Below are 55,604 nucleotides of genomic sequence, written 5' to 3'. Positions count from 1 at the left end.
GTTCGAACGGGAGGGGCGGATGCCGCTCGTCGTGGACCGCGGCGTGGGCCACATCGACCGGTTCATCCAGTGGGTGTTCCACTGCACGATCGAGGAACTGGATACCCACCGGATCGTGACCGAACCCGACGAGTTCGAACGGCTCTGCCGGGTGATCATGCTGACCGAGCAGCGCGGTTACCGCCAGGTCGAGGTCATCCTCAAGAACCGGCTGATCATGTCCGACCCGGTGATGAGGAAGATCTTCGAGATCGTCCACCGCGACGAACCCGATCACTTCCTGCCCTATCAGCGCTGGCTGGAGGGGCAGGGTCGCGCCACCGCGCGATGGAACGAATGCGCGGCCGACTGGTGCATCCACAAGGTGCTGATGCTGGGCAAGCTGCCCGCGCTATTCCTCGATGCCGGGCGGGCGCGGATGGCGCGGTGGCCGGATGAGGCGGACGGCTTGCCGGAGGCCGTCGGGGCCGGGTAAGGTCTCAGGCATGACCTACACCCTGATCACCGCCAACCGGAACTATTCAAGCTGGTCACTGCGGCCCTGGCTGCTGATGAAGGCGCTCGGCATCCCCTTTGATGACCGGATCGAGCCGTTCACCAAGCCCGACAATTACCAGGACTTTCGCCAGTTCTCACCCACCGGGCAGGTGCCGGTGTTGATCGACGGCGAACGGAAAGTGCCGGATTCACTGGGCATTACCCTGTACCTGGCAGACCGGCACGCAGGGATATGGCCTACCGATCCCGAAGCGCGGATCTTTGCCATGGGTGCGGTCTGCGAAATGCATGGCGGCTTTGGCCACCTGCGCAACGACTGCACGATGAACGTGGGCGTGCGCGTCACCCCCAAGCCGATGAGCGAAGGCCTCAAGCGCAATGTCACCCGCGTGCGCGAGATCTTCGAGGAAGGCCTCGCGCAGTTCGGCGGGCCGTGGCTGGCCGGGCCGGAATTCTCCGCCGTGGACGCCTTCTACGCACCCGTGGCTTTTCGCATCCGCACCTACGGGCTGGATGTCGGAAGGGGTCAGGCCTGGGTAGAGCAGGTCCTCGCCCACCCGGCCATGGTGGATTGGGAAGCCCAGGCCCTGGCCGAAACCTGGCGCGAGGACGCGCACGAGGCGGAACTGGCCACCGCCGGGGTGATCACGGCCGACTATCGCCAGGGCTGAACCGGGCAAGAAATTCCTGCAACGCGGAATAGTGGGACAGGCCGGGCAGTAGTTCCAGCCGCGCCCCGGCCGGCAGCCGGGATGCCAAGGCGCGAGACATCTGCGGTGGCACCCAGTTGTCCTGATCACCCTGCCAGATATTCACGGGATGGCTGACCGCGTCCAGCACACTTTCCCAATCGCTGACATAGTTGGCAATCTCGGCCCGATAGGCGCTCGCGCCGGTCGCGAAGGTCTGGCGCAGGATTGCGGCGAGCAGCGCCCGGAATGCGGGCTCGCGGGCGAGGCCGGCATCCCCGCCGCGCACATCGGCCAGCAAGGCCTTGACCAGCAGCGCCGGGGCAATCCGGGAAGCCAGCGCCTGCACACCGCAAACCAGGGCGAAGAGCCGGGGACGATCACGGGCCATGCCGAACAACGCGCCGCCAGCCATGTCCGGCAGGAAGCTCCCCAGCGACAGCGGGGCAGCCGGGGCGATCAGGTCAATCCGGGCAACCTGTTGGCCCAGTTGCGGCGCAAGCCGCAAGGCGACCGCGCCGCCCAGCGAGAAGCCGACCAGGTCAATCGGACTGTCGCCAGCCCAGGCCGTGATCTGCCGGGCCAAGGCCGACACGCCCTCCGCCAATCCATTGCGATCAGGGGCAAGAACCAGCGCGGGATCGGTCCACACGCTGCCCGGCCCTGCCAGCGACAATTCCGCCGACGAGCCGGGTAGCCCGTGGAGATAGACGGTGCGGCGGGTCATCACCCGCTCCCCGCAGCCTCCTCAGCCCAGCGCGGCCTTCAGGTCATCGACCAGGTCGAGCCGTTCCCACGGGAACAGGTCGCCCTCGGCCTTGCGGCCAAAGTGACCATAGGCCGCGGTCGGCTTGTAGATCGGCTTGTTGAGGCCGAGGTGCGTGCGGATGCTGCGCGGGGTCAGCCCGCCGAGGACCGGCAGACCGAGGATCGCGGCCTCGATCTGGTCGTCGCCGACCGTGCCGGTCTCGTGCGTGTCGACATAGAGCGACAGCGGCTTTGACACGCCGATCGCATAGGCCAGCTGGATCGTGCAGCGCGTGGCAAGGCCCGCGGCGACGACGTTCTTGGCGAGGTAGCGGCTGATATAGGCGGCCGAGCGATCGACCTTGGTCGGATCCTTGCCGCTGAAGGCGCCGCCGCCGTGAGGTGCCGCGCCGCCATAGGTGTCGACAATGATCTTCCGCCCGGTCAGGCCGGCATCCCCATCGGGGCCACCGATCTCGAAGCTGCCGGTCGGATTGATGAAGTATTCGGTCTCGCGCAGCAGGACCGGCGGGATCACTTCGGCAATCACGCGCTTCACATAGGCGTGCAGTTCGGCTTCCTTTTCGCCCTCGTCATAGCCGGGGGCGTGCTGGGTGCTGACCACCACGGCGGTCGCGGCCACCGGCAGGCTGCCTTCATAACGCAGGGTCACCTGGCTCTTGGCGTCGGGCTCAAGGAAGGGGGCCGTGCCGGAGTGGCGGTCTTCGGCCATCTTTTCGAGGATCTTGTGGCTGTAATAGAGCGTCGCCGGCATCAGGTCGGGCGTTTCGTCGGTGGCGTAACCGAACATGATGCCCTGGTCGCCCGCGCCTTCGTCCTTGTTGGCATTGGCATCCACGCCCTGGGCGATATGAGCCGACTGGCCGTGCAGGCGGTTGATGAATTCGAACTGTTCCCAATGGAAGCCGGCCTGCGCGTAACCGATGTCCTTCACCGTCTGGCGGACAACGCGCTCGATCTCTTCCTTGGCGCCGGGGGCCCATTCGCCGTTTTCGTAGACGCCCTTGCAGCGGATTTCACCGGCCAGGACGACCAGCTGGGTGGTGCACAGCGTTTCGCAGGCGATGCGCGCTTCGGCATCCTTGGACAGGAACAGGTCAACGATCGAATCCGAGATCTGGTCCGCAACCTTGTCGGGATGGCCTTCGGAAACGCTTTCGGAAGTGAAGAGGTAGGTGCTGCGCATCGCGTCCTCGATATAAAGGATTCTTTATATGCCTCCTCTAACCCGCTCGGCGGCGGCTGGCAACCAGTGCCGCGACAAGAAGTGCTATTGCCCAGCCAAGTGGTAACAGGTTGCCAAGATTGGCAAACGGCGTCGGCGGCAGGGCCTGCGGCACCTGCCCGTCAAGCCGCCCGGCCTGGTGGCGCGGCACGTGGGCGCGAACCACGCCGCGCGCATCGATCACCGCGCTGATCCCGGTGGTGGTGGAGCGCAGGACCGGCAGGCCCTCCTCGATCGCGCGCAGCCGCGCCTGGGCCAGATGCTGCGGGGGACCCCAGGCGCCGAACCAGCCATCGTTGGACGGGTTGAACAGGTAATCGGGCCGGTCAGTGGAATCGACCACTTGGCCCGAGAAGATGATCTCGTAGCAGATCTGCACCCCGGCCTTGCCGAACTGGCCCAGGCCCAGCGAGCGCGGCCCCGGCCCCGGCCAGAAATCGATGCCGCCCGGCACCAACCGCTCCACCCCCAGCGGTTCCAGCAGCCAGCGCAGCGCCAGGTATTCGCCATAAGGCACTAGGTGCGCCTTGGCATAGCCGCCGCGAATGGTTGCACTGCCATCCAGTGCGGTGACCGCATTGCGCGCGCCGACCGCCCTGCCGTTGGCGATCTCAAGGTCAACCGTGCCGGTCAGCAGCATGGCTTCCGGCCCGATCGCGCGGGCAATCCGCTGGCGGGCGAGGACCGGGTCGGCGCCATAGGTGTCGAGGTAATAGCGCTCCGGATAGCCCTCGCGCAGGTAATCCGGCACGCCGGATTCAGGCCAGAGCACCAGCCGCTGGCCCTGCTGCAAAGCCGGGCGGGAGAGGGCGGCATAGCGCTGGAACTGCCATTCGAACCAGGCCGGGTCGTTCAGCACTTCCTGCCGGATATCGGGCTGGACCAGGGTATAGGCCTGCTGGCCAGGGCGGTCGGGCGGGCTGACCAGTTGCGGCAGCAGCAGGGCGGCGAGCGGAACGACGATCAGCAGCGCGCCCGCCCCGTCGCGCTTGCCGCGCGCTGCTGCCGCCCACCAGCAGGCGGCCAGCAGCACGATCAGGCCGGACAGCGCATAGGTCCCCAGCCAAGGGAGAAGCAGGGCGAGGCCCGGGCGCTCGAACGGCCCCAGCGCGGCCACGCCCAGCGGATTCCAGGCAAAGCCGGTGAAAACCCAGGCGCGCAGCCATTCGCTGACGATCCAGCCGCCCGCGAAAGCCAGCGCCATGGCCAGCGCATTGCGCCGGGCCCACCAGCCGGCCAGCGCCGCGAGGGCCGGATAGACCGCGAGGTAGAGCGAGAGCAGCACCACCGCCACCCAGCCCAGCCAGGCCGGCATGTTGGCCTGATAGGTAAAGGCCGTGGCGATCCAGTTGTTGCCGATCGTGAAGTGGCCGACCCCGAAGCACCAGCCGATCAGCGCCGCCTGTTTCCAGTGCGGCGCGGCGCGGACCAGGGCGATCAGCCCGGCCAGCGCCAGCAGCGTCAGCGGCCAGAAGCCCAGCGGCGCAAAGCCAGTGGCTGCCAGCGCGCCGAGCGCCAATGCGGCCTTGCGCGGATGGCCGAATGCAAGGTCCAGCCAGCGGCGCAAGGGGCTGTCAGTTCACCGTTTCGAGCGTCTCGCCGGCATCGTCGCCGGCGCGCGGCTTGCGCGGACGGCCCCGGCGCGGCTTGGCCTCGCCATCGACCGAAGCTTCGGCAGCGGGCGCTTCATCGCGCGGTGCACCGATCGCGGGCGGCAGCAGGCTGGGATCGAGACCCGGGGCTGCGGCTTCCTCGCCCCGGTCCTCACGGCGTTCGCGGCTGTCGCGGCGCGGGCGCAGACCCCGGCTGCCGCGCTCTTCGCGGCCACCCCGGTCATCGCGCCCACCACGTTCGTCACGATTCCCGCGATCGCTGCGGACAAAGGGATTCTCGGGCGGTTCATAGGGGTTGCGGCGCGCTTCCTCGCCAGCATCATCCTCACCGCCGCGCGGTTCGTCATCGCGGTCGCGCTCTTCCCGGCGCGGACGATCCTCGCGCTCGCGGCGGGTATAAACCGGCTGGTCAAAGCTCGGGAAATCGTTGTTGTCGCCGAACTCGCCGGCATCATCGCCATCCTCGCGTTCATCCTCGCCGCCTTCCGGCCAGCGCTCATCACGTGGGCGGCGCTGCTCTTCCTGGCGCAGGCGCTGGTCAGCGATCACGCGGAAATAGTGGTCGGCGAACTGCAGGTAGTATTCCGACTGCACCCGGTCGCCGTTCATGTGCGCATCCTGCGCCAGCTTGCGATACTTCTCGAGCAGCTGGGGCGCATTGCCGCGCGCCCGGCTGTCGATCCGGTTGAGCTGCTGACCACCACCGCCGCCACCCTGGCGATTGCCGCGACCACGGCGACGGTTATTCCCACGATTGTTGTTCAAGGGTGTCCGTTCCCTGTACCAGCGGCTGCACCGGAATTCCGGCTGCGGGGCCGCGTGACCCTTAGCTCCCCGGCAGCACGCATCGCTCGCCGGGGGTCCGACATCTGCAGCCTGTGCTGGCCGGTCTGGCCAGTATCATCGCAAATGCTGGAGTGAGCCGGGGGGACGCAAACCTTGCGTGCCAGCCTCGACCTGCTCTGGCGCTTACGCGCTGGCATGCCCCTTGCCAAGCGCTTTCTTGAATTCCAGCACGCGCGGCCGCCCGCCGAGGTCTTTGTGCAACACCGCCACCAGTCCAGCCGCAGCGCCAATCGCGCTGACCGCCTCGGCCTGGGTGTGGCCGATCTCGACCAGCGCCACGCCGTCCTCGGCCAACAGTGCGGGCAGCTGCGGCACCAGCACACGGTAATCGTCCAGCCCCTCCGGCCCGGCAAACAGCGCGCTGGCTGGTTCGTGCGCCGCGACATCGGGCATCAGCGCCGCATCGGCTTCGACATAGGGCGGGTTGGCCAGGACGAGGTCGAAGGGTCCGCCCAGCCCGTCGGCCCAGCCCGCCCGGTGCCAGTCCGCCTCCACCATCCGCGCCCGCGCGGTCAGCCCCAGCCGCTCGGCATTGGCGCGGGCCATGGCAACGGCCCCACCCGAACGGTCGATCCCGACGCCGCTGGCCTGAGGCAGTTCGTTCAGCACCGCCAGCAGCAGCGCGCCCGAGCCAGTGCCGCAATCGAGCACCCGCCGCGCATCGGGCCGGGCCTCCAGCGCGGCTTCGACCAGCGTCTCGCTATCCCCGCGCGGGATCAGCACATCGGGCGAAACCATGAATGGCAGGCCAAAGAACTCCTGATGACCGCGAATATAGGCCACCGGCTCATGCGCGGCGCGGCGGGCGACCAGCGCGGCAAAGCCGGCCGGTTCCGGCTCGCGCATGTGGCGCAGGAACAGGTCCGACCGGCTGATCCCCAGCGCCTCGGCCATCAACAGCTCGGCATCGAGCCGCGCCGAGTCGGTCCGCGCGCCAAGCAGTTCGGTCGCCGCGCGGATCGCATCGGCAACGGTGCGGGTCGGGTCGGGCTTCACTCGCGCGCCATTATTCACCGAGGGCCGCAAGGCGCTTGGCCTGGTCCTCGGCGATCAGCGCGTCAACCAGTTCGCCCAGCCCCGGCCCTTCGAGAATCTCGGGCAGGCGGTGGAGGGTCAGGTTGATGCGGTGATCGGTCACGCGCCCCTGCGGGAAGTTGTAGGTGCGGATGCGTTCAGACCGGTCACCCGAGCCGACCATCGCCTTGCGCGCGGCGGCTTCTTCGCCCTGGGCGGCATCGCGCTGGGCCTCGAACAGGCGGGCGCGCAGCACCTGCATCGCCTTTTCCTTGTTCTTGTGCTGGCTGCGCCCATCCTGGCAGGTCACCACCGTGCCGGTCGGCAAGTGCGTGATCCGCACCGCCGAATCGGTGGTGTTGACGTGCTGCCCGCCTGCCCCGCTCGCGCGGTAGACATCAATCTTGAGGTCCTTGTCCTCGATCTGCACATCGACCTCATCGGGCTCGGGGAGCACGGCGACAGTCGCGGCAGAGGTGTGAATGCGCCCGCCGCTTTCGGTAACCGGCACGCGCTGCACCCGGTGGACGCCGCTTTCGAACTTCAGCCGGGCGAAGACCCCGTTCCCGGAGACCTGCGCCACCACTTCCTTGAAGCCCCCGACTTCAGATGCGCTCATGCTGACCGGCTCGATCCGCCAGCCCTGTTCGGCGGCGAAGCGTTCGTACATCCGGTAGAGGTCGCCCGCGAACAGCGCGGCCTCGTCGCCGCCGGTCCCGGCGCGGATTTCCAGCATGGCCGAGCGGCTGTCAGCCCGGTCGCGCGGCAGCATGGCCACGGCCAGGCGATGCTCGGCCTCGGGCAGTTCCACCTTCAGCCGGGCGATTTCCTCTTCGGCCAGCTCGCGCATTTCGGGATCGTCAAGCTGGGCGAGGCTGGCGAGTTCCCCACGCATCGCCATCACCTCGGCAGCGGTGCGGGCAACCGGCTCCAGCTCGGCAAAGTCGCGGCTGGCGGCAACGAAGTCCTTGCCCTCGAGCGTGCCCGAAGCCAGCCGCGCCTCGAGTTCGGCGAAGCGGGCAGCGATCTGGGCAAGGCGGGCGTCGGAAATGCTCACGGTCTTGATAAACTCATCTGGTCAGCCCGGACTTGTTCCGGGCCAGTGCTTTTCGTCCTCGCGGCCCTCAAAAGGAGCACCGCCCCGGAACAAGTCCGGGGTGACTGCTAAAGGGTGAGTAGCGAGTGGATCAACCTTGTACGGTGATCATCGGCGTTTGCACCGCGCACGTTGACCCACCTCGCCCCGTCGCGCTGCGAAATCGTCGCAATTCGGTGCGCGCCCAGCTTGGCAGCCTTGTCGAACCGCTTTTTTGGCGATCCGGAGGCGATCAAGTCAGCCGACACTCCGGCGCGCCGCAGGTTGGCCAGGCACGCATTGGCAAAGTCGAGATAATCATCATGTTCGAGGACGAGCGCGACCTCTGGTACTTCGGGCGCCGTCTCCCCCACCAGCATGGCCAGCCGCTCGACGCCGGCCGCCCAGCCGACCGCCGGGGTGTGCGGGCCACCCAGGCTTTCCATCAGCCCGTCATAGCGCCCGCCGCCCAGCACGGTGCCCTGCGCGCCCAGCCGGTCGGTGACGAATTCAAAGGCGGTGTGGCGGTAATAGTCGAGGCCGCGGACCAGCGCCGGAGCGCGAGTCCAGGCGACACCGGCGGCGTCGAGACCGGCGGTGACCTTGCCAAAGAAGTCCTGCGCCTCACCGCTCAGGAAATCGTCGATTTTCGGCGCGGCATCGGTGAACACCTTGTCGCGCGGGTCCTTGCTGTCGAGGATGCGCAGCGGATTGCGTTCCAGCCGGTCCTGCGAATCTTCGGACAGGTCCGCCTTGTGGGCGCGGAAGTATTCGACCAGCGCGGCGCGCCATGCCTCGCGGCTGGCGCCGTCGCCCAGGGTGTTGAGCATCAGCGTGACACCGTCCGCGATCCCCAGTTCCTTCAGCAGCTGGTCGGCCATGACCAGCAGCTCGACATCGGCCTGGGGTTCCGCCGCACCGATGATCTCGGCATCGAGCTGGTGGAACTGGCGATAGCGGCCCTTCTGCGGGCGCTCGTAACGGAACAGCGGGCCGTGGGTGGCGACCTTCACCGGCGCATATTGCTGCCAGCCGTTGGTCAGGTAAGCACGGCAGATCCCGGCAGTGAATTCGGGCCGCAGGGTCAGCGAATCTCCGCCGCGATCCTCGAAGCTGTACATTTCCTTGGAGACGACATCGGTCGTCTCGCCGATGCTCCGGCTGAACACCTCGGTCTTTTCGAAGACCGGCATTTCGACCCGGCGGAAGCGGTAGAGCTTGCGGATCCGTTCGAAGGTTTCGACCACGTGCGCGAAAGCCTCGGCCTCTGCGCCGAAGATGTCCTGGGTGCCGCGGATAGCTTGGGGTGTGCTCATGATGCAGCGCCCATAAGCTTCGCGTGAAAAAGTGGGAACCGGTTTTTCGCATCCGGCGAAGCGCCAACTGGCAGCGCCGCGACGGCCTTGATCGAAAAGAGCGCAGGCAAATCTTGCAGGATCGCATCGTCCCCGCCAGAAGGCGGCGCCATGAAGATCGCCGCCGGGACCATCATCGCCGCGCTGGGGCTTGCGCTTGCCGCCCCGGCCATTCCCGCCACCCTGTCCGCGCCCACGGCCGTGCCGCTTTCGCGCCAGGTGCCCGATGCGGTGGACACCCCCTATCCGGGCGGGACGATCGCGATCGATATCGACGCCACCGATACGGTGCGCGGGGTCTATCGCATTACCCAGACCGTGCCGGTAACGGCCGAAACACGGCGCCTGACCCTGTTGTTCCCGCAGTGGCTGCCCGGCAATCACGCGCCGCGCGGGCCGCTGGCCGAACTGGTCGACGTGACCTTTGCCAGCGGTGGCCAGCTGCTGCGCTGGAAGCGCGATCCGCTGGAACCCAACGCCTTCCATATCGACCTGCCCGCCGGAACCCGCGAGGTGGTGGCCAGGTTCATCCACACCAGCCCGCTGCAATCGAGCGAGGGCCGGATCACCATGACGCAGGAAATGCTCAACCTGCAGTGGGAGAAGATGACGCTTTATCCCGCGGGGCATTACGTGCGCCAGATCAGGGTGCGCCCCAGCGTGACCGTGCCGGCCGGCTGGGAAGTGGCCGGGGCGCTCGACGGGCTGAAGCGCGAAGGCAACCGCTGGACCTGGGGCGAGCACAGCTATGAAGTGCTGGTCGATTCGCCGCTGTTTGCCGGCAAGCATTTCCGCAAGTGGGACCTGGGCGAACCAGGGCGGCAACCGGTGGCGCTCAACGTCATTGCCGACAAGCCGGAGCAACTGGCGGCCAAGCCTGAGCAGATCGAGCTGCACCGGAACCTGATCACCGAGGCGCGGCTGGCCTTTGGCGCCAACCCGTTCGATCGCTACGAATTCCTGCTGGCGCTGACCGACCGGATGGGCGGGATCGGGCTGGAGCATCACCGGTCGAGCGAGAACCAGCTGGAACCGGGCGCCTTTACCGACTGGGACCGGTTCGAATTCGACCGCAACCTGCTGCCGCACGAATATGCCCATTCGTGGATCGGCAAGTTCCGCCGCCCGGCGCGGCTGTGGACGCCGGACTATCGCCAGCCGATGCAGGACGACCTGCTCTGGACCTATGAAGGGCAGGACCAGTTCTGGGGCACCGTGCTGGCTGCGCGGTCGGGCCTGCAGGGCAAGGACATGGTGCTGGGCATGCTGGCGACCTGGGCCGGCACATTTTCCGAACAGCCGGGGCGGCGCTGGCGCTCGGTCGAGGATACGGGCCACGATCCGATCATCGCCGCGCGCAAGCCCAAGCCCTTCCCCAGCCTGTCGCGCAACGAGGACTATTATACCGAAGGCGCGCTGATCTGGCTGGAGATCGACCAGATCATCCGGCAGGGCACCGGCGGCAAGAAGTCGATCGACGATTTCGCCAAGCTGTTCTTCGGCATGCGCGATGGCGACTGGGGCCAGCTGACCTACGAAAACGACGAGATCATCACCAAGCTGAACCAGGTCTATCCCCATGACTGGGCCGGGTTGATCGAACGGCGGATCAACACCCCCGGCCAGCCCGCCCCGGTGCGCGGGATCGAGCTGGGCGGCTACAAGCTGGTGTGGAAGGAATATCCCAACCCCTTCGTCCGCGACGTGATGGCGGATTCGAAAGTGCTGAACCTCACCCATTCGATCGGCCTGGTGATCGACAAGGACGCCCGCGTGACCGCTACCTGGTGGGACAGTCCGGCCTTCAAGGCGGGGATCGTGATCGGGGCCACGGTGCTGGCGGTGAACGGCGTGGCCTATACTCCCGACGAGCTGCGCAACGCGATTACCGCGGCCAAGACGGGCGGCGCGCTGGACCTGCTGGTCAAGCGCGGCGACCGGTTCATCACCTACAAGCTGGATTACACCGGCGGCTTGCGCTGGCCCTGGCTGGAACGCGCCGCCCCCGGCACCGCGCCGACCGGGCTGGACCAGCTGCTGGTGCCGCGGCGACCCTTGCCAAAGCCCAAGGCGCGCAAGTGATCCGTCAAATATGGTGCAAGGCGAGTTGATTGTTGCGATGCAGCATGGGCGCGGCTAAGGGCCCTGCCCATGCGTATCGACCTTATACCCGCCGGCGACAATCCGCCCGAAGAGCTCAACGTCCTGATCGAAGTGCCGATTGGCGGCGAACCGGTTAAGTACGAATTCGACAAGGCCAGCGGCGCGCTGTTCGTCGACCGGATCCTGCACACCCCGATGCGCTATCCGGCCAACTATGGCTTTGTTCCCCACACCATGGGCGAGGACGGCGATCCGCTCGACGCGCTGGTGATCGCCCGTTCGCCGATCATGGCCGGGGCCGTGATCAAGGTACGGCCCGTGGGCGTGCTGCTGATGGAAGACGACAAGGGCGGCGATGAGAAACTGGTCTGCGTGCCGCTCGATTCGACCTTCCCCTATTACCGCGAAGTGGTCGGCCACGATGACCTGCCGCCGATCGTGACTCAGCAGATCGAGCACTTCTTCCAGCATTACAAGGATCTGGAGCCCGGCAAGTGGGTGAAGATCAAGGGCTGGGGCGATGCCGAAACGGCCAAGCGCCTGATCGTCGAAGCGATGGAACGCGCCAAGGGCACCAAGTACGCCTGAAGGTACGCCTAAAGGCCCGTTGCGTGCCGGTGCAGTGCCGCTAGAAGGCCTGCCAATGACCGGTCGCCGCCACGATATTGCCATTGCCGGAGGAGGCCTGTCCGGAGGCCTGATCGCGCTTGCGCTGCGTCGTGCCCGGCCCGGGCTGGACGTGGTGCTGATCGAAGGTGGCCCTGCGATCGGCGGCAACCACCGCTGGAGCTGGTTCGCCAGCGATCTCGACAGCGCTGGGACCGAACTGCTCTCCCCCCTGCGCCAGACCCGCTGGGATGAGGGCTATGATGTGGCCTTCCCGGCCCATCGGCGGACGCTGACCACGCGATATCACTCGCTTTCCTCGGTCGACTTTGCCGCCGGGCTGGCGCGGGAGCTGGCCCCCGGCACGATCCGCTGCAACGCCCCGGTTGCCGAACTCGATGCCAGCGGGCTGACGCTGGCAAGCGGCGAGCGGATCGCGGCGCGGACCGTGATCGACTGCCGCGGGTTCGAACCCACCCCGCACCTGGCGGGCGGCTGGCAGGTCTTCATGGGCCGCCACCTGCGCACCGCCACGCCGCATGGCCTGACCCGCCCGGTGATCATGGACGCCTGCGTTACCCAGCACGGCGCCTATCGCTTTGTCTACGTCCTGCCGTTGGGACTGGACGAGCTTTTCGTTGAAGACACCTATTACGCCGACAGCCCGCAGCTGGATCGCAGCGCCCTGTCCGGCCGGATCGACGCCTATTGCACCGTGCAGGGCTGGCAGGGCGAGCTGCTGGGCCACGAAACCGGGGTCCTGCCGGTGGTGACCGGCGGAAACTTTGCCGCCTGGCAGGAAGGCCTGCGGGTACCTGGCGTGACCCGGGCCGGGGCGCGGGCCGGGTTCGTTCATCCACTGACCAGCTATACCCTGCCTCAGGCGGCAGCCCTGGCCCGGCTGATCGCGCAGGAAGCAGACCTGCCGGGCGAGCAACTGGCCGCGCTGGTCGAAGGCGAGGCGGCGCGGCACTGGCGCGGCACGGCCTTCTACCGCAAGCTGGGGGCCATGCTGTTCGGCGCGGGCGAGCCCGACCAGCGCTATCGCATTTTCGAGCGGTTCTACCGCCTGCCCGAACCCACGGTGGAGCGGTTCTACGCCGCCCGTTCCACCATCTCAGACATGGCCCGGGTGCTGGTGGGCAAGCCGCCGGTACCCGTGCTGGGGGCAATGCGCGCATTGCTTGCTTCCGGCGCGCCAATGGCCGAAAGAGCATGACAATGACAGCTGTAGTTCCCGCCTCTCCCACCCTTCCCGTGCCGACCGGTAAGCGCGCCTGCGTGATCGGGGCAGGCTTCGGCGGCCTGGCACTCGCCATCCGCCTGCAATCGGCCGGGATCGAGACCGTGGTGGTCGAAGCGCGCGACAAGCCCGGCGGGCGCGGCTATTTCTGGGAGAAGGACGGCTTCACCTTCGATGCCGGGCCAACCGTGATCACCGATCCGCCCTGCCTGACCGAACTGTGGGGTCTGACCGGCCACGACATGGCCGAGGACGTGACGCTGATGCCGGTCATGCCGTTCTATCGGCTCAACTGGCCGGACGGCACCAATTTCGACTATTCGAACGACGAGGCGGGCCTGGCGCGGGAAATTGCCCGCGTCGCCCCCGGTGACCTCGCCGGGTACGAGGAATTCCTGCAATACTCCGCAGGAGTGTTCGAGGAAGGCTATGTCAAGCTGGGCCACGTGCCCTTCCTGGACTTTGCCTCGATGATCAAGGCGGCCCCGGCGCTCGCCAAGTACCAGGCCTGGCGTTCGGTCTATTCGATGGTTTCAAGCTTTATCAAGAGCGAGAAACTGCGCGAGGCGCTGACCTTCCACACGCTGCTGGTCGGCGGCAACCCGATGACCACCAGCGCGATCTATGCCCTGATCCACAAGCTGGAAAAGGACGGCGGGGTGTGGTGGGCCAAGGGCGGCACCAACCAGTTGATTGCCGGGATGGTCAAGCATTTCGAGCGGCTCGGCGGCACGCTGCGGCTGCACGATCCGGTGGTGCAGATCCACACCCTGGGCAACCGCGCGACCGAGGTTGAAACCCAGAGCGGCTGGACCGAACGCTTCGATGCCGTGGCCAGCAATGCCGACATCATGCATTCCTATCGCGACCTCCTGTCGGCCAGCCCGCGCGGGCCGCAGATGGCGCGCAGCCTGGCGCGCAAGCGGTTCTCGCCCAGCCTGTTCGTGGTCCATTTCGGCCTCGAAGGCACCTGGCCGGGGATCCCGCACCACATGATCCTGTTCGGCCCGCGCTACAAAGGGCTGCTTGACGACATCTACCGGCACGGCGTGTTGCCGCAGGACTTCTCGATCTACCTGCATCACCCCTCAGTCACCGATCCCTCGGTCGCCCCCCCGGGCAAGAGCACCTTCTACGCGCTGATTCCGGTCGCCAACCAGGGCAAGCTGCCGATCGACTGGGAAACCGTGGGGCCGCTGATCGAAAAGCGCATCCTCGACGAGGTTGGCCGCCGCCTGATCCCCGATATTCACGACCGGATCGTGACCAAGTTCCACTATGCCCCGCGCGATTTCGCACTCGATCTCAACGCCTATCTCGGCAGCGCCTTCAGCCTTGAGCCGATCCTGACGCAGAGCGCCTGGTTCCGTGGCCACAACCGCGACGACAAGGTGAAGAACCTTTACCTGGTCGGCGCGGGCACCCACCCTGGCGCAGGCATCCCCGGCGTGGTCGGCAGCGCCAAGGCCACCGCCCGGCTGATGCTGGAGGATCTGCGGTGAAACGGATTGCGGTGTACTGCGGATCGGCCAGCCCGGCGGATTCGCGCTACCTCGAACTCGCCACCGAAGTCGGCCGCACCCTGGCTGACCGCGAGATCGGCTTGGTCTATGGCGGTGGCCGGCTGGGCCTGATGGGCGCCGTGGCCGATGCTGCGCTGGCGGCCGGCGGCGAAGTCATCGGGGTAATCCCCGAAGCCCTGGTCAGTTCCGAAGTGGCGCATCGCGGCTGCACCGAACTGCACGTCGTTTCCGGAATGCATGAGCGCAAGCTGGCTTTCACCGAACTGTCCGACGGGTTCCTGACCATCCCCGGCGGGGTGGGCACGATGGACGAGCTGTGGGAAGCGGTCAGCTGGGCGCAGCTGGGCTATCACACCAAGCCGGTGGGCCTGCTCAATGCCTTCGGGTTCTACGATCACCTGCTGGCCTTCAACCGCCACATGGTGGAAGTGGGCTTCATCCGCCCTGCCCACCAGGGCATCATCATCGCCGAGACCGAGCTGGACCTGCTGCTGACGCGCATGGCCGCGCACGAACCGCACACGCCGATTTTCGCGATGAAGGCCTCCGATTTGTGACAGACCGCGCGGATCGCGCCGCGCTGGTCGAGGCGGCGCGCCTCTCCATCGTGCGCGGCTCGAAAAGCTTTGCCGCCGCCAGCCGCCTGTTTGACCGGACCACGCGCGAGCGGGTCTGGCTGCTTTACGCCTGGTGCCGCCGCTGCGACGACCTGGCCGATGACCAGGACCATGGCGGCACACTGGGGTCTCAGGCCGGTGCGCCCGCGCGCCTCGCCATGATCCGCGACCTGACCGACCGGGCCCTGAACGGCGAGGCCACCGGCGATCCCGCCTTCGATGCCTTTGGCCTGGTCGCGCGCGAAACCGGGATCACCCGCGCCATGGCCGAGGACGTGATCGCCGGCTTCGCCCTCGATGCCGCCGACTGGCGCCCGCGCGAGGAGATCGACCTGTTGCGCTATTGCTTCCATGTGGCCGGGGCCGTGGGGGTGATGATGGCCGTGGTCATGGGGGTCAGCCCGGATGACGAGGACACGCTTGACCGGGCCTGCGACCTGGGCCTCGCCTTCCAGCTGTCCAATATTGCCCGCGATCTTTCGGAAGATGACGCCGCCGGGCGCTGCTACCTGCCGCTCGAATGGCTGGTCGCCGCCGATATCCCGCCGGGCGAGCAGATGAAGCCGCGCTATCGCCAGGCACTGGTGCCGCTGGTCCACCGGATGTGCCACATGGCCCGGCATTACGAGGCCTCGGCCCGGATCGGCGCGGCGCGGCTGGGCTTTCGCCAGCGCTGGGCCGTGCTGGCCGCAGCGGGCATCTATGGCGCGATCGGGCGCAAGGTGGATCAGGCGGGGGCCCAGGCCTGGGATCACCGCGTCACCACCTCGACCATGGCCAAGCTGGGCCACGTGCTGAAGGCGCTGGGCCAGTCCGCCCTGCCCGCGCCGCGCCGCGATCCGGTGCGGCCCTATCTGCGCCGCCAGCTTGCAGAGCGCGCCCGTGCGGCCTAGGGGCTTCGCGTCATGCATTCCTATCCCGCCCCCGCGCTCGCCCGAGTTGAGGAAATGGTCCGCGCCGCCGCGGCCGAACCGGCGCGCGCGGTGTCGTTCCAGGGCGCGCCGGGCTGCAACGGCCATCGCGCCGCGACCGAATATGCCCCCGATTGCCTGCCATTGCCCTGCTTCAGCTTCGAGGACGCGCTGGAAGCGGTGAAGGATGGGCGGGCCGGCCGGGCGATCATCCCGATCGAGAATTCGCAGCATGGCCGGGTGGCGGACATCCATTTCCTGCTGCCCGAATCCGGCCTGTCGATCGTCGGCGAGCACTTCATGGCGATCCACCACGATCTGATGGCCGTCGGCGATGGCCCCTTCAAGGCCTGCTACTCGCACCCGCAGGCGCTGGGCCAGTCGCGCTTCTTCCTGCGCGAGCGGGGGATCGTGCCGCTGGCCTATGCCGATACCGCCGGGGCGGCGGCCTTCGTCGCGGAACAGGGCGATCCCGACGCCTGCGCGATCGCGCCGAAAATCGCGGCCGAGCTCTATGGCCTCAAGATCATTGCCGAAAACGTCGAGGACGCGGCCGACAACATGACGCGCTTCGTCGTGCTGGCGCGCGAACCGCGCGATCCGGCTGGCCTTGTCGGCCAGACCACGATGACCACCTTCGTCTTCGAGGTGAAGAACATTCCGGCTGCGCTCTACAAGGCGCTGGGTGGCTTCGCCACCAACGGTGTCAACATGACCAAGCTGGAAAGCTACCAGAAGGGTGCCAGCTTTGCGGCGACCCGGTTCTATGCCGATATCGTCGGCGCGCCGGGCGATCCGGCGGTGGACCGGGCGCTTGATGAACTGGCCTTTCATTGCAAGGAGTTGCGGATCCTCGGCACCTATCCGCAGGAACGCGCGCGCGGCTGACCGCGGGGCATTGCGCCGGCCCCGGCGCCGTGCCACCACCTGAGCGGTGAGCAATCCAGGGGCAGCGATCACGGGAGCCGAAGCCGCGGGGCAAGCCGAACAGGCCTGGCGCGCCGTGCGCGGCGACGAAACGATCCAGTTTGCCCCGGTTACCGTGCCGCCCGAACCGGTCCGACCGGACCCGCAATGGCTGAAAGACCTGCTGAGCGCCCTGGGTGAAGGCTTTGCCGGGGCCTGGCCGGTGCTTCAATGGGTGCTGCTGGCCTTCTTCGTCGCGCTGGCGCTCTACATGGCCTGGCAATTGATCGGACCGCTGCTGGGGCGGTCCCGGCCGCGCGCCGAAGACCCTGCCTCCGAGTGGCGGCCTGACCGGGCCGAGGCCGAGGCGCTGCTGGAAGACGCCGATGCCCTCGCCGCCGCAGGGCGCTATGACGAGGCGACGCACCTCCTGCTGCGCCGCTCGGTAAGCCAGATTGCCGCCGCGCGGGCCGAATGGGTCCGCCCGGCCAGCACCGCGCGCGAGCTGGCGCACCTGCCGGCCCTGCCCGATGCGGCGCGGACCGCCTTTGCGGCGCTGGCCCGGATGGTCGAGCGCAGCCGCTATGCCCTGCACCCGCTGGACGCGGCCGATTGGCACGAGGCCCGCGCGGCCTATGCCGAATTCGCGCTGGCCCGCTTGCCGATGACAGCGGGATGAGCGCGGGGCGATCCCCCTTTTCCCCCCGCGCCGTGCTGGCGCTGGTGCTGGGCGGCGGTCTGCTGTTCGTGCTACTGCTGTGGTTGATCGGCGCCGGGCTGGGCAACAACCAGGCCAACGACGGCCAGGCCCACGGAGCCAGCAAGGGGCTGACTGGCTATGCCGCGTTGGCCGCCTACCTTGAGCAGCGCGGCCAGCCGGTGGCCTTCGCCCGCACCCCGCGCGCGCTGCAACAGGACGACCTGCTGATCCTGACCCCGCCACGCGAGGCCGATGGCGCGGCGATTGCGCAGCTGGTCACCCAGCGCCGCTACATGGGGCCGACCCTGGTGGTGACCCCGAAATGGACCGGCCAGCCGGTGCCGCGCCGCAGCAAGGTGTTCAAGCGCGGCTGGGTGGAAATCACCGACCCCGAGCCGCCGCGCTGGGAAGGCTTCGAGAACGGCCTGCAAGTGCGACTTGCGCCGATGCGGGCGGGGGGGCAGCCAGCCCGCTGGCGCGGATTAGGGCTGGGTGGGGAGCTGCCCAGTTCGGAAAACGTCTTGTCGGGGCAGGGGCCGGGGCTGGTGCCGCTGGTGGTGGGCGAACAGGATGGCCGGATCCTGGCCGGCTATCTCAACGATGCGGGAGACTACCCCGCGCTGCGCGCCCTGGCAGTGGGAACCGCCCCCGAACCGGTACCGGACGACGAGGGTGAGATCGATCCCGACATCCACCCGGTGATCCTGGTGTTCGAACCAGACCTGCTCAACAATTATGGCCTGGGCGATGCGGTCAATGCCGCGCTGGGCGAACGGCTGGTCCGGGCAGCGCTCGACAATCACGAGGGGCACGACGGGGTCACTTTCGACCTCACCTTCAACGGCTTCGCCCGGTCCAGCAACCTGTTGACCCTGGCCTTCCAGCCGCCGTTCCTGGCCGCCACGCTGTGCCTGCTGCTGGCCGCTCTAGTGCTGGGCTGGCGGGCCTTCCTGCGCTTTGGCCCACCGCTCGCCAACGGACCGGCGCTGGCCTTTGGCAAGCAGGCGCTGGTGAGCAACGCCGCCGCGCTGCTGCGCCGGGCCGGGCGGCTGCACCTGGCGGGCCAGCCCTATGCCGATGCCGCGCGCGAACGGATCGCGCGGGCGCTGGCCCTGCCGCACCGACTCGATCCCGCCGCCACCGAAGCGGCGATCGACCGCGCGCTGGCCGCCCGCGATGCCAGCGCCACGCCTTTTTCCACCGCCGCCGCCACAATGCGCGCGGCGCGCCGTCCGGCCGAACTGGTCGAGGCGGCGCAAGTGCTCCATTCGCTCGAAAGGACCCTGAAACGATGACAGCAGCCACCATGACCCCGGCTTCGATGACCTTGGCGGACGTGGGCCAGCTGGCCGATGCGATCCGCGCCGAGGTGGGCAAGGCCGTGGTCGGCCAGGCCGAGACGGTCGATGCCCTGCTCGTCGCCTTGCTGGCCCAGGGCCACGTCCTGCTCGAAGGGCCGCCGGGCACGGCCAAGACGTTCCTAGCCCAGTGCTTCGCCGCCAGTCTGGGGCTCGATTTCGGGCGGATCCAGTTCACCCCCGATCTGATGCCGGGCGACATCCTGGGTTCGAACCTGTTCAACTTCCAGACCAGCCAGTTCACCCTCACGCGCGGGCCGATCTTCACCGAACTGCTGCTGGCCGACGAGATCAACCGCACCCCGCCCAAGACCCAGGCCGCGCTGCTCGAAGCCATGCAGGAACGCCGTGTCACGCTGGACGGCACCGCCCATCCGCTGCCGGACCACTTCCTGGTCGTGGCGACCCAGAACCCGATCGAGAGCCAGGGGGTCTATCCCCTGCCCGAAGCCCAGCTCGACCGGTTCCTGTTCAAGCTGCTGGTGCCCTATCCCTCGGCCGCGGAGGAAGCGCGGATCGTCGCCACCTTTGGCGAGCGGGCCGGACCGCAGCGTCCGGCAGACCTGGGCGTCGGCCCGGTCGCAGATGCCGCCACGATTGCCGCCGCCGCCCGTGCGGTGAAGGGCGTGACCCTGGCCGAAAGCGTGATCGACTATGTCGTGCGGCTGGTCCGCGCCACGCGCGAAAGCGCGGACCTCGCCTCGGGCGCATCGCCGCGAGCGGCGGTGCTGCTGGCCAATGCCGCGCGGGCACGGGCCGCATTGGCAGGGCGCGACTATGTCCTGCCCGACGATGTGAAGGCCCTGGCCGCGCCCGCGCTGCGCCACCGGCTGTTACTGTCTCCCGCCGCCGAGATCGAGGGCAAGGCGGTCGAGGCGCTGGTCGCCGAACTGGTCGAAAGCACCGAGGCGCCGCGCTGACCATGGCCGCCGGGCGGGCCTGGATCGTGCCGACAGGCCGCGCCGCGCTGGTCGCGGCCGGGCTGGCGCCGGTCGCGCTGCTGGTGGCCGCGACCGCGCCGGGCCTGTGGGTAGTGGCCCCGGTGCTGGCCCTGATCGTCCTGGCGCTGGTCCTGCTCGACGCCGTGCTGGCCGGTTCCGGCAGCGAAGTGGGCCTGACCCTGCCCGGCGATACCGAGGTGGGCGAAGCGGGCGAGATCGCCGCCCGCCTGCCCGCCGCGCGCGGCTGGCCGCACCGGATCGAGGCGGCGCTGGAGGGCGATCCGCGGCTGTTCCCCGGCGGGCGGACCACCCTGGCGCTGGCCCAGGCGGGGGACAGCTGGCACGGCACAGCGCGGTTCGTGCCCAGCCGGCGCGGGACCGGGCTGGTCGAGCGGCTGTGGCTGCGCTGGACCGGGCCGCTGGGGTTGGGTGCGCGCCAGCGCGAGGTGCCAATCGACCGCGCGGTGCGGGTCTGGCCCAATGTCGCGCCGGTCCGCTCCCCCACGCTCCAGACCTTCCTGAAGGACGCCCAGTTCGGCCTGGTTGCCCGGCGCATTCGCGGCGAGGGCACCCAGTTCGAGGCGCTGGCCGATTACGAGCCGGGGATGGATCGCCGCCGGATCGACTGGAAAGCCAGCGCCCGCCACGCCCGGCTCTATGCCAAGGAATTCGAGGCCGAGCGCAACAACCAGATCGTCTTCGCCTTCGATTGCGGTCAGGCGATGTGCGAACCCGTGGGTGGGCCAGCGGGCGGGCCAGCGGGCAGCGAAGACCCTGGCTTGCCCCGGCTTGACCGGGCAATCACCGCCGCGCTGACCGCCGCCTATGTCGCCCTGAAGGGCGGGGACAAGGTCGCGCTGTACGGCTTTGCCGCGCGGCCGCAGCTGTTTACCCCCTTCGTTACCGACAGCCGCGCCTTCCGGCGGCTGCAACAGGCGGCAGCCGGGCTGGAATACCAGCCGCAGGAACCCAACTTCACCCTGGCCCTTGCCACCCTCGCCAGCCAGCTGCAGCGCCGCTCGATGGTGGTGGTCTTTTCCGACTTCACCGATCCGACCAGCGCCGAACTGATGATCGAATCGATCGGACGGTTGACCAGCCGCCACCTGGTGCTGTTCGTGACCCTGGCCGATGCCGAACTGGACAGCATGGCTACCGCCGCCCCGCAGGACGAGCAGGCGCTGGCCATGGCGGTCGGTGCCGATGCCCTGCTCAGGCAGCGAGCGCTGGTGCTCTCACGCCTGCGGGCACTGGGGGTGGACGTGATCGAGGCCCCGCATGACCGGATCGGGATGCGGCTGATTGATGCCTACCTCGCGATCAAGGCGCGGGGGGCAATCGGATGAGGCACGACCCAACCGGCGGGGGACGCTGATGGCACTGTTCGGATTGTTCGGCACCCGCGCCCAGGCGCAGCAGGCGGCGATCGAGGCGGCCGCGCTGCGCTCCGACCGGTTCCGCCAGGCCCGCGAGCCGGACTGGCAGCGGCTCGACGCGATCGTCACCGCGATGGAGAAGGGCCGTCTGCGCCGCCTGTCGGACGAGGACGTGCTGGCCCTGCCAGTGCTGTACCGCACCGCCGCCTCCAGCCTGTCGGTCGCGCGCGAGACCTCGCTCGATGCCAATACCCTGGCCTATCTCGAAGCGCTGGTGCGCCGCGCCTGGTTCCAGGTCTATGGCCCACGGCTGGGGCTGTGGGGCTGGTTGCGGCAGTTCTTCGGCGGCGGCTGGAGCGCGGCGGTGCGCGGAATCTGGCCCGAACTGCTGGTTGCCCTCGCGCTGATGGTGGCGGGCACCCTGGTCGGCTGGCTGCTCGTGGCCAGCGACCCCGACTGGTACCACGCGCTGGTCCCCTTTGCTGACGAGCGCATGCCCGGAGCGAGAGCCGAGGTGCTGCGCGGTACGATCTATGGCAATACCGGGCAGGACGGGATGAGCGTGTTTGCCGCCAGCCTGTTCAGCAACAATGCCGGGGTGGCAATCCTGTGCTTTGCCCTGGGCTTTGCCTTCGGCGTGCCACCACTGCTGCTGCTGGTCCACAACACGGCCGGGCTGGGGGCGATGCTGTGGCTGTTCTTCGAGGCCGGGCTGGGGTGGGATTTCGTCGGCTGGCTGGCGATCCACGGCACGACCGAACTGCTGGCGATCCTGCTGGCGGGCGGGGCCGGGCTGCATGTCGGCCGGTCGATGGCCTTTCCGGGCAACCGCGCCGTGCTGGTCGCCGCAGCCGAGGCGGGCGAGCGCGCGGCGGTGGTCATGGCCGGGGTAGTGCTGATGATGGTGGTGGCCGCGATCCTCGAAGGGTTCGGGCGCCAGCTGATCGACCATGCCGCCGGGCGCTATGGCGTGGGCGGCACCATGCTGGCCTTCTGGCTGGCCTATTTCTTCCTGTTTCGCCGCCGCGCGGGCAATGGATCGGCCGCATGAGCGCCGCGACCCTGCCCCCACGCAAGGACCGCCGCCGCACCCTGGTCACGCCCGAAGGGCTGGCCCTGCCGGTCACCCTGGCCAGCCGGGGCAGCCGGTTTGGCGCGATCGCGATGGACCTGCTGGTGCTGATCCTGGTGATCGTGGTCACCACCCTGGTGCTGGCGCTGGGTGCGGCGGGACTCGATACCGTGCTGGGCGGGCAGATCGACCAGACCAAGGGCGGAGCAAGGCAGGTGCTGGAATTCCTGGCCGTGCTGTGGTTCGCGGTGATGTTCCTGTTTCGCCACGGCTACTTCCTCTACTTCGAGCTCGGCCCGCGCGGCGCAACGCCCGGAAAGCGCGCGCTGGGCCTGCGCGTGGCGGCACGCGATGGCGGACAATTGCGGCCCGAGATGATCCTAGCCCGCAACCTGGTGCGCGATATCGAACTGTTCCTGCCGCTGACCATGCTGCTCGGTCAGTTCGACCAGACTGAATGGGACCCGGTCGGCTGGGCAGCGGCGGGCTGGTTCCTGCTCTTCGCGCTGTTCCCGGTGTTCAACCGCGACCGGCTGCGGGCCGGGGACCTGATCGCCGGAACCTGGGTGATCGAGGCCCCGCGCGCCAGCCTGGCCGCCGCACTCAGCACCGGGGCCAGTGCCGCCCAGGGCACCAGCGCCGCGACCGGCGCGGAATACCGCTTCGGTGAGGCCGAGCTGGCAGTCTATGGCGAATACGAGTTGCAGACGCTGGAGCGCGTGCTGCGCGAGGACCGGCCCGAGGCGTTGGCGGCGGTGCAGGAGGCGATCTGTCGCAAGATCGGCTGGCACCCCGGCGCGGGCGACGAGCGGGCCTTCCTTGAAGCCTATTATACCCAGCTGCGCGCCCGGCTGGAAACCGGCATGCGGCTGGGCAAACGCAAGGCCGACAAGCACGCGGCCGGCAGCTGAGGCTGCCGACCGCCTGCCCGAAGGGTTATCAGTTGCGGAAGTTCAGCACCTGCCAGAGTTGCGAACCCAGCACCTTGCGATACTTGGCGCGTTCGCCAGATGCAGCCTGCATCTGCGCGTCGGTCTGCTTGACGTTGTCGCGGAACTGCTTGGCCCGGCGTTCGTCTTCCGCGGCATCGGGGATCGACTTGAAGCGGACCACCAGGATCACGTCCGGTTCGCCCGGGCGCTTGTTGACGTTGGCCAGCACTTCATAGCCGGTGATCCAGCCTTGCGACTTGGCGTATTCCTGCTGCTGGCGCCACATCCCGGCCAGGTGCCGGGCATAGTCAAGACCGTGACCGTCTTCGATGGTGATCGAGGACACCTCGACCAGTTCCCCACCAGCCATCGGGTTACTCTGCGCCATGGCCGGCATGGCCCAGGCAAGCGACATCGAAGCGGCCAGCACGGCCGCGCTACGGATCATCTTCATGGCATTCCCTCCTCGTTATGGCGCGAGGATATGACAACCTCCGGCTGGCACAATTCGCGCCTTTGGCTCAGAGTCGGGAGACCCCATTGTTACAGCAAATCCGCCCCCAAGTAACGCGAGGCTAAGCCTGGCCGCAGGCAGAGTCAAACTCTGCTTCGGCCCTGCTTGCGGCTGCCGCCGGATCGTGAAACAAGCCCGGCGATGATTGCCTATGCCATCCGCGACGATGACCTGACCGGCCCGGAGATTCGCGGCTTGCTGCGCCTTCACCTTGATGAAATGCACCAGTGGTCGCCCCCCGAAAGCGTGCACGCCATGCCGATTGAGCGACTGCGCCAGGCCGATGTCACGTTCTTTTCCGCCTGGGACGGGTCGAACCTCGCTGCCTGCGGCGCAATCAGGCATCTCGATGCCGATCATGGCGAACTGAAATCGATGCGCGCCCACCCGGATTATCGTGGCAAGGGGGCAGGCAAGGCGATCCTGCTGCACCTGCTCGAAGTGGCACGGGCGCGCGGTTACGTCCGCGTCAGCCTGGAGACCGGGCGCCCCGAACCCTTCCGCCCGGCGCGGCAGCTCTATGCCAGCCATGGCTTCACGGAGTGCCCGCCATTTGCCGACTATGTCGCTGACCCGTTCAGCATCTGCATGACGAGAAGCCTGTGACCGACCTGATCCTGCGCCCCGCCACCGCCGCCGACAGACCAGCCCTGTCCGAGCTGGCGATCCGCGCCTTCGTGGCCAAGTTCGGCCCGCTCTATTCCGAGGCGGACCTGAACACCTTCCTCGCCGAGAGCCTGTCAGAACCGGCAATCGCCGCCGACCTGGCCAACCCAGACCGGGTTTACCGCCTGGCCGAGCGCGCCGGGGAGCTGGTGGGCTATTGCAAGATCAGCCTGACCTGCGGCTTTCCCGAACATGCCCGCGGCCAGCGCGTGATGGAGCTGAAGCAGCTCTATACCGCGCCAGAGGCTACCGGCGGCGGGATCGGGGGCCAGCTGATGGACTGGGCCATGGCCGAATTCGCGGCGCGCGGCGCGGACGAGGTGCAGATTTCGGTCTATGCCTACAATGACGGCGGCCACCGCTTCTACCGCCGCTATGGCTTCGACAAGGTGGCCGACATCACCTTTCGGGTCGGCGAGCAGCTGGATGAGGAATTCCTCTTCGCACGGATGCTCTAGCACCCTATATCGCCGCCCATGTCCTCAGTCCGTCCCTGGCGCGATATCGCGCGGCGCAAGTCCCGGCAGATCATGGTTGGCAAGGTCCCCGTCGGGGGCGATGCGCCGATCACGGTCCAGACCATGACCAACACGCTCACCTCCGATCCGGTGGCAACGATCAACCAGATCCGTCGCTGCGAGGAGGCCGGGGCCGATATCATCCGCGTGTCCTGCCCGGACGTGGAAAGCACCGCGGCGCTGTCCAAGATCGTCAAGGCGGCGCGCGTACCGATCGTGGCGGACATCCATTTCCACTACAAGCGCGGCCTCGAAGCCGCCGATGCGGGCGCGGCCTGCCTGCGGATCAACCCCGGCAACATCGGTTCGAGCGAGCGGGTGGCCGAAGTGGTCCGCGCCGCTAAGGCCAATGGCTGCGCGATCCGGATCGGCGTCAATGCCGGCAGCCTCGAAAAGGACCTGCTCGAAAAGTACGGCGAACCCTGCCCCGAAGCGCTGGTGGAATCGGCACTCGATCACATCAAGCTGCTGCAGGACCACGATTTCCACGAATACAAGGTGGCGGTGAAGGCCAGCGACGTGTTCCTGGCCGTGGGTGCCTACATGGGGCTGGCCGAAGCGGTCGACTGCCCGCTGCACCTCGGCATTACCGAAGCTGGCGGCCTGATCGGCGGCACGGTCAAGTCGGCGATCGGCATCGGCAACCTGCTGTGGGCCGGGATCGGCGACACGATCCGCGTCAGCCTGTCGGCCGAGCCGGAAGAGGAAGTGCGCGTCGGCTACGAGATCCTGAAGTCGCTGGGCCTGCGCACCCGCGGCGTCCGCGTCGTCTCCTGCCCCTCATGCGCGCGGCAGGGCTTTGACGTGATCCGCACCGTGCAAAAGCTGGAAGATGCCCTCGGCCACATCAAGACGCCGATGAGCCTTTCGGTGCTGGGCTGCGTGGTCAATGGCCCCGGCGAAGCGCGTGAGACCGATATTGGCGTGACCGGCGGCGGCAACGGCAAGCACATGGTCTATCTGCGCGGAGTGACCGACCACCACGTGGCCGACGACGGCATGATCGATTACATCGTCAAACTGGTCGAGGAAAAGGCCGCCGAAATCGAAAGCGGGGCCGTTGCCAGCATGGACAGCCTGCACGGCAAGGTAGCCTGAGCGCCGCGTTCGCAAAGCCTTAGGAACAGGCGGTTATCCTGCCGCCATGATCCGCCTTTTCGCCATCGCCTTTGGGGCCATCCTGGCCATGATGCTGGTGGCAGGGGCAATCATGCCGGAAGCGGATAGCGCCAGCAGCGGAACGGTCGCACCGGCTCCCGCCCAGTCGCCGCAAGCCGTCGTTGGTGATGGCCAGGCGCTGGTCCTGCGCCGCGATGGCAGCGGACAGTTTCACGTCACAGCGCTGGTGGAAGGACAGGACGTCCGGTTCCTGGTCGATACCGGGGCCGATGTCGTTGCCCTGACCATCGACGAGGCCGAACAGCTTGGCCTGCAGGTCGATCCCGGCAGCTTCCAGCCAATGATGCAGACCGCCTCGGGCGTGGGCTATGGCGCCCCGGTCACGATCGACAGCCTGGAAGTGGGCGGGCAGGAGTTTCGCGGCGTGCCGGCGGTGGTGGTCGAAGGCCTGACGGTCAACCTGCTGGGCCAGTCGGTGCTGCGCCAACTCGGCAAGGTTGAACTGAGCGGCGACCGGATGGTGATCCGGCCGCGCTAGCCGACGATCAGAATCCGCGTTCGAGGAAAGCGGCCGCCAGCCCGGCCAACAGCGCCGTGCCGTTGGGCAGGACCTTTTCATCCACCATCATCCTGGTGGAATGGATCGCGCAGCACGAACGCCAGTCTGCCCCATCCTCGGCCACGCCCAGGAAGAACATCGCGCCAGGGACTTTCTCCAGCACATAGGAGAAATCTTCCGCGCCCATGATCGGTGTCGCCAGCGTCTGCCAAGCCTGGGGACCGAACAGGTCGCCCGTCACGGCCTCGCCAAAGGCGACTGCGCGGGGATCGCAGACGGTGACCGGAAAGCCTTCGATGATGTTGATCACGGCGGTGAGGCCGTGCGCGGCGGCAATCCCGCCGGCAAGCTGGCGCAAGGCATCATGAAGCTGGGCGCGGTGATGCGCAGATAGCGTGCGCATCGTGCCCTTCAGTGTGGCGAAGTCGGCGATCACGTTGTGGGCCGTCCCGCCCTCGATCCGCGCGACGGTCACCACCACCGGATCGTGGGCGTTGAAGCGGCGGGTGACCATGGCCTGGATCGCCAGAACGATCTCGCAGGCAACCGGCACCGGATCGTGGGTCTGGTGCGGCATCGAGGCATGGCCGCCTTCGCCGCGCACGGTGATCTCGAACTGGTCGGCCGCGGCCATCAAAGGTCCGGCCCGGCCCGCCACCAGGCCATGCTTGGCATTGGGCATCACGTGAAGCGCAAAGGCCGCATCGGGCAAGGGATCGATCAGGCCATCGTCCAGCATGAAGCGGGCGCCGTGGTGCCCTTCTTCCCCCGGCTGGAACATTAAGGAGACGGTGCCCTGAAGCTCCGCCTGCCGCGCCGCCAGCACCCGCGCCGCGCCGGCCAGCATGGCGGTGTGGGCATCGTGCCCGCAGGCGTGCATCGCGCCCGGCACCTGCGAGGCGAAATCGAGGCCGGTCTCCTCCGGCATCGGCAAGGCATCCATGTCACCGCGCAGCAGCACATGGCGACCCGGCCCCGCCCCACCGACCAGCGTGGCCACGAGGCCGGTGGTCGAAGGGCCCTCGCGCCAGGTCAGCGGCAGATCGGCCAGCGCAGCGCGAACCTTGGCGCTGGTGCGCGGGGTGTGGAGACCAAGTTCGGGCTCGGCATGGATCGCGCGGCGCAGGGCAACAATCTCGCCGGAAATCGAACGGGCGGCGTCAAGCAGGTGGGCGTGCAGCATGGGGCGATGATAGCCGCCTCGCCGCCGCCGTCTAGGCCCCGATTGCTGCCGAGATCCGCCGCGCGGCGGCATTGTGCATGCGCACGGATACTACCAGCAGCACGTTGAGCAGCACGGCCTGATAAAGCAGGTAATAGAGCGGACTGCCGGCGAACATCGACAGGCCCAGCACGATCGCACGCGGGTTCGGCCCCAGCACCTTGCAGACGAACAGCAGCGGCGGCGCCTCGGCCTTCACCGCAGCGGCAATCGCCGCCAGCCGCGCGGGATCGCCCTGGGCCGCATCGATCGCCGCGTCGATCTTCAGCGCATGCGGGGTCATGCCGCTCGCAGCATTGAGATAGGCCGAAACGAGGACGCCGAAGAAGCTCTTGCTGGTGGCCGAATCGTCCTTGCCGTGGCTGTGGCGCAGCCATGGGGTGCCATAGACCCACCACTGGTACTGCCGCCGCTGCACCTCGACATGGTTCGATTGCACCGCGTGACTGATCCCCGCCACCACCAGCAGAACCCAGCCGGCTGCGCCGTGGAAGAAGCCCGGCCCCTGCGCCAGCAGCCAGCCGAGAATCAGGTAGAGCACTACGTGGCTGAGATAGTCGCACAGCCCGTCGACCATCTCGCCGACCGGGCTGGTCCGGCCGGTCAGCCGCGCCAGATCGCCATCGGCGCCATCGACCACGTGCCAGCCCATGTGCAGCGCCATGCCCAGCGCCGCGCCCACCGGCCAGGCGAGGTTGGCATAGACCACCCCGGCCGCCACGACCATCAGCGCGCCGAACACCGAAACCATGTTAGGGGTGATCGGCGTATGGGCCAGGCCCCGCGCCAGTTGCCAGGCCAGCGGGTGATACAGGTAATGGTTCAGCCCGTCTTGCAGCTCGCGTGGACGCTGGGGGCGCTGCGGTTTCGACTGTTCGGCGTTCGCCTTGGCTTGTGTCACTGCGCCCCCGGAAACTCATGATCGCGGCTCATGCCGCCAAGCCTTCCCTTAGAGGCCTTGCCCCCGGCGCGACAAGCGGATTGGGCCACGAACACCGGATTATGCGGGTGTCGCAACAGCCAGTTTGCCCTGCCCGCGAATGCTGCTATGCTAGCAGGCCTGCTTTGCGCAGGCACAATGCCGACGTGCAGCGGGATTCGCATGGATTTCCGTCAGAATCGGCACCGGAGGCAGGGGGACGCGCCTGGCCATTGCGCCAGCGCCCTCTCGGTATTCGGCTTGACCTGCGCCAAACTTCCTGCTTTTGGCGCGCGATTTCATAATGCGGCGGCCTTTGCTTAAGGCCGCAATGCGCCGCTCGAGAAGGATTGAGTCAGAATGAAGCCTATCAAGGTCGCCATGATTGGCGTTGGCAACTGCGCAAGCTCGCTGGTCCAGGGGGTTACCTACTATCGCCAGAACAACTCGTCGCAGGGTCTGATCCACGACAAGATCGGCGGCTATGGCGCGGGTGACGTCGATTTCGTCCTGGGGATCGATGTCGATGCCCGCAAGGTCGGCAAGGACATTGCCGAGGCGATCTTCGCCCAGCCCAACAACACCAAGGTGTTCCAGGCCGACGTGCCGCTGACCGGTGCAAAGGTGATCATGGGCAAGGTTTCGGACGGCGTTGCCCCGCACATGACCACCGTCGGCGAAAAGGGCTTCATCGTTGCCAGCGAACCGGAAGCCGATCAGGCCCGGATCGTCCAGGCGATCAAGGATTCGGGCGCTGACGTGCTCGTCAACTTCCTCCCCGTCGGGTCGCAGGAAGCCACCGAATTCTACATGGAATGCGCGCTGGAAGCGGGCGTTGCCGTGGTCAACTGCATGCCGGTGTTCATCGCCAGCAACCCGGAGTGGGAAGCCCGCTTCCGCGCCAAGAACATCCCGATCGTGGGTGACGACATCAAGGCCCAGGTCGGCGCCACGATCGTCCACCGCGTGCTCTCCAGCCTGTTCGCCGCCCGCGGCGTGACGGTCGAGCGCACTTACCAGCTCAACACCGGCGGCAACACCGACTTCATGAACATGCTGGACCGCCAGCGCCTGGGTTCGAAGAAGGAATCGAAGACCGAAGCCGTGCAGGCCATGCTGGCCCAGCGCCTCGAGGACGAGAACATCCACGTCGGCCCGTCGGACTATGTGCCCTGGCAGAAGGACAACAAGCTGTGCTTCCTGCGCCTTGAAGGCCTGCAGTGGGGCAACGTGCCGATGGAACTGGAACTGCGCCTCTCGGTGGAAGACAGCCCCAACTCGGCCGCCTGCGTCATGGACGCGATCCGCTGCGCCAAGCTCGCTTCCGAGCGCGGTGAGGGCGGGGCCGTGATCGGCGCCTCGGCCTACTTCTGCAAGCACCCGCCGCAGCAGTTCAACGATGACCTCGCCGCCCAGATGGTCGAGGAATACATCGCCGACGCCGCGATCGCCGCGGAATAAGGCCAGCGAACTGGAAACTGGAGCGGCGTCGGGGCAATCCGGCGCCGTTTCCGTTTGTGAGGATGCCCCGATGGACGCCCTGATCATTGCCGCCGGGTTCGGCAGCCGCCTACGCGATGTCTCGGATTCAAAGCCGCTGACCCCGATCTCGGGCATTCCCCTGCTCGAACTGGGCGCGCGCCAGGCCCGTGCCGCCGGGGCCGAGCGCGTGGTCGTGGTCACCGGGCATGAGGCCGAACGGATCGAGGCCGCCCTGCCGTCGATTGCCGATCGCGCCGGATTGCCGGTGGTGGCACAGCGGGTGGCCGACTGGACAAAGCCCAACGGCTGGTCGGTGATCGCCGGGGCCGAAGTCATCGCGGGCAATTACCTGCTGATGATGAGCGACCACATCTTTTCCGCCCCGATCCTGGCGGGCCTGGCGCGGCAGGGCAGCGCCGATCGCGGCGTGACCTTGGCGATCGACCGGCGCTGCGACAATCCGCTGGTCGATCCCGACGATGCCACCTGGGTGCAGACCGACGCCCGCGGCTTCATCCGTGCGATCGGCAAGACCATTCCCGACTATGACGCGGTCGATTGCGGAGCATTCCTGGCGACCCCGGAACTGGCCGAGGCGATCCGCACCGCCATTGCCGCAGGCAAGGCAGGCAGCCTGTCCGAGGGGATGCAGCGGCTGGCCGATGCCGGTCGCGCAGCGACCTGGGACATCGGCACGGCCTGGTGGCTCGATGTCGACGATCCGCGCGCCTTCGAACTGGCCGAGGCCCAGGCCCCGGCCGAGCTACCCGAAGTCTACACCCGGCCCTGACCCGGAAGGTCAGGGATACTTCATCGTGATGCGGGTGGTCAGGCCCGGCTTGGCCACGCCAAGGCGGACCGAGCGGAACTGCGGCAAGCCGGCCAGAGTGGCCGGATTGTTCGAGAAGCCATAGCCTTCGGCGGGCAGGCCGATCCCGGTCCGGTCGAACTTCCCGTCGCCGTTCTCGTCATGATAAAGCGCGATTACATAGACGCCGGGCTTGGGCACGAAGATGCAGCCACGGGTGGTACCGGTGGTCGCATCGACCCGCCCGACGTAAAGCGAGCCGCGCTTGACCAGGAACTTCGAGGGGTTGTCAGCATAAAGGGTGATCGCGATCACGCCGTTGTTGTTGCGCACGTTCTCCGCCACCACGTTGAGCCAGGTGTCGCTGGCCGGGCCGGTGCAGCCGGCGGGCGGGCGGGCCGGGCCTTCGGCGGCCAATGGCTGCGCCGCGGCCGAACCGAGGGAGAGGGTAGCAAGGGCAAGCACCGCGGCGCGGGCACGTCGGGGCAGGATCATCGTGTCATCGTCCTGTTGCTGGGGGGCAGAACAGCGCACCATGGTCCGAATGGGCGGGCGCGGTTCCGTTCATTGTTCCCCGGTTATGATTCGGCCGCTGAATAGCCGGTGAATTGGGCAAGAATTGGAATCAACCGGCGGATTCGTCAACCACGTGCCCGGATTCGAGCCGGACCACCCGGTCCGCCAGCCGGGTCAGCGCGCCGCGATGAGCGATCAGCACGATCGTCATGCGTCCGCGTAGTCGCCCCAGCGCCGTGGCGATTGCCGCCTCGTTGGCAGGATCGAGGGCACTGGTTGCTTCGTCGAGGATCAGCAGCTGCGGATCGCGCAGCAGGGCCCGGGCCAGCATCAGCCGCTGGCGCTCACCACCGGACAGCTGCCGCCCGCCATCACCCAGCATGGTATCGAGCCCCTCTGGCAGGTCGCGCACGAAAGCGGCCGCAGCGGCATCTTCCAGCGCGGTCCACAGCCGGGCATCGTCAGCCTCGGGCGCAGCCCAGCGCAGGTTGTCGCGCAGGCTGGCCGCAAGCACGAGCGGATCCTGCTCGACATAGGCCACCGCCCCGCGCCAGGCCCGCTGCGCGGCCGGATCGAGCGGCTGACCGTCGAGAATCAACTGGCCGGTATCGGGCGCGGTCAGGCCAGCCAGCAGGTCTGCCAGCGTGCTCTTGCCCGCCCCGGATGGCCCGATGAGCGCCACGATCGAACCGGCCGTGATCTCCAGCGAGACCTGCTCGAGCGCTGCCGCCGGCTGTCCGGCAAACTGAACCCGCACCCGGTCCAGCGCGATCAGCCGCTCCAGCCGGGGTGGCGGACCGGCGGGCAGGTCGGCCTGCCGCGCGGCATCGGTCTCGGCAATCAATTGCTGGGCTGCGGCCAGCGCGGGCCGGGCGTGAAGCCAACGCTGCCAGGCTTCCTGCAAGGTGCCAAGCAAGGGTAAGGCGCGGGCAAACAGCGCCACCATCGGCAGGATCGTGGCCAGCGGCAAGTTCCAGGCAGTCAATCCGAACCAGACCAGCAGGGCCAGCGCCGCCGCGCCGACGGTCTGCAGGAACAGTTGCCCCAGGCCCGTGCTGCGCAGATAGGCATGGCGCGCCTCACCCAGGGCTGCGAACCGGTCCATCACCGCCGCCTCGGCCCGGTCCTCACCGCCCAGCAGCTTGATGGTGCGCAGCGCTGCCAGCGATTCGCCGATCACGGCGTGAAGCCGGTTCCAGACCGTACCCAGCGCCTCACCCAGCTGCGTCGCGCGGCGGCGCAGGCCGCGATAGGCGAGCAGAACCAGCAGGCCCGACAGGCCGGCGCCCAATGCGAGCAGCGGGGCGATCGCCAGGGCCGCGAGCCCGAGCGCGAGCAGGGTGACAACCGTGGTGGTGGCCACCAGTAGCTGGTTGATGCCCAGCCCCACCCGATCCAGGTTGGAGATCAGCAGGCTGGCCTGGTCCGAGCGGCGCAGCGCGCTCAGCAGGCGCCAATCGGCGTGGAGCAGGCTGGCCCAGGCTCGCCGCCGCAAGCCATCGACCAGCTTCAGCTCCAGTTCCAGAACCGCCCGGTTGCGCCACAGCACCAGCACCGACCGGATCGCGACCAGCATTACGAACAGCGCCAGCAGGCTGGCCAGATCGGTCGGCAGCCCAAAGTCGGCGAGCCGCCCGGCCAGGCCTGCCCCGCCGGTGTCGCCGGGATCGGCCAGCAGGCCCAGCATCGGCACCAGCAGGACCAGCCCCAGCCCTTCAGTCAGTGCCGCAAGCATCTGCAGCGCGACGACCAGCGGCGCCAGATGGCGCACACGCGGATCGGTCAGGCGGGCAAGGGGTTTCATCGGCAGGGTCCTCCGTACGTTCATTGACGCTGCCAGCGGCGCAGGCAAGGCCCAACCGCGCCGGTCAGTTGCGCCCTTCGACGTAGTTGACGAACCGACCCATGATAATTGCGCGCGGCACCACCACTTCGCAGGCGATCCGCACCGCGTCGCTCACAGCGCCGCTGTCCGGCCAGTCTTCCAGCGCGTCGCGGGCACGATCGAGGTCGAACATGGCAGCGATCCGGGGATTGTCGGCCAGCCTGTCCAACTCGCGCAGGAAGTCCTCGCGCTGGCGTCCGATCTTGGCGTGCCAATCGGCATTGTGGCGACCGGTCCGGGTGGTCAGCCGCTGCTCCTCGGGCATGGCCCCGCGCAGCAGTTCACGCGCCAGCCAGCGTTCCTGGCCATCGCGCAGGAACATGTCGGTCGGCAGGCCCGCGCAGAATTCGACCAGCGGGCGATAGGCGGTGGGGTCGCGCTGCTCGATCCCGTGGATCTGGGCAAATCCGTGGTAGATGTCGGAAAACTCACCCCAGGCATTGTCATGCACTTCGCGCAAGGTCGCCAGCCGGTCGCGCACCGGATGGCGCGGATTGGGCAGTCCGGCGGCAATCGCCCGCGCTTCCACCCCTTGCGCAGCGGTGTAATCCGGCCGCAGCCCGGAGAAGGCGGCATAGCGGTGGTCGCGCCCGCGCAGCCGCTCCTGCCAATGCCACAGGCGGTCGGGCAGGATCGGCAGCACAGCGAGGGCCAGGAACCGCCGCCACAGCGATCGGTCATCGTTCGGCGCCGTGCGCAAGGCCCGGTATAGCTGCCGCCAGCGCAGCTTCAGCAGGTACTCGCTGTAACCCCAGCTGCCCGATTCACTGACCGTCAGGTTGCCCAATTCGCCCAGCAGCACCCGGTCGCAGCCATCATGGCGGGCCGCATCCCAGGCCGCGTGGCAGGTCCACAGGTTAGCCAGACCCTGGGGGGCGCCGCCGACCGCCATGAACATCGCGACAAGCCGGTCGTCCATGCGGGCTTCAGCATTGTCGATGAACTGCGGTGCAATTCGCGGGTGCATCCGGCAGAATGCCTCGACCAGGGGGCGTTCGTCGGTAAACCGTCCGGGCAGGTCAAGCCCGCCCCAGCCGGGTTCGGGCACGATCGTGTAGGCGTTCAGCCGGGCCAGATCGGGGCGCTGTTCCAGCACCTTGAGCGCGATGAGCGGCGAATCGAGGCCGCCCGACAGCATCACCGCCGGACGGCTGGATCCGGCCAGGGCGGCACGGGTGCCTTCAGCCAGCAGGCGGTTTGCCTGCTCAAGGTATTCCGCCGCGCTGGCGCGCGGCTGGCGGGGGATGGCCGAGAAGTCGTAATAGCGCCGGGTCCGCGCCGGACCACCGCGCTCGATCTCGACTGTGCTGCCCAGCGGCACCCGGTTCAGGCCGACAAACCAGCTGCGCTGCTCCTCGCTGGCGTTGAACCAGGCCATGTCGGCCAGCTTGGTCTCGTCCAGCTGTTGCGGCACCCCGCAGGCAAAGATCGCGCGCGGGACCGAGGCGGCAATCGCCCGGTCATCGGCCAGGTGGTAGTGTAGCGGCGGCGCCCGCAGTGGACTGCGCGCCAGACGCAGGTGTCCTCGCTCGGCGTCGAGCGCGATCGTCGCGTATTCCCCGATCAGCCGCAGGTCTGCAGCCGGGCCCCAGGCTGCCAGCGCTGCGCCATAGAGGCGGGCCAGCCCATCGCCATCACCCGGCAAGGGGGCAGAGAGCCCAAGCTCCGCGGCGATGCTGGCTGCATTGTCGAGATGCCCGGCGAACAGCACATGCCAGGGCCCGACCAGCGCCGGACGCCATGGGACGAGGCTGCGCCGCTCGCGCAAGGCCGCGAATCGGGCGGTCTGCGTATCGTGATGTACGGGGTAGCGGGCCGTGCCCGCCGAAAGGGATTGGGAAAGCGAGCCCGGAGAGAATGTGCCCTCCGGGAGTCGCAACCATTCAACTGCAATCATGACGCCCCCGCCGGGCGCCCATCAGATTTCGCAGTCGGGATCAGGACTTGCCGCTGCCACCTTCGGTAGCGCCCGGAATGCCCGGGGCAACATCCTTGAGCTGGCCAAGGCGGCTGAGCTGCGGCTTGGCCCAACCCGAAACGATCTTTTGCTGCGACATCGATTAACACTCCAACCACGGAAGAAACTCTCACTTAGGTGTTTATACCGACATGCAGGCAAATGCTAGTGTTAAGAACGTTCAGTTGAATCGGGCAATCGGACGAAACGGTTGGTCTAGTTCCCCGATCAGTATTTCACCGCCAGTCTCGATCCAGGCATGGAGATCATCCACCCCGCCGCGCACCTGCCCCGGCAAGACCGCAATGACCAGCTGGCTGGGCCGTTGACGACGACGCAACATCCAGTGGAGCGCCATGGCGCGCGGCAAGCACTTGGCCCCGCCCGGCAAGCGCTGGGTCGCGCGCTCGACCGCCCGGGCCAGTTGCCGGTCAGCGGCCTGGGGAAGGTCCGCCAGGGCCGCGGCAGCTACCGGGCCCAGCCAGCGGCGCCACCAGCCCAGCGGCGGCCCAGCCACCAGCAAGCGGGCGAGAACCAGAAGCGCCAGCGCCTCGACGACCAGCAGCCGCCAGCGCATCACCCCGCCGCCAGCAGGCCCGCGCCCCGCAGCTGCGCGACAAAGTCATCGACGTCGGCGCCGATTACCTCTGCAGAGACTCCGTAATCGGAAGCAAGGCCAGCAACCAGCGATTCGCGATCGGTTGTCCCGTCGATTCGCAACCAGATGTCGCGCGCCGTACCGGTCAGCGAGAAGAAGTCCCCGCTCGCCAGGCTCATCACCACGATTTCATCGTCAATCGCGGTCTCTGTGTAAGAGCCCGCCGCCTTTGCCAGTATCATCAGTAAACCCCGGTAGAGGAAACCACCCATTCCCGGAGCCTCTCTGCCACAAAATCGAGCGAAGCGGCAAATCCTTCGCGCGAGCGGGGGCGGGTCAGGCGGACCATGCGGATCTGCCCGGCGATCCGGGCCCGCAGCGCGAACAGTTCGGCCCGGTCCAGCCGCGCCGCTTCACGGAAGATGTCCTGGGTGTAGTGATCGTCCTCGAGCAAGGCGAACCGCTCCGCTCCGCGGATCGGCTCCCAGCCCAGTTCCGGCCCCTCGGCCAGGAACACCAGCGTATCGAGCGGCAAGGGCTGACCGACATCGCCCGCCGCGGGCCGGGCATAATGCTTGCCCGTCTCCGCGCCCACCGCCTGGACCGCGACGCTGCCGGTCAGGTCCAGCGCATCGGGCAACAGCTTCAGCCGCTTGTGGCCGGGCATGCACAGCACCCGGTCCGCGCAGGCCAGGTCGACCAGCAGCGTATCGTCGCAGAACAGCGGAAAACCCTTCGCCCCCAGGCCCGCCACCAGGGTCGATTTGCCCGCCCCGGTTGCGCCGGTGAAGGCAATCACCCGGTCCCGGTGCGCCACCGCCGAGGCATGGAACGGCAGAAAGCCGTTAAGGCAGGCAACCGCCGCATAGACACTGCCGTTGAGCCACAGCAATTCCTCGTCCGAATCGGCCTGGTCGGGCCGTTCAACCGTGATCCCCTCGCCCGGCCGATAGAGGTAGCCATAGCCGCTCTCGCACCGCAGCAGGAAACAACCTTCGGCGATGCACTTGAAACCCGGCGCCACCGCAATCCCGCCCAGTTCGTGCGGAACCGGGCCGCGCCGCCAGCGCGTTTCGCGGGCCAGCAGGGCCTGGGCCTGTTCGGGAGTGCGCTCGGCAATCATCCCTGCCGCTGTGCCGCGCCGCCAACAACCGGTCAACCGCCATGACGCCAGGTCGCCGCCACGAAGAAAACGCGAGATACCGTGTGGAAAACGGCGGCCGTGCGGTTGTCGCTACCAGATGTGGTGGGTAAGCGCCGGTAAAGGGAGGCCAGTGCCGCAGCCATGCCCGCACCGCTGATTTCACCATCGATCCTGTCTGCCGACTTCGCCCGGCTGGGTGAGGAAGTGCGCGCTGTTGACGCCGCCGGGGCCGACTGGATCCATGTCGACGTGATGGACGGGCATTTCGTGCCCAACATCACCATCGGGCCGATGGTGGTGAAGGCGCTGCGCCCGCACACGGCCAAGCCGCTGGACGTGCACCTGATGATCAGCCCGGTAGACAGCTATCTGGCCGCCTTTGCCGAGGCCGGGGCCGATATCATCACCGTCCACCCCGAGGCCGGGCCGCACATTCACCGCACGGTCCAGGCGATCAAGGGCCTGGGCAAGCTGGCCGGCGTCTCGCTCAATCCCGGCACGCCCGCCAAGATGCTGGACTACCTGATCGACGGCATCGACCTGGTGCTGGTGATGAGCGTCAATCCCGGGTTCGGCGGGCAGAGCTTCATTTCCAGCCAGCTGCGCAAGATCGAGGCCGTGCGCAAGGCGATCGACAAGAGCGGGCGCGACATCCGGCTGGAGGTCGATGGCGGGGTCGATGTCGAAACCGCAAAGCTCTGCGTCGCCGCTGGGGCCGACGTGCTGGTGGCCGGCACGGCCACTTTCCGCGGCGGGCCGGAGCGTTACGCCGCCAATATCGCGGCGCTGAAGGGCGCGGGCTGAGCATGGCCGAGGCGATGGCCCCAACCCGCGACGATAGCCTGCCCGGTAGCAGTGAGCCCGACATGGCGATCCCGCTGGGCGATGGCAGCGAAGCCTCGGTGATTGCCGCCGCCCCTGCGTCCGCACCGCCCAGCGAACTGATCGAACCGGGCCGGGCGCTGGCCCTGGCCGATTTCTCGCCCCCTGCCCTCGCCGCCGGGGAGCGGCTGATCCGCCTGGCCTATCGCCTGGGCGTGCCGGGGCCGACACTCGCCGCGCCGTTCCGCAAGCCGGCCAAGCCGCGCCTGCTGGCCACGGTGCTCAACCCGCTGCCGGGCAGCAAGGTGGCGGGCACCGCGCTGCGCGCCGGGCACTTCATGGTCCACGGGGTCAAGGCCCCGATCACCCAGATCGACTTTGCCGGGGCAGCTCGGCTCGCGCCCCCGCTTGAGCGGGTGGTCCATTCGTTTGCCTGGCTGGCGGACCTCGAAGCCGCCGCGCCGCGCGAACAGGTGGTGCCGGTGGCCGAACGGGTGCTGGCCGCCTGGCTGGCCGCCAATCCCGCGCCTCCGTCCCGCCCCGGCAAGGGGCCGGCCTGGACCGTGGCCAATGCCGGCCTGCGCGAACTCAACTGGCTGGTCCATGCCCCGCTGATCCTGTCGGGCAACGACAAGGCCCAGCGTGCGCGCGTGCTGGCGGCCATGACCGAGACCGCCCGCTGGCTCGACAAGAACGTTGGTCGGGCCGAGGACCTGCTGGGCGAAGTGGCCGGCTGGTGCGGGATCGTGGCTGCCGGGCTGCTGCTGCCCGATGGCAAGCCGCGCCGCCTGTTTGGCGAGGCGGGGCTGATCAAGGCACTGGGCGAACTGGTCGGCGATGATGGCGGCGTCCTGTCGCGCAGCTCGCTGGCCCAGATGGAAGCGATCGCGCTGATCGTGAAGCTGCGCGCCTGCTACCAGGCGGTACGGCGCGATCCGCCCGCCGCGCTCGAGGCGATCCTGGCGCTGCTGGTGCCGCCTCTGCTGGCGCTGACTCACGGCGATGGCTCGCTCGGTTCCTGGCAGGGCGGCTGGGCCGTCGATGCCGCCGACCTCGCCGCGCTGATCGCCGCATCGGGCGTGCGCACCCGGCCGCTGCGCGATGTGCGGCAGTGGGGCTATCAGCGGGTCGTGGCGCAGAAATCGATCCTGCAATTCGATGCCGCCCCACCGCCGCTGGCCAAGCATGCCCGATCGGGCTGCGCTTCTACCCTGGCCTTCGAGCTGTCGCACCACGGCCAGCGGCTGATCGTCAACTGCGGCGGCGCGGCGAGCGCGGGCGGGCTGATACCGGTGCGGCTGGAACAGGGCCTGCGCGCCACGGCCGCCCATTCGACGCTGGTGCTGGACGATGCCAATTCCACCGCGATCCTGATCAATGGCCGGATCGGCGGCGGCGTATCCGAGGTCGAGGTCGATCGGCGCACCCTGGCGGGCGAAAAGCTGACCGGCGCGACCCGGCTCGAAGCCAGTCACAACGGCTATGTCGCGCGCTATGGCCTCACGCACCGCCGGATCCTGATCCTGCGCGACGAGGGCACCGAGCTGCGCGGCGAAGACCTGCTGGTTCCCGCCGGGGGCAAGGGCAAGAGCGGCAAGGTCGCCTTCGCGATCCGGTTCCACCTGGGGCCGGGGATCGAGGTTGGCCTGGCCGAGGATGGCCAGGGTGCGGGCCTCGCCCTGCCCGATGGCTCCTACTGGCAGTTCCGCGCCGGGGGCCAGGTCACGGTGGAAGAAAGCATCTGGGCGGACGGCCAGGGCCGCCCGCAGCCCGTGCAGCAACTGGTGCTGCAGGGCCTGGTATCACGCGGCGGCGGCAACTTTGCCTGGCTGCTGAAGAAAATGGGGTAGCATTTACATGACCGAGGTTACGATCCACCGGGCGCTGCTTTCGGTGTCCGACAAGGCCGGGCTGGTGGAACTGGGCCAGGCCCTGGCTGCGCGCGGGGTGGAACTGGTGTCGACCGGCGGCACGGCCAAGGCGCTGCGTGATGCGGGGCTGGCGGTAAAGGACATCTCGGAGCTGACCGGCTTTCCCGAGATGATGGACGGGCGGGTCAAGACCCTGCACCCCAAGGTCCACGGTGGGCTGCTGGCCGTGCGCGACAACCCCGAACACGCCGCTGCCATGGCCGAACACGAAATCGGCGCGATCGACCTGGTGGTAGTCAACCTCTATCCCTTCGAAGCGACCGTGGCCAAGGGCGCCGACCGCGACGAGATCATCGAGAACATCGACATCGGCGGTCCCTCCATGGTCCGTTCGGCAGCCAAGAACCACGCCTATGTGACGATCGTCACCGACCCGGCGGACTATCCCGGCCTGCTGGCCGAACTTGAGGAAACCGGCGGGGCGACCCGCTATGACTTCCGCCGCCTGATGGCCGCGCGGGCCTATGCCGCGACCGCCGCCTATGACGCGATGATCAGCCAGTGGTTCGCCTTTGCCGACCAGGGCGAAACCTTCCCCGAAACGCTGGCCGTGATGGGCCGCCGCGCGGCCGAGCTGCGCTATGGCGAAAACCCGCACCAGCGGGCTGCGCTCTATCTGCCCAAGGGGCCGCACGGTCGCGGGATCGCTCAGGCTCGTCAGCTCCAGGGCAAGGAGCTGTCCTACAACAATTACAACGATGCCGATGCGGCGCTGGAACTGGCCGCCGAGTTCCGCGGCCAGGACCCGGCGGTGGTGATCGTCAAGCACGCCAACCCCTGCGGCGTGGCCCAGGGTGCCAGCCTGCTCGATGCCTGGCAGGGCGCGCTGCAGTGCGACGATGTTTCGGCCTTCGGCGGGATCGTGGCGGTCAACACGACCCTCGATGGCCCGACCGCCGAGGCGATCTGCCAGATCTTCACCGAAGTGGTGGTGGCCCCCGATGCCGACGAGGCCGCGATTGCTGCCTTCGCGAAGAAGAAGAACCTGCGCCTGCTGCTGACCGGCGATCTGCCCGATCCGCGCCGGGGCGGGCTGATGGTCAAGCCGATCACCGGCGGATTGCTGGTCCAGAGCCGCGACAATGGCGCGATTGGCCGCGATGACCTGAAGGTCGTGACCCAGCGCGCGCCGACCGAGCAGGAGCTGAAGGACTGCCTGTTTGCCTGGACGGTAGCCCGCCACGTCAAGTCCAACGCCATCGTCTATGCCAAGGACGGAATCACCGCGGGGATCGGCGCGGGGCAGATGAACCGCCGCGATTCGTCGCGCATCGCCGCGATGAAGGCCGCCGAGGCTGCGGAAAAGTTCGGCTGGGCGCAAAGCCGCGCGGTCGGCAGCGCGGTTGCCTCCGATGCCTTCTTCCCCTTCGCCGATGGCCTGCTGGCCGCGGCCGAGGCTGGCGCCACGGCGGTGATCCAGCCGGGTGGCTCGATTCGCGACGAAGAGGTGATCGCCGCCGCCGACGCGGCAGGGCTGGCGATGGTCTTCACCGGAATGCGCCACTTCCGCCACTGACGCCATCGCTTTGCCGCAAGCCCTGCTCGCTTCGCCGCTCGGCCGGGCAGGTTTCGCGATTGTTCACTCGACGGTAAGGCGAATTTCGGCAGGAGAGCCATCGCATCGATAACGCTTCTTCGGATTGCGATCCTCATGGGCCTGTTCAAACCCGACCTGTTCCGTTCGCTGGGCCTTGGCTTTGCCCTTGGCACCGTGCTGCTGGTCGGTTCGCTCTGGGCGCAAAGCGAAGACGGCATCACCGGCAAGGTGATCCCCAAGGCCGAAGCCGCGCCCTTGCCCGACCGGACCCGGTGATCCCCCGGTGAGGCGCGGCCTTGCCTTTTCCATCGTTCTGGCGCTCGCCGCCATTTGCCAGCCAGTTGCCGCCAGCGCGGGCGAGGTTGACGTCCTCGCGCCCGCTGCCGCCCGCCAGGCCAAGGAAGCGCCTGGGCTGAAGACCGCGGTCTTCGCCGGGGGCTGCTTCTGGGGCGTTGAGGGTGTGTTCAGCCACGTCCAGGGGGTCACTTCGGTCCTCACCGGGTACCACGGTGGCACAGCCCGGAGCGCGACTTACGACCTCGTCAGCACAGGCCTGACCGATCATGCCGAGGCGGTGCAGGTGACCTACGATCCCGCCGTGGTGCGTTATGACCAGCTGGTGCGGATCTTCTTCTCGGTGGTGGCCGATCCCACGCTGAAGAACCGCCAGGGGCCGGACGAAGGCACCCAGTACCGGGCCGCGCTGGTTCCGGTCAGCGAGGAGCAGCGGCTGGTCGCCAGTGCCTACCTGGCGCAAATGCGGGCTTCGGGCATCTGGAAGCGGCCGATCGTCACGGGGATCGAGCCGCTGCGCAAGTTCTATCCGGCCGAGGCCTATCACCAGGACTTCATGCTGAAGAACCCCCGGCACCCCTACATCCAGGCCTGGGACGTGGCCAAGGTGCGGGCGCTGAAGCGCCGGTTTCCGGGCTTTTTCAAGCCGGGCTTCACCAAGGGCTGAGCTGGGCCTATAACGGCCGCATGGCAAGCCTGCACAACCATCACGAACATTCCGGCCCCGGCCTGATCGAAGCCGCGCGCCGCGCGCTGACTGCTGCGGGCGAGCAATGGACCGACATGCGGGCCGAGGTGTTCCACGCCCTCGCCGCGCAGGATCGCCCGGTGTCCGCCTATGACATTGCCGAGAACGTCTCCAAGGGGCGGGGCAAGCGGGTGGCGGCCAACTCGGTCTACCGGATTCTCGACCTGTTCGTGAAGACCAACCTCGCCCGCCGGGTCGAAAGCGCCAATGCCTATATCGCCAACAGCCACCCCGGCTGCCGCCACGATTGCATCTTCCTGATCTGCGATGTCTGCGGCCGGGCCGAACACATCGACGATGATCGGCTGACCGGCGCGCTGGTCGCGGCTGCCCACGGCGCGGGCTTCGCCGATATCCGCCCGGTGGTGGAACTGCGCGGGGTCTGCGCGCGCTGCAGCTAGCGGGATCGCGCCGTCAGCCGAACTGGGTCAGGCTGAGCAGGTTGCCGTCGGGATCGGGAAACCAGGCCACCTTCGCCCCGCCATCCGGCGAATGCCAGATGCCGTCGGCATCCTGGCCGAACCCGTCGTAAATGGTGAAGGTCACGCCCTTCGCCCGCAAGGCCCGCGCCGTGCCGACGATATCGGCCACGTTCCAGCCCACCACGGTATGGCCCGTCCCCCGATGGCCCGGCATGTCGGTCAGCCGCAGCGGTGTGCGGTTGCCGAGGTCGAAGGTAGCGGCATGGGCATCTTCCCCCAGCAGCCGCAGTCCCAGCACTTCGGCATAGAACGGTTTCGACCGGGTCCGGTCGGCGGTGAGCACGAAACAGACGGGCGCGGCAGCTTGGGGCAGGCTCATGACAGGTTCTCCAGCAATCCTGCACCGTTCCTGCCCGATAGTCTCAATCGACACCACTATTTCAAGCGTGTAAGGGCTGGTGGATGAGTGAGAATCCCGCAACTCCGCTGCTAGATACCGTAAACGTCCCGGCCGATCTGCGCCGCCTTGCGCCCGACCAGCTCCGCCAGCTGGCCGATGAACTGCGCACGGAGATGATCAGCGCCGTGGGCACCACCGGGGGCCATCTCGGCTCGGGGCTGGGCGTGGTCGAACTGACCGTCGCGATCCACTATGTGTTCAACACGCCGGACGACAAGCTGGTCTGGGACGTGGGCCACCAGGCCTATCCGCACAAGATCATCACCGGGCGACGCGACCGGATCCGCACCCTGCGCCAGGGCGGCGGCCTGTCGGGCTTCACCAAGCGCAGCGAAAGCGAATACGATCCGTTCGGCGCGGCGCACAGCTCCACCTCGATCTCGGCTGCGCTGGGCTTTGCCGTGGCCTCCAAGCTGCAGGGCAAGCCGGGCAAGGGCATTGCCGTGATCGGCGACGGGGCGATGAGCGCCGGCATGGCCTATGAGGCGATGAACAACGCCGAACAGGCCGGCAACCGGCTGGTCGTGATCCTGAATGACAACGACATGTCGATCGCGCCACCGGTGGGCGGGCTTTCGGCCTACCTCGCCAAGATCGTCTCCTCGCGCCCGTTCCTGGAACTCCGCGAAGTGGCCCGCAAGCTATCACGCAAGCTGCCCGAGCCGCTGCACGTTGCCGCCCGCAAGACCGACGAATTTGCCCGCGGCATGGCCATGGGCGGCACCCTGTTCGAGGAACTGGGCTTCTACTATGTCGGCCCGATCGACGGGCATAACCTCGATCACCTGATCCCGGTGCTGGAGAACGTGCGCGATGCTGCCGAAGGGCCGTGCCTGATCCATGTCGTGACGCAGAAGGGCAAGGGCTATGCGCCCGCCGAGGCCAGCGCCGACAAGTATCACGGCGTCCAGAAATTCGACGTGATCACCGGCGAACAGGTCAAGGCGGTGGCCAAGGCCCCGGCCTATCAGAACGTCTTCGGGGAAACTCTGGCCAAGCTGGCCGACAGCGATCCGACAATCTGCGCGATCACCGCCGCCATGCCGAGCGGGACCGGGGTGGACAAGTTCGCCAAGGCGCATCCCGATCGCAGCTTTGACGTGGGCATTGCCGAACAGCACGCGGTCACCTTTGCCGCGGGCCTAGCCGCCGAGGGCATGCGGCCCTTCGCCGCGATCTATTCCACCTTCCTGCAGCGCGCCTTCGACCAGGTGGTGCATGACGTCGCGATCCAGAACCTGCCGGTCCGCTTCGCGATTGACCGCGCCGGGCTGGTCGGTGCCGATGGCGCGACCCACGCGGGCAGTTTCGACATCACTTACCTCGCCACCTTGCCCAACATGGTGGTGATGGCCGCGGCCGACGAGGCCGAGCTGGTCCACATGACCTATACCGCTGCCCTCCATGACAGCGGCCCGATCGCCTTCCGCTATCCGCGCGGCAATGGCGTGGGCGTGCCGCTGCCCGAGGTTCCCGAGCGGCTGGAAATCGGCAAGGGCCGGGTGGTGCGTGAAGGGACCAAGGTGGCGCTGCTCTCGCTCGGCACACGCCTGGCCGAAGCGCTCAAGGCGGCCGATGCGCTGGAAGCACGCGGGCTGTCGACCACGGTGGCCGACCTGCGCTTTGCCAAGCCGCTCGATACCGACCTGATCCGCCGCCTGATGGCCAGCCACGAGGTCGTGGTGACGGTGGAGGAAGGCGCGATCGGCGGGCTGGGTGCCCACGTGCTGACCATGGCCAGCGACGAGGGGCTGCTCGATGCCGGCCTGAAGATCCGCACCATGCGCCTGCCCGACACGTTCCAGGATCACGATGCGCCCGACAAGCAGTATGACGAGGCCGGGCTCAATGCCCCGCAGATCGTCGAAGCCGTGCTGAAGGCGCTACGCCACAATTCGGCCGGGATCGAGGAAGCGCGCGCCTGACATGGCGGAGGGCGCAGCTGCTCCGTTCGAGGCGCGCTATTCGATCCCGAAGCTGCTGGGCTGGGTGCTGCTGGTCGCACCCTTTGCGGCATTCTCGGCTGTACTGCTCGTCGGCGGGGTTCGTGGCAACAGCCTGTTCGTGGCAATGCTTGGCGCGATTGGCCTGCTGTTCTTCGGCGACGCACTCCTGGGCTTGCTACGCTCCCTGATCGACCGCCGGGTCCAGCTGCGGATCGATGGCGACGGGCTGCTGCTGCGCGCCCATTCCGCGCGCGCCATTCCGCTGCGCTCGATCCGTAAAGCCGGACTGGACAGCGGCCGGATCATGCTGTTTCTGCACAAGCCGGCCAAGTATCCGATCGAGCGCCCGCTGCGGCGCTTTATCTATCGGATCAACGGCAGCCAGGCGCGCCCCTTCTTTGGCGATGCCTGGATCTGGACCGCGCAATACAACGCCTCGAAGGCTGAAATCTTCGCCGCGATCAACGCCCATATCGTGCCAACCAGGTTCGAACGCGACCTGGCAGCGCGGGTAGCGGCAGCCGAGGGCCAAGCCTGATCAGAAGGGGAACGGCAGGGTTGGCACGTTGCTCGACCACCGCTCTTACTCGACTTCGCTGCGCGTAAGGTTCTGATTCACAAGCCTACCTGACCCCGATGTACCGGTGCCATGCTGCGGCTGACGCCCCGCTGCGCCCCCGGCTATGCGCCGCCTCCTTGGTCAAATCGTCACGCATGAAACCCCAATCCCGAAAACAGAAATGCGTAACACCTGGAGGTTTTGTGTCCCTTTCCATCAAGGATCTTATCGAGGAATCGCTGGCGCACCGCGCCGTCAATCATCCCTATCTGAAAGCCCTGGGCAATGGCGATCTGCCTGACGTGGACTGGGCCCTGCGTGACTTTGCCGATCACTACTATGGCTATTCGCTGCACTTTCCGCGCTACCTGACCACGGTCATCTCCAAGCTGGAAGTACCGGCGCATCGCACCAGCCTGCTGCAGAACCTGACCGAGGAATCGGGGCACTACGACGAAGAGGAGCTGGCCGAACTGGCGGCAATCGGCGTTCAGCGCGAGTGGATCGAGGGGATTCCACATCCGCAGCTGTTCCGCCGCTTCCGCGAGGCGACCGGCATCACCACGCCGCATGATCCGGAGAACGAGGCAATCGAACTGGTTTGCTGGCGGGAATCGTTTCTGGCCACGCTGACCTATGGAACGGCCGCCGAAGCGCTGGGTGCCCTGGGGCTGGGGACCGAGAACATCGTCAGCACGATCTATGTGCCCTTTGTCCAGGCCATCGCCCGGACCGATCTCGCGCCGCGCGATACGGTGTTCTTCCCGCTGCACACCGCGGTGGACGATCACCACCAGGAAGCGCTGGAGGAAATCTCCCTGGCTTTCGCCGCGACGCCGAGCGGCAAGGGCGACCTGCGCCGGGGCATGATCAAGGCGCTATCGCTCCGCTCATCCTTCTGGGACTGGCTACACGAGCGGGCGCTGACCAAGGCCGGCCAGCGCGAACTGGCGCTGGCCTGACGATTGCCTGGGCTCCTTGGCCCGGTCGGTTCGCCGATCGGGCCAGGCCTTTCTCTGCAAGGACATCCCGATCATGAACGCCGATCTGCTGGACCTGATCCGCAACATCGAAGATCGCAAGCCGCTGGCCGAGGGCAATCCCGCCAGCGCCTTTCACGCCGATCTCGTCAACTCGCATCGCGAGATCTATCGCAACCAGAACCCCAAGCTGGGCATCGACTTCTCGGTCGACGTACTCGATTTCCCCGGCACCCAGGCGTTTGATGCGCGGGTAGTGCGGATCGCCCCGGCTGCCAACAACGAACTGCACAAGCACGCCCATGAATCACTGTTCTACGTAATCAGCGGCAAGGCCGAAGTGCGGATCGGCGAGGACCGGCTGGTGCTGGAACCCGGCGGGCTGGCCTTCGTGCCGCGCTGGGTGTTCCACCAGTCACGCAACCTCTCGGACAGCGAACCGCTGACGATCCTGGCGATCACCGACTTCGGGCTGACCAAGGCCGTGCTGGGCGATTATGACAAGCGCACCCGGCTGGCCGCAGCTGGCGAGGACGTGGTCGAACACGCCTGAAACTGGCAGGGTGGCAGGGAATCTGGTGCTAGAACCAGCGCCAGATTCCGGCGGCCATGCCGATGGCGGAGATATGCGCCCAGCTGCCGACCAGCCAGAGCAACAACCCGCCGATCCAGGCGACGGCCCCGGCCCTCGCCAGTCCGCCAAGGCGCGGCCAATAGCTGGTCCTGGCTTCCCACCCAGCCCAGGCCGCGCCCATCAGGGCTTCCTTCTTGCGGTCCTGCATGTGCGAACCGACCAGCGCAAGGAGGCCGATCGCGCCGCACAGCACCAGGCAGCGCGGGGTGGGGCTGACGATGATGTGCGCAAGCGCCCACAGCGCAAAGCCCCACATCATCGGGTGACGGGTGACATGGAACACACCGTGCACCGGCTTGTCGGCCAGTGCCGCCGCGCCCGGGGCGGGTAGCGCCGGATTGCCGAACAGGCTGCCGACGAACAGTACGCTGGCCAGCAGCATCAGTACGGTCCCGATCGCCCAGGGCAACTGCGCCGTGCCATCCCACAGCGGCACGCCGCCCGGTTCGATCGCACGGAAGGCCAGCACCATCCAGGCCATGGTCCCCAGCGAAACCAGCGAATAGACCGCCTGGAACCCCTTGTCCCCCAGCTTGCCGACCAGACCGGCCCGCAAGGGATGCGACATGGCGAAGTGACTGCCGACAAAAGCGGCCGAAGCGGCGATCAGGTTAGCAAGCGGCTGGTCCATCGTTCGGCCCCCATGTTTACGACGTCAACATAGCTAACACAGGCATCGGCCCGTGCAAGCCCCGTTTGGTCAAAGGGACTGCCTGCGGATTACCACTCGTAAGCCTTGGGCAGCGCCCCTTCAGTCGGCACCTTGTAGCGATCGCGCAGCTTCGTCTGGTGGTTCTCCAGCGATTGCTCGACCCCGTCGATGAACACCTGCACCGCGCCCGAAGTGGTTTCCAGCGGATCGCCATCCCAGATCACGACATCGCCGGACAGGCCCGGCTTGAGGCTGCCGAAGCGGCTGTCCATCCCCAGGATCGCAGCTGGAACCGAGCTGATCGCGGCAAAGGCCTGGCCCCAGGTCAGGCCGCTGGCCCCCGGCACCCTGGTCAGCGACACGAGGTTCCCGGCATATTGCGGGGCATAGCGCGGCTGATCGCCAAAGGCGCCCAGGCCCACCCGCACGCCTGCCGCCGCCATCCGCCCGACATTGGACTGGGTGGCGGCGAGTTGCTCGAAGCTGGCGGGCAGGTCGTTGAGCGGGGTTGCCAGCACCGGCACCCCGGCCGCAGCCAGTTCACGCGCCACCATCCAGCCTTCGCTCGCCCCCACGATCACCAGCTTCAGGGCCGGGAAATCGGCCTTGAGCGCCAGCGCCATGCGGATATCGGCGGCGCGTTCGGTCCGGACATAGAGCGGCTGACGGCCGGTCACGACCGGGACCAGCGCGGCAGCATCGAACCGGGTCAGCAAAGCATCGCCGGGCCGTTCGGGCGCAGCATCCTGCAGGCGGGGATCGGCCCCCTGCCCGCCGCCACGCCGGGCCAGTTCGCGCGCTTCCATGAAGGCATTGCGCAGCACGGCATGGGCCGCGGCACGGCTGCCCCCGGCGGCGCGGGCCCCGGCCTCGCCCAGCTCGACATACTGGAAGGCGCGGGCCTGGGTAATCGGCTGGCCATCGCTGGCGAGGTCGATGATCGCACCCTGCCCGCCGAAGATCGCGCCGGTGCCAATCGGCGCAACCGCAGCACGGGTCACGCCCCCGGCGCGGCTGACGGCGATGTGCTGGGCCAGCGGATTGATCGCGGGCGAGAGATCGAGCGCGGCGTTGAACGGCGACTTGCTGTCCGAATCGTTGGATTCGTTTACCGCCTCGACATCGAACAGGCCGATATCGGTTACAGCCACGACGAGGCCGGGCGTGACCCACTTGCCGCCGGCATCGACCGTGCGGATCCCGGCCGGCACGGCCACGCCGGCCCCAGCAGCGACGACCTTGCCCCCGCGCAGCACCACAGTGCCGTTCTGGATCGGGGCCGAACCATCGCCGATCACGACAGTGGCATTGGTGATCGCGACATCCTGCGCCACGGCAGGGGTGGCAAAGGCGATGAGCGCAGCCGCGCCCAGCAGCGTGCGACGCAGGCTCATTTCACGTCTCCTTCACCGACCTGGCCCAGCTCGAAATCGCTGACCGGGCGACGCTTGCGATCGGCCGCATCGAACAGCAGCGCGCCATCGACCCAGACCTTGTCGGGCCGCGAATAGACCGACAGCGGGTTGCCGTTCCACAGCACCACATCGGCCATCTTGCCGGCGGCAAGGCTACCGGTCTGCTTGTCGATCCCCATGGCGGTGGCCGGGTTCAGCGTCAGCCAGCGGATCACTTCGGCATCGGGAATGTCGATCCCGGCGCGGCGGGCATCGCCCTGCGCCTTGGCGGCTTCCTGGTTGAGGCGCTGGATGCCGTTCTCGTCATCCGAGTGGATCACCACGCAGGCGCCGGTCTTGTGGAGGATGCCAGCGTTCTCGGGAATGCCATCATAGCTTTCCATCTTGAAGCCCCACCAGTCGGCCCAGATCGCCGAACAGGTGCCCGATGCCTTCAGCAGATCGCCGATCTTGAAGGCTTCGGTGGCATGGTGGAAGGCGGTGACCTTGTAGCCGAACTCCCTGGCCATATCGAGCACCAGCGCCATCTCGTCGGCGCGGTAGCAGTGGTTCTGGATCAGGATTTCACCCTCCAGCACCCCGACCATCGATTCCATCGCCAGATCGCGGCTCTCCAGCTTGCCGGCGTCACGCTTGGCCTTGTACTCCTTGGCCTTGATCCAGGTCGCGCGGTTGACGGCCATGTTGCCCATCCGGGTGGAGGGCATCCGGCCCTTGCTGCCATAGACCCGCTTGGGGTTCTCGCCGCAGGCCATCTTCAGGCCATAGGGTGCGCCGGGGAACTTCATTCCCTGGATGGTGCGGGCATAGACGTTCTTGAGCGTGACCGAGCGCCCGCCGACGAGGTTGGCGGAACCTGGCAGGATCTGCAGCGCGGTGATCCCGCCATTGGCAAGCGCCCGGCTGAAGCCCGGGTCCTGCGGCCAGATCGAATGTTCGGCCCAGACATCGGGCGTGGTCGGCGCGGTCGCCTCGTTCCCGTCCGAATGGGCATCCACGCTGGGGCTGGGATAGTCCCCCAGGTGCGAGTGGATATCGATGATCCCGGGCGTCACGAACTTGCCGGTGCCGTCGATCCGCCGGTAATTGGCCGGGATCGCCAGATCCGCGCCGCCCACGGCCACCACCTTGCCATCGGCGAAGAGGACCGTGCCATTGTCGATCCGCCCACCCGCGCCATCGAACACGGTTGCGCCGACCAGAGCGGTGGCCTCGCCCGGATAGGGCTTGTAGGTCGAAGGATAAGGATCCTTGTTGAACTCGCGCGCGGCCTTGGCGGCAGGCGAGGGTTCGGGATCCTTCTTCTTGGCAAGGCCGGGCGTCGCCAGCAGGGCCAGGGCCGCAGCCCCGGCAATCAGGGAACGCGTGCGCATCAGGGGCGGTCCTCCAGCGTATCAAGGTGCATCCAGCGCTTCACGATCGGCGAAACCAGCAGCACGGCCACCGCCGCACCGATCGAGATCCAGCCGAACAGCGCATAGATCTCGAGCAGCTTTTCCTTGCTCATTTCCCCGCCATGGCCACCGGTTGCCTCACCGATCTTGCCAGCCACGAAGTTGCCCACCGCCGTCATGTAGAACCAGGCCCCCATGATCAGCGAGGCCAGGAACGAGGGTGCCAGCCGGTTCATGGCCGAAAGGCCAACCGGGCTGAGGCACAGTTCGCCAGTGGTGGCGAGCAGGTAGTAAAGGAAGACGAAGATCACCGGGGTCATCGCCGCAATGCCATAGGCCTCGGCACCCCAGACCAGCACCAGGTTGGCAAGGCCCATCTGCGCCAGGGCCAGGCCGAACTTGGCCGGGGCCGAAGGTTCCTTGCCGCGCCTGCCCAGCCACTGCCACAGCGCTGCGAACAGCGGGGCCAGCAGGATGATGTAGATCGGATTGATCGACTGGAAGATCGCGGCCGGGACATCACCGCGATCGACGAAGCGGTCGGTGAAAAGGTTCATCGAACCGCCGGCCTGCTCGAACAGGCCCCAGAACAGCGGGTTGAGGCTGATCAGGAACAGGATCGCGAACATCCGTTCACGCGGTTCCTTGGGCAGCTTGAAGCTTTCGTAGAGGACATAGCCCAGCAGCGCGAGGCCAGAGACCACCAGCAGGTTCTGGATCACGTCCTGGTACTGGATCAGCGCCCAGATCACCCCGACCGAGGCCACACCGATCGCATAGAGCAGCCACTCGGTCGACTTGGCGAGCGGGGCCGGTGCCTCGCCCGCGCCGTTGAGGGCACTCTTGCCAAGCACGAAGACCACCAGGCCAGCCAGCATGCCCAGGCCCGCGAGGCCGAAGCCCCAGCCCCAGCCGATGGTCTGGCCAAGGTAGCCGACCAGGATCGTGCCAACCGCCGCGCCCAGGTTAATCCCCATGTAGAAGATGGTATAGGCCCCGTCGCGGCGCACGTCGGTCAGCTTGTAAAGCTGGCCAACCATCACCGAGATATTGGCCTTGAGGAAGCCCGAGCCGACGATGATGAAGGCCAGTGCCGCCCAGAACACGTTGATCGTGGGATCGCTCTGCCCGCCAACGCCCTCGACCGCCATCAGGCTGTGCCCGGCCGCCAGCAGGACCCCGCCGAACAGCACGGCCTTGCGCTGGCCCAGGTAACGGTCGGCCAGATAGCCGCCCAGCACCGGGGTGATGTAGACCAGGCTGGCATAGGCGCCATAGATCAGGTTCGACTTGCTGTCGGAAAACAGCCAGTGCTGGGTCAGGTAGAAGATCAGCAGGGCGCGCATGCCGTAGTAGGAGAACCGCTCCCACATCTCGGCAAAGAACAGCATGTACAGGCCCTTGGGATGGCCCGCGAACTCCGGTTCTTTCTGGATCGAGATCCGCGCCCCAATCGCCAGAAACACCGCCAGGACAAAGACCGCGATTGCCGCAATCCAGTCACCCTCGTTCCAAAGCCCCATGTCTTTCATGAAATGCTCCCCAATCGCCGTGGGCCCGCGTCTGGCGCGGGCCATCATGCGCGGGGACACTAACCGTGATTCCGGCGCTGTGAAGCAAAAATCGTTCAATTCGCCGCAATGATCCACCGCCCGGTTGCACGGCGTGCGGAGCGGCAAATCCGCTTGCCTGCCGCGCTGTATTATGGCAGTCAAACAGCATGGCTGGTCATTCTCAACCCGTATACCTCAAGCTGCGCGACCTGATCGCCGCCGGCATCATCGATGGCACCTTTCCCGAAGGGGCGATGCTGCCCTCGGTCCGGGCCCTGGCCGCCGAACAGGGCGCCAACCCACTGACCGTGGCCAAGGCCTATCAGCAGTTCCAGCTCGATGGCCTGGTCGAGGTGCAGCGCGGTGTCGGCATGTTCGTCGCCCGCGGCGCGGCCGAACGCTTGCGCCGCAGCGAGCGCGAGGCCTTCCTGGCCAACGAATGGCCGCAGATCCGCGCCCGGATGGAGCGACTGGGCTTGGTTGCCAAAGACTTGCTGACCACCTGAATAGGGAATTGCGCACAGAGCCGCACTCTGGCATCTAATCGGGCAGGCAGTGCGGCTTGCACCGGGTCGAGAGTCGCATCACGCCGAAACAGAGAAAAACCATAGGGTTGCCCTGCAATCCGTAAGGAAGGCGTGCGATGATCAGATCCGAATTGCTCCAGGCCCTTGCCCGCGACAATCCCGGCCTCAAGGCCGACGAGATCGAGAAGGTGGTCAATACCTTCTTCGACGAGATCGCCCAGCGCCTGGCCCAGGGTGGCCGGGTTGAACTGCGCGGCTTCGGGGCCTTCTCCACCCGTCAGCGCGACGCCCGCCAGGGTCGCAATCCGCGGACCGGCGCCAGCGTTGCGGTGCCCGGCAAGAAGGTGCCCTATTTCAAGCCAGGCAAGGAAATGCGCGCGCGCCTCAATTCGGACTGAGGCCGAACGAGCCAAGCGGCCGGTCCGCGCGGCACCGAACCACTTCCCTATCCAGCCGCGCCGCCGTAAGGCGGGCAACCGCGCGGACGTGGCGGAATGGTAGACGCCGGGGACTTAAAATCCCCTGAGCCTTGCTCGTGTGGGTTCGAGTCCCACCGTCCGCACCATTGGCCAAGGACTGTTACGCCAGCCATTTTAGCGGGTTGATAACGGTTTGCGGGCTAACAGCCTGCCTGACTGCCGTTTTCTGGCAGCCAGGAGATCGTTGGGGTGCACGATCGGGTGACAGGTCCTGGGGAACAACCGGACGGTGCGGAACTGCGCACCGCGCCGCGCGTTTCGCTTATGCTGCGGGCGGCCAAGCTGGTCAGCCCGGCAGGCGAATACCTGTGCATCCTGCGCGACGTTTCGGCGACCGGCCTGAAAGCCAAGCTGTTTCACCCCCTGCCTCCGGGCGAGCCGATCGCGCTCGAACTGGGCAACGGCGCGCGCTATCTGCTCGAACCGGTCTGGGAAGCCGATGGCCATGTCGGCTTCCAGTTTCACGATGGCCCGATCGAACTGTCGGCGCTGGTCGACGAGGCCGGGCTCTATCCCAAGCGGCAGCTGCGGCTGAAGCTGGACCTGCCGATCGACCTGGGGGTGGGCGACATGGCCCTGGTCGGCCAGCTGCGCGACCTGTCGCTGCATGGCGCATTGGTCGAACTCGATCATTTCCTGGCGCTGCGCCAGCTGGTCAAGATCGGCGGCGGCCCGTTCCCGGTGCGGCACGCCCGGGTGCGTTGGCGCAAGGGCAATGCCCACGGGCTGGTGTTTCACGAAGGCTTCACGCTCAGCGAACTGGCCCTGCTGGTCGAGCGGCTGCAGAAACCGCCTGTCATCAATCGGATCGGCCAGCGCGTTAATCACTGATTAGGCATTTTCCTTCACTTTTGGCCTACCGGAACCAACGGGGGCACAATGTCTGTTCAGAACTTCTCGGGTCATGGCTTTACCGCGACCAACCCGCCGCGCGGCGCCACAGTGGACGTGGTGATCATCGGCGCGGGGCCGGCCGGCCTGACTGCCGGCTATCTGCTGACCAAGCGGGGCCTGTCGGTAGCGATCATCGAGAAGGACCAAACCTATGTCGGCGGGATCAGCCGCACGGTCGAGCACGAAGGCTATCGCTTCGATATCGGCGGACACCGCTTCTTTTCGAAGAGCCAGCAGGTGGTCGACCTGTGGAACGAGATCCTGCCCGACGATTTCATCCAGCGCCCGCGGATGAGCCGGATCTATTACGAGGGCAAGTTCTATTCCTATCCGCTGCGCGCCTTCGAGGCCCTGTGGAACCTGGGGATCGTCCGCTCCACGCTGTGCATGGTGAGCTTCGCCAAGGCCAAGGCCTTTCCGAACAAGGCCGTGAAGTCGTTCGAGGACTGGACCGTCAACCAGTTCGGCTGGAAGCTCTATTCGATCTTCTTCAAGACCTATACCGAGAAGGTCTGGGGCATGCCCTGCGACGAAATGAGCGCCGACTGGGCCGCCCAGCGGATCAAGGGCCTGTCGCTGTGGGGCGCGGTGGTCGATGGACTGAAGCGCAGCCTCGGCCTCAACAAGCGGCCCAACGACGGGATGCAGACCAAGACCCTGCTCGAAACCTTCCGCTATCCCCGGCTTGGCCCCGGCATGATGTGGGACGCTGCGCGCGACAAGATCCTGGCAACCGGCAAGGGCGAGGTGCTGATGGGCCATGCCCTGAAGCAACTGGCCAGCGATAATGCCGGCGGCTGGCGGATGACCGCGACTGGCCCGGCAGGCGATACCGTTATCAATGCCGCCCACGTGATCAGCTCAGCCCCGATGCGCGAACTGGCGGCCCGGTTGCATCCGCTGCCGGCCACCAGCTTCAACGCCAAGCAGCTGAAGTATCGGGACTTCCTGACTGTCGCCCTGAAGATCCGCGCCGACGAGGACATGTTCCCCGACAACTGGATCTATATCCACGACAGCAAGGTGAAGGTTGGCCGGATCCAGAACTTCCGTTCCTGGTCGCCCGAAATGGTGCCGGA

At 67.4% G+C, this 55,604-nt stretch carries 57 protein-coding genes and 1 tRNA gene (2 of these 58 cut by a window edge); 36 read left to right on the top strand and 22 right to left on the bottom strand.

Features of this window, described 5'->3' with window-relative positions; all coding sequences use genetic code 11:
• Positions 1-475, top strand: the 3' portion of a protein-coding gene (locus O9281_RS11365) for a ferritin-like domain-containing protein (RefSeq protein ID WP_298185824.1). 203 nt of this gene lie to the left of the window's left edge; 475 of the gene's 678 nt are visible here — the last part of the coding sequence; its start codon lies off the left edge, out of view; it ends in the stop codon at positions 473-475.
• 10 nt (positions 476-485) lie between these two features.
• Positions 486-1,169 (top strand): glutathione S-transferase family protein, encoded by a 684-nt coding sequence (locus tag O9281_RS11360; RefSeq protein WP_298185823.1) that lies wholly within the window; start codon positions 486-488, stop codon positions 1,167-1,169.
• Here O9281_RS11360 and O9281_RS11355 read toward each other — a convergent pair.
• The 8 genes from O9281_RS11355 to O9281_RS11320 all read right to left on the bottom strand — a co-directional run bounded on the left by O9281_RS11355 (position 1,144) and on the right by O9281_RS11320 (position 9,220).
• Complete coding sequence (locus O9281_RS11355) at positions 1,144-1,914, bottom strand: alpha/beta hydrolase (protein WP_298185820.1); 771 nt, start codon at positions 1,912-1,914, stop codon at positions 1,144-1,146. The two genes, O9281_RS11360 and O9281_RS11355, sit on opposite strands and share 26 nt — an antisense overlap.
• Positions 1,915-1,935: 21 nt before the next feature.
• A complete protein-coding gene (gene metK, locus O9281_RS11350) occupies positions 1,936-3,141 on the bottom strand; it encodes a methionine adenosyltransferase (RefSeq protein ID WP_298185818.1) in 1,206 nt (401 codons plus the stop codon).
• 37 nt (positions 3,142-3,178) lie between these two features.
• Positions 3,179-4,747: an apolipoprotein N-acyltransferase gene (gene lnt, locus O9281_RS11345; protein ID WP_298185815.1), complete on the bottom strand. Its 1,569-nt coding sequence runs from the start codon at positions 4,745-4,747 to the stop codon at positions 3,179-3,181.
• Between the two features lie 7 nt (positions 4,748-4,754).
• Positions 4,755-5,558 carry a DUF4167 domain-containing protein gene (locus O9281_RS11340; protein WP_298185812.1) on the bottom strand — a complete coding sequence of 268 codons (804 nt, stop codon included), beginning with the start codon at positions 5,556-5,558 and terminating at the stop codon, positions 4,755-4,757.
• 204 nt (positions 5,559-5,762) lie between these two features.
• Positions 5,763-6,635: a peptide chain release factor N(5)-glutamine methyltransferase gene (gene prmC, locus O9281_RS11335; protein ID WP_298185810.1), complete on the bottom strand. Its 873-nt coding sequence runs from the start codon at positions 6,633-6,635 to the stop codon at positions 5,763-5,765.
• A 10-nt stretch (positions 6,636-6,645) separates the two neighbouring features.
• Positions 6,646-7,710 carry a peptide chain release factor 1 gene (gene prfA / locus O9281_RS11330; RefSeq protein ID WP_298185808.1) on the bottom strand — a complete coding sequence of 355 codons (1,065 nt, stop codon included), beginning with the start codon at positions 7,708-7,710 and terminating at the stop codon, positions 6,646-6,648.
• Positions 7,711-7,817: 107 nt separating this feature from the next.
• Positions 7,818-9,044 (bottom strand): histidine--tRNA ligase, encoded by a 1,227-nt coding sequence (hisS, locus tag O9281_RS11325; protein ID WP_298185805.1) that lies wholly within the window; start codon positions 9,042-9,044, stop codon positions 7,818-7,820.
• Entirely contained in the window at positions 9,041-9,220 is a 180-nt protein-coding gene (locus tag O9281_RS11320; protein WP_298185802.1) for a hypothetical protein, read from the bottom strand. Before O9281_RS11320 ends, hisS begins: the two co-directional genes overlap by 4 nt.
• Here O9281_RS11320 and O9281_RS11315 point away from each other — a divergent pair.
• The 13 genes from O9281_RS11315 to O9281_RS11255 all read left to right on the top strand — a co-directional run bounded on the left by O9281_RS11315 (position 9,195) and on the right by O9281_RS11255 (position 23,350).
• Positions 9,195-11,165: a peptidase M61 gene (locus O9281_RS11315; RefSeq protein WP_298185800.1), complete on the top strand. Its 1,971-nt coding sequence runs from the start codon at positions 9,195-9,197 to the stop codon at positions 11,163-11,165. The two genes, O9281_RS11320 and O9281_RS11315, sit on opposite strands and share 26 nt — an antisense overlap.
• 69 nt (positions 11,166-11,234) lie before the next feature.
• Complete coding sequence (gene ppa, locus O9281_RS11310; RefSeq protein WP_298185797.1) at positions 11,235-11,774, top strand: inorganic diphosphatase; 540 nt, start codon at positions 11,235-11,237, stop codon at positions 11,772-11,774.
• A gap of 55 nt (positions 11,775-11,829) precedes the next feature.
• Positions 11,830-13,011: a lycopene beta-cyclase CrtY gene (gene crtY / locus O9281_RS11305; protein ID WP_298185795.1), complete on the top strand. Its 1,182-nt coding sequence runs from the start codon at positions 11,830-11,832 to the stop codon at positions 13,009-13,011.
• 2 nt (positions 13,012-13,013) lie between these two features.
• Positions 13,014-14,537: a phytoene desaturase gene (locus tag O9281_RS11300; protein WP_298185792.1), complete on the top strand. Its 1,524-nt coding sequence runs from the start codon at positions 13,014-13,016 to the stop codon at positions 14,535-14,537.
• Positions 14,534-15,115, top strand: coding sequence for a TIGR00730 family Rossman fold protein (locus O9281_RS11295; protein ID WP_298185789.1), 582 nt, complete (start codon positions 14,534-14,536; stop codon positions 15,113-15,115). Before O9281_RS11300 ends, O9281_RS11295 begins: the two co-directional genes overlap by 4 nt.
• Complete coding sequence (locus O9281_RS11290; RefSeq protein ID WP_298185787.1) at positions 15,112-16,068, top strand: phytoene/squalene synthase family protein; 957 nt, start codon at positions 15,112-15,114, stop codon at positions 16,066-16,068. Before O9281_RS11295 ends, O9281_RS11290 begins: the two co-directional genes overlap by 4 nt.
• A 12-nt stretch (positions 16,069-16,080) precedes the next feature.
• On the top strand, positions 16,081-16,974 hold the full coding sequence (locus O9281_RS11285; RefSeq protein ID WP_298185784.1) for a prephenate dehydratase: 894 nt from the start codon (positions 16,081-16,083) through the stop codon (positions 16,972-16,974).
• 46 nt (positions 16,975-17,020) lie between these two features.
• Complete coding sequence (locus O9281_RS11280; protein ID WP_298185781.1) at positions 17,021-17,671, top strand: hypothetical protein; 651 nt, start codon at positions 17,021-17,023, stop codon at positions 17,669-17,671.
• A complete protein-coding gene (locus O9281_RS11275) occupies positions 17,668-18,987 on the top strand; it encodes a DUF4350 domain-containing protein (RefSeq protein WP_298185778.1) in 1,320 nt (439 codons plus the stop codon). The genes O9281_RS11280 and O9281_RS11275 overlap by 4 nt, the downstream gene beginning before the upstream one ends.
• A 26-nt stretch (positions 18,988-19,013) precedes the next feature.
• Entirely contained in the window at positions 19,014-19,970 is a 957-nt protein-coding gene (locus O9281_RS11270; protein WP_298186116.1) for a MoxR family ATPase, read from the top strand.
• 2 nt (positions 19,971-19,972) lie between these two features.
• On the top strand, positions 19,973-21,337 hold the full coding sequence (locus O9281_RS11265; RefSeq protein WP_298185776.1) for a DUF58 domain-containing protein: 1,365 nt from the start codon (positions 19,973-19,975) through the stop codon (positions 21,335-21,337).
• Positions 21,338-21,365: 28 nt separating this feature from the next.
• Complete coding sequence (locus O9281_RS11260; RefSeq protein ID WP_298185774.1) at positions 21,366-22,418, top strand: stage II sporulation protein M; 1,053 nt, start codon at positions 21,366-21,368, stop codon at positions 22,416-22,418.
• On the top strand, positions 22,415-23,350 hold the full coding sequence (locus O9281_RS11255) for an RDD family protein (RefSeq protein ID WP_298185772.1): 936 nt from the start codon (positions 22,415-22,417) through the stop codon (positions 23,348-23,350). Before O9281_RS11260 ends, O9281_RS11255 begins: the two co-directional genes overlap by 4 nt.
• A 28-nt stretch (positions 23,351-23,378) precedes the next feature.
• On the opposite strand, the gene O9281_RS11250 is transcribed toward O9281_RS11255, so the two are convergent.
• A complete protein-coding gene (locus tag O9281_RS11250; protein WP_298185770.1) occupies positions 23,379-23,825 on the bottom strand; it encodes a hypothetical protein in 447 nt (148 codons plus the stop codon).
• Positions 23,826-24,026: 201 nt separating this feature from the next.
• On the opposite strand from O9281_RS11250, the gene O9281_RS11245 reads away from it, so the two are divergent.
• The 4 genes from O9281_RS11245 to O9281_RS11230 are packed head-to-tail and all read left to right on the top strand — an operon-like array spanning position 24,027 to position 26,726.
• Positions 24,027-24,491, top strand: a complete 465-nt coding sequence (locus tag O9281_RS11245; RefSeq protein WP_298185769.1) for a GNAT family N-acetyltransferase — start codon at positions 24,027-24,029, stop codon at positions 24,489-24,491.
• Entirely contained in the window at positions 24,488-25,009 is a 522-nt protein-coding gene (locus O9281_RS11240) for a GNAT family N-acetyltransferase (RefSeq protein ID WP_363321464.1), read from the top strand. The genes O9281_RS11245 and O9281_RS11240 overlap by 4 nt, the downstream gene beginning before the upstream one ends.
• A gap of 18 nt (positions 25,010-25,027) precedes the next feature.
• Positions 25,028-26,167 carry a flavodoxin-dependent (E)-4-hydroxy-3-methylbut-2-enyl-diphosphate synthase gene (gene ispG, locus O9281_RS11235; protein WP_298185767.1) on the top strand — a complete coding sequence of 380 codons (1,140 nt, stop codon included), beginning with the start codon at positions 25,028-25,030 and terminating at the stop codon, positions 26,165-26,167.
• A 46-nt stretch (positions 26,168-26,213) separates the two neighbouring features.
• Entirely contained in the window at positions 26,214-26,726 is a 513-nt protein-coding gene (locus O9281_RS11230; protein WP_298185764.1) for a TIGR02281 family clan AA aspartic protease, read from the top strand.
• Positions 26,727-26,733: 7 nt separating this feature from the next.
• Here O9281_RS11230 and O9281_RS11225 read toward each other — a convergent pair whose 3' ends face one another.
• Entirely contained in the window at positions 26,734-27,930 is a 1,197-nt protein-coding gene (locus O9281_RS11225) for a M20 family metallopeptidase (protein WP_298185763.1), read from the bottom strand.
• A gap of 31 nt (positions 27,931-27,961) precedes the next feature.
• Entirely contained in the window at positions 27,962-28,870 is a 909-nt protein-coding gene (locus O9281_RS11220) for a CDP-alcohol phosphatidyltransferase family protein (RefSeq protein WP_298185761.1), read from the bottom strand.
• A gap of 378 nt (positions 28,871-29,248) precedes the next feature.
• Here O9281_RS11220 and O9281_RS11215 point away from each other — a divergent pair, with 378 nt between their 5' ends.
• Together O9281_RS11215 and O9281_RS11210 are read left to right on the top strand one after the other, a co-directional pair.
• Complete coding sequence (locus O9281_RS11215) at positions 29,249-30,349, top strand: inositol-3-phosphate synthase (protein WP_298185759.1); 1,101 nt, start codon at positions 29,249-29,251, stop codon at positions 30,347-30,349.
• Between the two features lie 70 nt (positions 30,350-30,419).
• Complete coding sequence (locus O9281_RS11210; protein WP_298185757.1) at positions 30,420-31,160, top strand: NTP transferase domain-containing protein; 741 nt, start codon at positions 30,420-30,422, stop codon at positions 31,158-31,160.
• Positions 31,161-31,169: 9 nt separating this feature from the next.
• Here O9281_RS11210 and O9281_RS11205 read toward each other — a convergent pair whose 3' ends face one another.
• The 6 genes from O9281_RS11205 to O9281_RS11180 form a co-directional block, all read right to left on the bottom strand.
• Positions 31,170-31,673, bottom strand: a complete 504-nt coding sequence (locus O9281_RS11205) for a DUF2141 domain-containing protein (RefSeq protein WP_298185754.1) — start codon at positions 31,671-31,673, stop codon at positions 31,170-31,172.
• A 130-nt stretch (positions 31,674-31,803) separates the two neighbouring features.
• Positions 31,804-33,498, bottom strand: coding sequence for an ABC transporter ATP-binding protein (locus O9281_RS11200; RefSeq protein ID WP_298185752.1), 1,695 nt, complete (start codon positions 33,496-33,498; stop codon positions 31,804-31,806).
• 64 nt (positions 33,499-33,562) lie between these two features.
• Positions 33,563-35,347 carry an asparagine synthase-related protein gene (locus O9281_RS11195; RefSeq protein WP_298185750.1) on the bottom strand — a complete coding sequence of 595 codons (1,785 nt, stop codon included), beginning with the start codon at positions 35,345-35,347 and terminating at the stop codon, positions 33,563-33,565.
• Between the two features lie 370 nt (positions 35,348-35,717).
• Positions 35,718-36,113: a lasso peptide biosynthesis B2 protein gene (locus O9281_RS11190; protein WP_298185747.1), complete on the bottom strand. Its 396-nt coding sequence runs from the start codon at positions 36,111-36,113 to the stop codon at positions 35,718-35,720.
• Positions 36,113-36,376 (bottom strand): PqqD family protein, encoded by a 264-nt coding sequence (locus O9281_RS11185; protein ID WP_298185745.1) that lies wholly within the window; start codon positions 36,374-36,376, stop codon positions 36,113-36,115. The genes O9281_RS11190 and O9281_RS11185 overlap by 1 nt, the downstream gene beginning before the upstream one ends.
• A complete protein-coding gene (locus O9281_RS11180) occupies positions 36,376-37,257 on the bottom strand; it encodes a hypothetical protein (RefSeq protein ID WP_298185742.1) in 882 nt (293 codons plus the stop codon). Before O9281_RS11180 ends, O9281_RS11185 begins: the two co-directional genes overlap by 1 nt.
• Before the next feature lie 162 nt (positions 37,258-37,419).
• Between O9281_RS11180 and rpe the strand changes: the two genes are divergently transcribed.
• From rpe to O9281_RS11150, 6 genes are all read left to right on the top strand, one after another.
• Positions 37,420-38,082 carry a ribulose-phosphate 3-epimerase gene (rpe, locus tag O9281_RS11175; protein ID WP_298185739.1) on the top strand — a complete coding sequence of 221 codons (663 nt, stop codon included), beginning with the start codon at positions 37,420-37,422 and terminating at the stop codon, positions 38,080-38,082.
• Positions 38,083-38,084: 2 nt separating this feature from the next.
• Positions 38,085-39,950 carry a heparinase II/III-family protein gene (locus O9281_RS11170; RefSeq protein ID WP_298185737.1) on the top strand — a complete coding sequence of 622 codons (1,866 nt, stop codon included), beginning with the start codon at positions 38,085-38,087 and terminating at the stop codon, positions 39,948-39,950.
• Positions 39,951-39,957: 7 nt separating this feature from the next.
• The gene (gene purH, locus O9281_RS11165) at positions 39,958-41,547 is read left to right on the top strand and encodes a bifunctional phosphoribosylaminoimidazolecarboxamide formyltransferase/IMP cyclohydrolase (RefSeq protein ID WP_298185735.1); all 1,590 of its coding nucleotides are present in this window, start codon (positions 39,958-39,960) and stop codon (positions 41,545-41,547) included.
• A gap of 135 nt (positions 41,548-41,682) precedes the next feature.
• Complete coding sequence (locus tag O9281_RS11160) at positions 41,683-41,844, top strand: hypothetical protein (RefSeq protein WP_298185732.1); 162 nt, start codon at positions 41,683-41,685, stop codon at positions 41,842-41,844.
• 7 nt (positions 41,845-41,851) lie between these two features.
• Positions 41,852-42,529 (top strand): peptide-methionine (S)-S-oxide reductase MsrA, encoded by a 678-nt coding sequence (gene msrA / locus O9281_RS11155; protein ID WP_298185729.1) that lies wholly within the window; start codon positions 41,852-41,854, stop codon positions 42,527-42,529.
• Between the two features lie 20 nt (positions 42,530-42,549).
• Entirely contained in the window at positions 42,550-43,011 is a 462-nt protein-coding gene (locus O9281_RS11150; RefSeq protein WP_298185726.1) for a Fur family transcriptional regulator, read from the top strand.
• Positions 43,012-43,024: 13 nt separating this feature from the next.
• Here the strand turns inward: O9281_RS11150 and O9281_RS11145 are convergent, their stop codons facing one another.
• Positions 43,025-43,411, bottom strand: coding sequence for a VOC family protein (locus O9281_RS11145; RefSeq protein WP_298185723.1), 387 nt, complete (start codon positions 43,409-43,411; stop codon positions 43,025-43,027).
• 83 nt (positions 43,412-43,494) lie between these two features.
• Here O9281_RS11145 and dxs point away from each other — a divergent pair, with 83 nt between their 5' ends.
• The 4 genes from dxs to O9281_RS11125 all read left to right on the top strand — a co-directional run bounded on the left by dxs (position 43,495) and on the right by O9281_RS11125 (position 47,530).
• The gene (gene dxs, locus O9281_RS11140; RefSeq protein WP_298185719.1) at positions 43,495-45,417 is read left to right on the top strand and encodes a 1-deoxy-D-xylulose-5-phosphate synthase; all 1,923 of its coding nucleotides are present in this window, start codon (positions 43,495-43,497) and stop codon (positions 45,415-45,417) included.
• Position 45,418: 1 nt separating this feature from the next.
• The gene (locus O9281_RS11135; protein WP_298185716.1) at positions 45,419-45,976 is read left to right on the top strand and encodes a hypothetical protein; all 558 of its coding nucleotides are present in this window, start codon (positions 45,419-45,421) and stop codon (positions 45,974-45,976) included.
• 224 nt (positions 45,977-46,200) lie between these two features.
• Complete coding sequence (locus O9281_RS11130; protein WP_298185714.1) at positions 46,201-46,959, top strand: iron-containing redox enzyme family protein; 759 nt, start codon at positions 46,201-46,203, stop codon at positions 46,957-46,959.
• A 73-nt stretch (positions 46,960-47,032) separates the two neighbouring features.
• A complete protein-coding gene (locus tag O9281_RS11125) occupies positions 47,033-47,530 on the top strand; it encodes a cupin domain-containing protein (RefSeq protein WP_298185711.1) in 498 nt (165 codons plus the stop codon).
• A gap of 28 nt (positions 47,531-47,558) precedes the next feature.
• On the opposite strand, the gene O9281_RS11120 is transcribed toward O9281_RS11125, so the two are convergent.
• The 4 genes from O9281_RS11120 to O9281_RS11105 all read right to left on the bottom strand — a co-directional run bounded on the left by O9281_RS11120 (position 47,559) and on the right by O9281_RS11105 (position 52,604).
• Positions 47,559-48,242 (bottom strand): NnrU family protein, encoded by a 684-nt coding sequence (locus tag O9281_RS11120; protein ID WP_298185708.1) that lies wholly within the window; start codon positions 48,240-48,242, stop codon positions 47,559-47,561.
• An 89-nt stretch (positions 48,243-48,331) separates the two neighbouring features.
• Positions 48,332-49,657 carry an amidohydrolase family protein gene (locus tag O9281_RS11115; RefSeq protein ID WP_298185706.1) on the bottom strand — a complete coding sequence of 442 codons (1,326 nt, stop codon included), beginning with the start codon at positions 49,655-49,657 and terminating at the stop codon, positions 48,332-48,334.
• Positions 49,654-51,051: an amidohydrolase gene (locus O9281_RS11110; RefSeq protein ID WP_298185702.1), complete on the bottom strand. Its 1,398-nt coding sequence runs from the start codon at positions 51,049-51,051 to the stop codon at positions 49,654-49,656. The genes O9281_RS11115 and O9281_RS11110 overlap by 4 nt, the downstream gene beginning before the upstream one ends.
• Positions 51,051-52,604, bottom strand: a complete 1,554-nt coding sequence (locus O9281_RS11105; protein WP_298185700.1) for a peptide MFS transporter — start codon at positions 52,602-52,604, stop codon at positions 51,051-51,053. Before O9281_RS11105 ends, O9281_RS11110 begins: the two co-directional genes overlap by 1 nt.
• Positions 52,605-52,792: 188 nt before the next feature.
• Between O9281_RS11105 and O9281_RS11100 the strand changes: the two genes are divergently transcribed.
• The 5 genes from O9281_RS11100 to O9281_RS11080 form a co-directional block, all read left to right on the top strand.
• On the top strand, positions 52,793-53,131 hold the full coding sequence (locus tag O9281_RS11100) for a GntR family transcriptional regulator (protein ID WP_298185698.1): 339 nt from the start codon (positions 52,793-52,795) through the stop codon (positions 53,129-53,131).
• A gap of 137 nt (positions 53,132-53,268) precedes the next feature.
• Positions 53,269-53,550, top strand: a complete 282-nt coding sequence (gene ihfB, locus O9281_RS11095) for an integration host factor subunit beta (protein WP_298185695.1) — start codon at positions 53,269-53,271, stop codon at positions 53,548-53,550.
• 82 nt (positions 53,551-53,632) lie between these two features.
• Positions 53,633-53,717: transfer RNA gene (locus tag O9281_RS11090), tRNA-Leu, on the top strand.
• Positions 53,718-53,820: 103 nt separating this feature from the next.
• Positions 53,821-54,462 (top strand): PilZ domain-containing protein, encoded by a 642-nt coding sequence (locus O9281_RS11085; protein ID WP_298185692.1) that lies wholly within the window; start codon positions 53,821-53,823, stop codon positions 54,460-54,462.
• A 48-nt stretch (positions 54,463-54,510) separates the two neighbouring features.
• Positions 54,511-55,604, top strand: the 5' portion of a protein-coding gene (locus tag O9281_RS11080; protein WP_298185690.1) for an NAD(P)/FAD-dependent oxidoreductase. The gene runs 520 nt beyond the window's last position; the window shows 1,094 of its 1,614 coding nt (coding positions 1-1,094); its start codon is at positions 54,511-54,513; its stop codon lies off the right edge, out of view.

Origin of the sequence: Novosphingobium sp. (genome assembly GCF_027531025.1) — a bacterium.
Classification (GTDB): domain Bacteria; phylum Pseudomonadota; class Alphaproteobacteria; order Sphingomonadales; family Sphingomonadaceae; genus Novosphingobium.
The sequence above is the reverse complement of the archived record's forward strand: the minus strand, read 5'-3'. Positions and strand labels throughout refer to the sequence as shown.

Excerpts from the sequence above, each read along its gene's own strand:
- O9281_RS11360 (WP_298185823.1), top strand. The coding sequence starts at position 486 with ATGACCTACACCCTGATCACCGCCAACCGGAACTATTCAAGCTGGTCA.
- O9281_RS11355 (WP_298185820.1), bottom strand. The coding sequence starts at position 1,914 with ATGACCCGCCGCACCGTCTATCTCCACGGGCTACCCGGCTCGTCGGCG.
- metK (WP_298185818.1), bottom strand. The coding sequence starts at position 3,141 with ATGCGCAGCACCTACCTCTTCACTTCCGAAAGCGTTTCCGAAGGCCAT.
- hisS (WP_298185805.1), bottom strand. The coding sequence starts at position 9,044 with ATGAGCACACCCCAAGCTATCCGCGGCACCCAGGACATCTTCGGCGCA.
- O9281_RS11315 (WP_298185800.1), top strand. The coding sequence starts at position 9,195 with ATGAAGATCGCCGCCGGGACCATCATCGCCGCGCTGGGGCTTGCGCTT.
- O9281_RS11320 (WP_298185802.1), bottom strand. The coding sequence starts at position 9,220 with ATGATGGTCCCGGCGGCGATCTTCATGGCGCCGCCTTCTGGCGGGGAC.
- ppa (WP_298185797.1), top strand. The coding sequence starts at position 11,235 with ATGCGTATCGACCTTATACCCGCCGGCGACAATCCGCCCGAAGAGCTC.
- crtY (WP_298185795.1), top strand. The coding sequence starts at position 11,830 with ATGACCGGTCGCCGCCACGATATTGCCATTGCCGGAGGAGGCCTGTCC.
- O9281_RS11300 (WP_298185792.1), top strand. The coding sequence starts at position 13,014 with ATGACAGCTGTAGTTCCCGCCTCTCCCACCCTTCCCGTGCCGACCGGT.
- O9281_RS11285 (WP_298185784.1), top strand. The coding sequence starts at position 16,081 with ATGCATTCCTATCCCGCCCCCGCGCTCGCCCGAGTTGAGGAAATGGTC.
- O9281_RS11275 (WP_298185778.1), top strand. The coding sequence starts at position 17,668 with ATGAGCGCGGGGCGATCCCCCTTTTCCCCCCGCGCCGTGCTGGCGCTG.
- O9281_RS11270 (WP_298186116.1), top strand. The coding sequence starts at position 19,014 with ATGACCTTGGCGGACGTGGGCCAGCTGGCCGATGCGATCCGCGCCGAG.
- O9281_RS11265 (WP_298185776.1), top strand. The coding sequence starts at position 19,973 with ATGGCCGCCGGGCGGGCCTGGATCGTGCCGACAGGCCGCGCCGCGCTG.
- O9281_RS11260 (WP_298185774.1), top strand. The coding sequence starts at position 21,366 with ATGGCACTGTTCGGATTGTTCGGCACCCGCGCCCAGGCGCAGCAGGCG.
- O9281_RS11255 (WP_298185772.1), top strand. The coding sequence starts at position 22,415 with ATGAGCGCCGCGACCCTGCCCCCACGCAAGGACCGCCGCCGCACCCTG.
- O9281_RS11250 (WP_298185770.1), bottom strand. The coding sequence starts at position 23,825 with ATGAAGATGATCCGTAGCGCGGCCGTGCTGGCCGCTTCGATGTCGCTT.
- O9281_RS11245 (WP_298185769.1), top strand. The coding sequence starts at position 24,027 with ATGATTGCCTATGCCATCCGCGACGATGACCTGACCGGCCCGGAGATT.
- ispG (WP_298185767.1), top strand. The coding sequence starts at position 25,028 with ATGTCCTCAGTCCGTCCCTGGCGCGATATCGCGCGGCGCAAGTCCCGG.
- O9281_RS11230 (WP_298185764.1), top strand. The coding sequence starts at position 26,214 with ATGATCCGCCTTTTCGCCATCGCCTTTGGGGCCATCCTGGCCATGATG.
- O9281_RS11225 (WP_298185763.1), bottom strand. The coding sequence starts at position 27,930 with ATGCTGCACGCCCACCTGCTTGACGCCGCCCGTTCGATTTCCGGCGAG.
- O9281_RS11215 (WP_298185759.1), top strand. The coding sequence starts at position 29,249 with ATGAAGCCTATCAAGGTCGCCATGATTGGCGTTGGCAACTGCGCAAGC.
- O9281_RS11210 (WP_298185757.1), top strand. The coding sequence starts at position 30,420 with ATGGACGCCCTGATCATTGCCGCCGGGTTCGGCAGCCGCCTACGCGAT.
- O9281_RS11205 (WP_298185754.1), bottom strand. The coding sequence starts at position 31,673 with ATGATCCTGCCCCGACGTGCCCGCGCCGCGGTGCTTGCCCTTGCTACC.
- O9281_RS11200 (WP_298185752.1), bottom strand. The coding sequence starts at position 33,498 with ATGAAACCCCTTGCCCGCCTGACCGATCCGCGTGTGCGCCATCTGGCG.
- O9281_RS11190 (WP_298185747.1), bottom strand. The coding sequence starts at position 36,113 with ATGCGCTGGCGGCTGCTGGTCGTCGAGGCGCTGGCGCTTCTGGTTCTC.
- O9281_RS11185 (WP_298185745.1), bottom strand. The coding sequence starts at position 36,376 with ATGATACTGGCAAAGGCGGCGGGCTCTTACACAGAGACCGCGATTGAC.
- O9281_RS11180 (WP_298185742.1), bottom strand. The coding sequence starts at position 37,257 with ATGATTGCCGAGCGCACTCCCGAACAGGCCCAGGCCCTGCTGGCCCGC.
- rpe (WP_298185739.1), top strand. The coding sequence starts at position 37,420 with ATGCCCGCACCGCTGATTTCACCATCGATCCTGTCTGCCGACTTCGCC.
- O9281_RS11170 (WP_298185737.1), top strand. The coding sequence starts at position 38,085 with ATGGCCGAGGCGATGGCCCCAACCCGCGACGATAGCCTGCCCGGTAGC.
- purH (WP_298185735.1), top strand. The coding sequence starts at position 39,958 with ATGACCGAGGTTACGATCCACCGGGCGCTGCTTTCGGTGTCCGACAAG.
- O9281_RS11160 (WP_298185732.1), top strand. The coding sequence starts at position 41,683 with ATGGGCCTGTTCAAACCCGACCTGTTCCGTTCGCTGGGCCTTGGCTTT.
- O9281_RS11150 (WP_298185726.1), top strand. The coding sequence starts at position 42,550 with ATGGCAAGCCTGCACAACCATCACGAACATTCCGGCCCCGGCCTGATC.
- O9281_RS11145 (WP_298185723.1), bottom strand. The coding sequence starts at position 43,411 with ATGAGCCTGCCCCAAGCTGCCGCGCCCGTCTGTTTCGTGCTCACCGCC.
- dxs (WP_298185719.1), top strand. The coding sequence starts at position 43,495 with ATGAGTGAGAATCCCGCAACTCCGCTGCTAGATACCGTAAACGTCCCG.
- O9281_RS11135 (WP_298185716.1), top strand. The coding sequence starts at position 45,419 with ATGGCGGAGGGCGCAGCTGCTCCGTTCGAGGCGCGCTATTCGATCCCG.
- O9281_RS11125 (WP_298185711.1), top strand. The coding sequence starts at position 47,033 with ATGAACGCCGATCTGCTGGACCTGATCCGCAACATCGAAGATCGCAAG.
- O9281_RS11120 (WP_298185708.1), bottom strand. The coding sequence starts at position 48,242 with ATGGACCAGCCGCTTGCTAACCTGATCGCCGCTTCGGCCGCTTTTGTC.
- O9281_RS11115 (WP_298185706.1), bottom strand. The coding sequence starts at position 49,657 with ATGAGCCTGCGTCGCACGCTGCTGGGCGCGGCTGCGCTCATCGCCTTT.
- O9281_RS11110 (WP_298185702.1), bottom strand. The coding sequence starts at position 51,051 with ATGCGCACGCGTTCCCTGATTGCCGGGGCTGCGGCCCTGGCCCTGCTG.
- O9281_RS11105 (WP_298185700.1), bottom strand. The coding sequence starts at position 52,604 with ATGAAAGACATGGGGCTTTGGAACGAGGGTGACTGGATTGCGGCAATC.
- O9281_RS11100 (WP_298185698.1), top strand. The coding sequence starts at position 52,793 with ATGGCTGGTCATTCTCAACCCGTATACCTCAAGCTGCGCGACCTGATC.
- ihfB (WP_298185695.1), top strand. The coding sequence starts at position 53,269 with ATGATCAGATCCGAATTGCTCCAGGCCCTTGCCCGCGACAATCCCGGC.